Below are 57671 nucleotides of genomic sequence, written 5' to 3'. Positions count from 1 at the left end.
GGAAGTGAGGACGGAATTTAATTTCCCTATCCTTGGTTTAATTCACCCCGGCGCAAAAGCCGCCATCAAACAGGGTAAGAGAATTGGGGTGATTTCTACGGTGGCAACGGCTTCTAGTAATGCTTATCGTAATGCCATCAATGAACTTGAACCTGATACGAAGGTTTGGCAAATTGGTTGTCCTGAGTTTGTCCCTTTAATTGAACAAAATAAGATTTATGAACCTTATACCAAGGAAGTTGCCCAAAAATATCTTGAGCCTTTATTAAGGAATAGAATTGATACTTTGGTTTATGGCTGTACTCACTATCCCCATTTAGAAGGGGTTTTTAAGGAGATTTTACCATCCTACGTGAAGTTAGTCGATCCTGCCTATGCGGTGGTTAGGGCCATTGCTAAGGAGTTGGAAATTAATGGATTACGTAATCGGGAAAATGCTTTGGCTACTCGTTTTTGTGTTAGTGGTAATCCCGAGGAGTTTGCCCAAGCCTCTAAGGGATGGTTAGGTTTTACCCCTAATGTAGAACAAATTCACTTACAACCTCATTTTGAGGTGATTAATAATTCTGGGGAAATTAGAGATTCTCAAGATGATGTTTATGCAGAAAGTTTGATTGCTTAATTTTTGTGGTTGAGCAACAAAGGTTATTGATGATAATTGTGGGGGCGTAGTGGGTTACGTCCCTATTGTCTGTTTTATTGTTGTTATTTTTGCTAATGGAAAATGAGCCAAACCTATCAGACTACGGCGATTATACTTAAACAAAAGCCCTTTGGGGAAAATGATTTATTGGTGACTATTTTTTCTCCTGAGAGGGGGTTAGTAAGGGCGATCGCCCCAGGGGCAAGGAAATATAAATCAAGACTAAGGGGCAGAATTCAACCCCTAGTAATTAATGAATTTTTAGTAGTAAAAGGAACAAGTTTAGATCGACTAATTCAAGCAGAAACAAAAGAATCATATCCCAAATTAAGTCAAAACTTAGGCAAGTTAACTATCAGTCAATACTTAGCAGAAATCATCCTTAATTTAGCCCTCATCGAACAACCCCAACAAGAATTATATAATACTTTTAATCGATATTTAAAAACCTTAGAACAATTAGATATTAAAAGTAACTTAACCCCCCATCTGGCCCAAGGAGTTTTTAATGTTTTAACCCTTACAGGTATAGCCCCTGAGGTTAATTATTGTCTCCGTAATCAAACCCCCCTAATTCCTAACTTATCTCAATCTCATTGGCGTATAGGATTTAGTTTTTACCATGGAGGTTTCATAGAATTATCTGCTCTAAATAATGATAAAAAAGAACCGATTAACGCTAAATTCAGTGGCCTAGAATTATGTCTTTTACAATGTTTAGCCCATCGAAACTTAGAGAATATAGAAAAAGAAATAAAACAAATATACTCTCAAAAAGACATTGATAGAGCATGGATGAACATTGAAAGGAACTTGACAAAGTATATAGAATTTTATTTAGGATATACTTTAAAATCAGCGGAGATGGTTAATTTTGCCTTAAACTACCCCGCCCCATAATCACCAACCGTTAAGCTACTTTTTCATTTAGCCCCAATTATCAGATCTCAAAAAGGATTATCATATATGAAAGGGTATCCATGAAATAAATAATAAACCATAATTACATTGACCATATCTTCAATGACTCAAACCAAGCAACAAAAATGGTGCGTCACAAAAATAAGTCTTCATTAATTATGGCAACATTTATAGAACCCTTTTTTATTTATTGAATATTTTATAGTTAAATAATGACACTCAATAACACCTTAATTCCTGCCCCCTCAGCAGACATAGCTTCTATTCCCCACCGTATTGCCGCCATCAGTCGTGATACAAAGGAAACCGATGTTAAGGTAGAAGTTAATTTAGATGGGACGGGAAAATGCAATGTTAATACGGGAGTACCCTTCCTTGACCATATGTTACACCAATTATCTTCCCATGGCTTACTTGATTTAGATATTCAGGCCACAGGAGACATAGAAATTGATGACCATCATACCAATGAAGATGTCGGTATTACCCTTGGAATGGCCATAGCTAAGGCGGTGGGTAACAGGAAAGGAATTAATCGTTTTGGGCATTTTATCGCCCCTTTAGATGAAGCGTTGGTACAAGTTAGCCTTGACTTTTCAGGACGACCCCATTTGAGTTATGGTTTAGATATACCTACCCAAAGGGTTGGTAATTATGATACTCAATTGGTTAGGGAATTTTTTGTAGCCATTGTTAATCATTGTCAGATTACTCTACATATTCGCCAGTTGGATGGTATTAACTCTCATCACATTATTGAGGCAACTTTTAAGGCTTTTGCCAGGGCGATGCGCATGGCTTTAGAATATGATGTTCGTCGTTTGAATGAAATTCCTAGTTCTAAGGGTGTTTTATAAGGAAAGTATGATATTAGGTAGATAAATCTCACCGTAGGGCAACATATTGATAACCATAGGCTAAAAAAAAGATTGGTTACGCCCACGGAGATTAATTTAGTGGCTATAAATTGGGAGGTAAAGTTATTTATTTTCTAGCGTTGTTTGTTGTAAGGTCACTATAAACTGATTTTATATTCTAGTTTATGGCGATTTATTAATAAATAGTTAAGATGAACGGATTTTTGTTTTTATCCTGTCTAAGATAGAGATTTCAGCATAACAAACTCATTGTTTAACATCTTGATTTGTATGGATTGTTAATTATTTTTATTAAATATTTGTCAATTCTAAAAATAATATTTAGAGGAAAATTTATCATGTCTCAGAAAAGAAAATATTTATTAGTTGTTTCTAGTCAACCCTATACCGGAAAAACCGCAACTATTTTGGGTATAGCCCATCAACTACGACAAAGGGGAATCAGGTTAGGTTACGCTAAGCCCATTGGCACTTGTTTTAATGATTTGGATACGACTCAAGATGAACAAGATATAAGTTTTATTACCCAGACTTTGGATTTATCTTCTGCTCAAATTAAGTCTCCCTTGGTGTTATTAAACCAAAAAACCATTACCGATGCTTTAGGTAGTCAGGGGGATAGTGATATTGATGTTCTTGATTATTGTAACTCCATTGAGGGAGATTTACTTTTGGTAGAGGGGGCGGGGAATTTGTCTCAGGGTTATTTATTTAATCTTTCTAGCCCTGAAGTTGCCGAAAAGATAGATGCTTCTGTGTTGTTGGTGGTGAAGTATGATGCCCTACAAATTGTTGATCAAATTCTTTGTGCGCAACAAATGTTTGGCGATCGCCTCTTAGGTGTTACAATCAATAGTATTCCCCATGATCAACTAGATACCATGACCAATATTATTAAACCTTTCTTGGAAAGTCGTGGGGTTGATGTTTTAGGGATGTTACCCACCGATAGATTATTACAGAGTGTTAGTGTCAGGGAATTAGTGGCACAATTAAAAGCTAATGTGTTGTGTCGTCCTGATCGTCTAGATTTAATGGTAGAAAGTTTAACGGTAGGGGCGATGAATGTTAACTCTGCTTTAGAATATTTCCGTCAACGACAAAATATGGCGGTGGTGACAGGGGGCGATCGCACCGATTTACAATTAGCCGCCCTAGAAAGCTCTACAAACTGCCTAATTTTAACGGGACACATCCCCCCTCAACAACTAATTTTAGCAAGGGCTGAAGACTTAGAAATACCGATTTTAACCGTGGATTTTGATACCCTCACCACCGTAGAAATTGTCGATCAAGCCTTCGGCACAGTACGTCTCCAAGAAACCATCAAAGTTGAGTGCGTACAACAATTAATAGAAGAACATTTCAACCTAGATAAATTATTAACAAAAATTGGTTTAAATTAAAATTTCAAAATCATCACAGGGGGCTTAAACCCCTTGTCGCCCCATCACCTAAAACCTGTACGGACGTAGAATGGTACGTCCCTACCATACTGATAAATCCCGAGCTGAGGTTCATGATTAATCTGGCATCGCTTCAATGGTGTTGGTTAAAACCCCAATACTTTCAATTTCCACACTGACGGTGTCGCCGATTTGCATGGGGGCAATACCTTCGGGAGTGCCTGTTAAAATAACATCCCCTGGTAAGAGAGTCATAATCTGAGAGATATGGGCAACTATTTCGGGGGCAGAAAAGACCATATCTTCGAGAAGGGCAGACTGTTTGGGAGTGTCTTCGTCATTAATAATGGTTTCTAACCTTGCCCCTGAGGTCAATTCCCGAACAATCCATGGGCCCAGGGGGCAAAAAGTGTCAAATCCTTTCGCCCTTGTCCATTGTCCGTCTTTTTTCTGTAAATCTCGAGCCGTAACGTCATTAGCAATGGTGTAACCCCATATTTTGCTTTTTGCTTCTTCTATGGTGCAATTTTTGGTGCGATCGCCTATGATAACCGCCAATTCCCCCTCGAAATCTACCCTCTGAGACTGTTTAGGATAATAGATAACTTGTTCATGGGCAATAATAGAAGAAGGAGGCTTGAGAAAGATAAGAGGCTCTTTGGGTACTTCAGAACCCATTTCCGCCGCATGGGAGGCGTAATTTTTGCCCACAGCGATGATTTTGGAAGGGGCGCAAGGGGCTAATAAGAGATAGTCATCCACCTCTAAAACTAAGTCTGTTTCAGTGCCATCTAGCCATGGTGGAGCATCCAAAACCTGAACACTACGGTCAAGTTGTAGTTTGCCGTAATATGTTTGTCCTTTTTTGGTTTTAACCCTTACATAACGCTGTGCCATGATATAAATTCTAAAAATTAGATATTAAATTTTATGGATAATGAAGTTTTTTATGATCAAAAATAAATTGGTCGTAAACAACGATAAACCATCAAAATAACTGGTAAAAAATACTCCTAGGTAATGCTATAGTAAAATCACTAAGATTTCAATACATAGCTAAGACCGAAATAGTAATTAGGTTTTATCTTGAAATGTGAGCGAAAGACTCCCGTTTAATTTCTCAACAAAAAAAATACCCACAGAAATAAACGGGAGATGTAAGCGAACCCACAAATAAAACATTGCGATAGCAATTCCTTACCATTCCCATAGATATATGTTAACATAGTCAAGTAAGTTAAATTAAATAGTTTAATGCTAAAAGCCTACAAATATAGAATCTATCCTACTGATGAGCAAAAAGTCTTACTCGTTAAGACTTTTGGTTGCTGTCGTTGGTTCTATAACTTTGCACTTAATTTAACTAATGAGACTTACAAAACAACGGGTAAAGGTTTAAGCCGTAATCAAATCATAAATAAACTACCACAATTAAAGAAAGAGAAGGAATGGTTAACTGAAGTTCCATCTCAGGCTTTACAACAGGTAGCTTTAGACTTAAGTAGTGCTTTTCTAAACTTCTTTGAGAAACGGGCTAAATTTCCTAAATTCAAAAAGAAAGGAAATAAGCAATCCGTACGATTCCCACAAGGAATTAAACTTGACGGTGATTACTTGACTTTACCTAAATTAAAAAAAGTTTACTGTAAGGTATCTCGTTTGCCAGAGGGTAAGCTGAAATCGGTTACGGTATCCATGACTTCATCGGGCAAGTATTTTGCTTCTTGTCTCTATGATGATGAGCAAGACTTACCAGAGCAAAACTCAGAAGGTAAAGCAGTGGGTATTGATTTGGGAGTAAAAGATTTTGCCATTACCAGTGATGGTAGCAAATTTGGTAATCCTAATCATTACCGTAAGTATGAGCATAAATTAGCTAAAAAACAGAAACGTTTAGCGAAGAAGCAGAAAGGCTCAAATAACTGTAATAAAGCAAGAAAAGCGGTGGCTAAAGTACATGAAAAGATAACGAGATGTAGAGAAGATTTTTTACACAAGCTAAGTCGTAAATTAGTGGACGAAAACCAAGTCGTATGTGTTGAGAATATAGCAGTGAAGAACTTAGTCAAAAACCACAAGTTAGCTAAGTCAATTAGTGACTGCGGTTGGGGGCAATTCTGCACAATGCTTAAATATAAAGCAGAATGGGGGGGGAAATATTACATAGAAGTAGATAGGTTCTACCCTAGTTCTAAGACGTGCAATCACTGCTTACATCAAGTCGATAGCTTAACTTTAGATATTCGTAGTTGGCAATGTCCTAAATGTGGAACGATACATGACAGGGATATAAATGCGGCGAAAAATATCAGAGATGAAGGTTTACGAATTTTTGCGGTAGGGCATATCGCATCAGCTTCTGGAGAACGAGTAAGACCGAGCAAAGGCACTGCTTTTGTAAGGCATCTTTCTGCGAAGGAAGAATCCCCCGTTACAGCGACTTAAGGAGCTTAACGGTGGGAGTAGTCAATAACTCCTCAATATAGTATGGATTGTTACAGATTGAAAAGGTTATCAGGTCGTAGGGTATTAATTGGATGTAACACCAGAGGCAGAGGATTGATAAATTAATGAGAATTGAGCAAATTAAGGCGTTTTTAGCGGTTAATGATACGGGAAGTTTCGGACAAGCTGCCAAGAAGTGTGGTGTTACTCAATCCACGGTAAGCCGTCAGGTTCAAGCCTTAGAAGCTCATCTAGGCACTTCTTTATTTCATCGCCACGCCCAAGCTAAGTTAACCGTAGGGGGAGAACGACTATTACCCCACGCTAGGCGCATCTGTCAGGAGTGGGAAAAGGTTGAGGAAAAAATGAAAGAACTTTTGCAGGGTGAGCAACCAGAATTATGCGTAGCGGCCATTCATTCGGTGTGTGCCTATTTTTTACCCCCTATCTTGCAACAATTTTGCCGTAGTTTTCCCCAAGTACAATTGAGGGTGACAGCCCTAGGGAGCGATCGCGCCTTAAAAGTTTTACGAGATGGACTTGTGGATCTTGCCATTGTAATGAACAATAAATACTTGACGGCCACCGGAGAAATGTTTGTCAAGCCTTTGTATGAAGAAGTAATCCAAGTTTTAGTGGCAAAGGATCATCCCTTAGCATCTTATCAAACTTTGACCATTAAAGATTTAGTGGGTTTTCCCCAAGTAATTTTTAAAGACGGTTATGGAATGCAGCGCATTGTTCAAGATTTATTCGCCAGTCATGGTTTTGATTTGACGGTAGCCATGGAATTAAATACCCTTGATGCTTTTCGGGGGGTAATTCGTCAGGGTAATTTAATCGCTCTGTTGCCCCAATCTGCGCTCCAAGAAGCCACCTTAGATCCTACCCTTAGGGTGGTTTCCATTGCCCTAAACTCGGGTTTACCCCTCACTAGAGACGTTGTTTTAGTGACTACTAGGGATAGGTTAGAGATTCCCACGGTAAAAAACTTTTTCAATCTTGTTTACCATCAAACCCAATCCCCAACTTAATATTCCATCGCTATTTATGTTTTAATAATAATATGACGGTTTTTATCGATGCAAATTAAACCATCTTTTTGTAATTCTCCTAAAAGACGAGTGACTGTGACTCTTGTAGTACCGATCGCACTGGCTAAATTTTGATGGGTAAATCGTACTGTAATACGTGAATAATCGTTACTCATCTTCTCGCCGATGGATTCTGCTAATAGATGTAATAGGGCAATGAGTTTTTCTTCAACTCTTTTTAATCCTGCGATCGCCAATAACCGTTCTGTTTGTTGAACTCTGATGACGGTTTGAGCCAACATATTTTGGGCAATGGATGAAGATTTACCCACCTCCTCTAAACTGTACCATTGTAAATAAACATCAGACAAAGCCTTTGCCTTAAAAGAATCTAAGGAAGTTAACCACAAACCAAAAAAATTTCCTTGGGATGCCCATCCTAACCAAGTTTCATCCCCCTGATTATTCATGGCCACCAATTGCACAAAACCACTACTAATATTCCACACACCCTGAGTTAAAAGGGGAATTTCTTCACCCTTGCCATAAAAATGTAATCTTCTTTCGCTACACTGAATTTTAGTGCTTAAATGAAGTTTAGAAGGAGGAGTAATTAACATAAATTGTAATAGGCAATGTTTGCTAGGATACATCGAATTACCCACTATCCTAGGGTATCAAAGTTAATGGAAGGTAATGGATAGTTTAAGTTTTTAGTCCTATTTTGTTAACCAAAAGACAATGAATCAAGAAAATAAAGAAGAATCCATAGTTGCAGATACTGACATTGAAAGGCTACACCTTAGCCGAGTGTATGGACGATGGTTATTGGTATTAATATCATGGTTAACCCTCATGCCTTGGGGTTTATGGCAGTTTAGGGAAACAGTTTCCCTTTGCCAAGAATATTGTACATGGTCGGCGGTGCGATCGGGCATGGAATTTAACCCTTTTGCAACTTTGGCAATTACTTTTTGTATTGGTTTTCTTACCTCGGTACTATTTTGGCACAGTTCTTATATTATTAAGGGCGGTTTATCGGATAAAGAAAAATATTATTTTGCCCAAGAAGTAAAAAAGATTAGGCAAAAAGGGGAGAAACATTTTCTCTGGCACTGGTTAGAACATCGTAAGGCAGAAAAGGAGTAATTTTTGCTAAAAGGGTTATGGTCGTTGATTAATTGCTTACAAAAGATTAAAGGCACAAATCATACTAAATCCTGTTTCAATAATATACTAATTAGGGTGGGGAACAGGGCATCTCGACTTCCCTCCATAACCATGATCAACCTTCGCTCATCAACCATGGGGAACAGATAAAAGATAATAATGGTTTATTATCAATGGTTACACGGTGGATAATAGTAAACCTTACAAATCGGATTTGGTACAACGTTAATAAATTCAGCTTATGGATCAAATTCTTCCTCAACAACTGATGGAAAGTATTTATCAACAATTATTGCCTAATATACAAATTGAAAGTATCTCCCCCTTTAATCCAGTGCAAGTTAATTATCTGCCAAAACCTTGGGAAACCCTTGGTTCAGGAAATTATGCCGCCGTGGTTTATCATCCCCATTATTCCGATTTAGCCGTTAAAGTTTATGCCCCGGGGCGATCGGGCTACAAAGAAGAAGTAGAGGTATATCGTCGTTTAGGTTCTCATCCCGCTTTTTCTGAGTGCCTATACGCCAACGATAATTTTTTAGTTTTAAAACGGCTCTACGGGACAACCCTCTATGATTGCATAAATTTGGGTTTATATATTCCTCAGCAAGTCATAGAAGATATTGATCAAGCTCTTATTTATGCTCAAAGTCGTGGACTTCATCCTAATGATGTCCATGGTCGTAATATAATGATGTTCAATGGTAGAGGATTTGTCATAGACATTTCTGATTTTTTGGAGCAGGAAGTTTGCTCAAAATGGAACGATCTCAAAAGAGCTTATTACATAATTTATCGCCCTATTATCGCTCCCCTTCGATTGCGTTTCTCATACTCTGTGTTGGATATTGTTCGTAAATGTTACCGTTGCTTAAATTCTTTCAGAAAAACTTTTAACCAAATTAATTAATTGTAAGAATCTTCAAAGGCTGGGCAAAAACCATCTTCGGGAACTTCAAAACCATTGAGGGGGGAATTCTCGTTATGACAAGAATCTTCATCGTAATGAATACAGTTATGACATGATTCGGCTTTGAGTTGACGACGAATGGAACTATTTTGCTGTAACAATTCCCGTTGAGATAAACCTCTTAAAACTAATTCTTCTCCTTGCCAACGGGCTTCGATTAAACCTGTATCGGCAAAGTCTTGCCAACGGGGATCTTTGTTTAGTTGTTCTGGTAGGGTGATGGTAATATAAGCTCCTGTTTCGTTTAATTCTCCTTCGTAGTTTTGTTGGGGGGTGATTTTGGGTTGGATAAATTGTTCCCCAATGGGCAAGTCAACTTTGATGTTGACTTCGGGGCAGTGTAGTTGGTAGCGGTTTTGTAATTCTTCGAGGGCTGTTAAGTCGGCTAAATAGTTGGGCGCACCGTGGACAAAGATAATATGTTGGGGTCGAAGATTATGAATTAGTTGGGTGGTGTTTCTACCGTCGCTATGTTCGGCTAAAAGATAGTTTTCTACTATTATTTGTTCAGGATTTAGTTTATTTATTAATTTATTAAAGGTGTTGCTTTTGTTTATTTTTGAGTGTTCTGGAATTAGTATTAACCATTTATAGTCTTTGTTTTGACAATATTCTTTTATTTTTGATAAGTCGTCAGTTAAGATAATAGATGTTTTTTCTCCTAATTTTTGACGATTATTTTCAGGGGTTAGTCTTCTCATTCTTGGTTTTACTTTCTCATCCCAAAAAAGAGGTTGATGTTTAGCAAAATTTTGGACATTGGCGGGGAAGTAGTCAATTAATTCTAAGTATAGATCACAGGCGATCGCCACGTTACCATCTACCCATATATCAATATTAGCCCCTGTAAATTGATGGTGGGAGCGTAAAAGTTTTAATAATTCTTGTCCTAAACCAAAGGTAGGTACAGGTAAAATGACATTGATATTAGAGGCGATCGCCTCTCGAATTTTAGTCATCAAATGTTTTTCTTGTTGACGACGATGGGGATGACGGGCAGTGCCGTAAGTACCCTCAGTAATTAAAACATCTGGGGCTAAACCGCGCATATTATCAAGGGATAAACCTTCGGCTAATTGAAGATTAGAAAGGCAAAAATCCCCCGTATAAAAAATTTTATATTCTCGATTCCCATGGGTGTAACGAAACAACACCGCGGCTGCCCCTGGTAGATGACCAGCGGGATATAATTCTACCGTTAAATTATCCTCCAATGATAAGGGCGATCGCCAAGGAATTGCATCACAAAAAGGCTCAACCATAGAACCATCATCCTTCAACCAATTAAGGGGTAACAGTTTTTTAGTTACCTCGCTAGAATAAATAGGAAGATGGGGATATACTTCATGTAAAGACCATAAACCCCGAGCATGATCATGGTGTGCATGGGTACAAAAAACCCAATGGGGCGGTAAAGACTGTTCAACCACAAGAGGTTTTATATCTTCCAAACCGCAATCAAGTAAAATGCGGTATTCTCCCACATTCAACATAATCGCTACCCCTTCCGTACCATGTCCCACCGCCAAAGGAACACAAGATAAATGAAAAGATGAAGAAGAACATTCCTGCCGTTGAATCATAACCACCATAAATTAGTGAGCAGAACCATTTCCATCATAATTATCAGAATCATAAAAACCATTCCGAGTGCCGAAAAATGGAGCCGCAACAATAAACAAACCAGTCAAAATTAACAATAATAGTTTAACATCCATGATTTCCTAAATCTCCAATAACTACTTAATTACTAATCTAATCGATCCCCAAAAATTACGTCAAAAACTTTTAACAAAATTAATAAATAAAAGTGAAATCCTCAAACCATATTCTGATATAAATGTTATTAGAGAACAAAATATAGAGAGTTTTTATGGTAACTCTGGAACTAAGCCCCATTGCGTCTAAGCCAACAGGACAGCTCACCAGTCGTATCCTAGTCATAGAAGACGAAGACTTAATCAGAAACATGATTAGTCTTAACCTTGAAGAAGAAGGATACCAAGTAACTAAAACCAGCAACGGTAGAGAAGCATTAAATTTATTAGAGCGTCAAGGCAACCCAACAGAAAATCAAGAATTTGATATGATTATCTTAGATTTGATGTTGCCTGAAGTAAACGGGTTAGATATTTGTCGCCTACTCAGACATAAAGGAAATCATATTCCTATCCTGATTCTCAGTGCTAAAGCGGCAGAAACTGATCGGGTTTTGGGGTTAGAAGTTGGTGCGGATGATTACTTAACCAAACCCTTCAGCATGAAAGAATTAATCGCCCGTTGTAGAGCCTTAATTCGTCGTAATGCCATCAATAATAGCCCTTCAGAAAACCTCAAACAATATAAGGATATAACCCTATTTCCCGATGAATGTAGAGTAACTGTTAGAAATAAACCCGTTAATCTTTCCCCCAAAGAGTTTAAACTTTTAGAACTGTTTATGACTTATCCTAAAAGGGTATGGGATCGGGATCAACTCATTAATAACATTTGGGGTGCAGACTTTTTGGGAGACACAAAAACCGTTGATGTGCATATTCGTTGGTTAAGGGAAAAATTAGAGTTAGATCCTAGTAACCCAGAATATATCATTACGGTAAGAGGTTTTGGTTATCGTTTTGGATAGTTGTTCGTTTTTTAATCATTGTCTATTCTTCCCTTTATGACTCTATTGTTTTATCAAAACCGAAATGGCTTTGTAAATCTTTGACCATGACCACATCGGTGAGGTTATATTGTAGGGGGGTGATGGTAATATAATTTTTTTTGTTGGCTTGTACATCTGTAGGGAGTTCGGGGGGAAGGTAAATATGTTCGGGTTGGTCTAATTCTTCTACTAATTCCCCTGCTAACCAATAATAGGTTTTGCCACGGGGATCGAGTCTTTTTTGGAAGTGTTCGATATATCTTCTTAATCCTTGTCGGGTGATTTTGACTCCTGCAATTTCTTCTTCGGGAAGGGCTGGAATATTCACGTTAAGCAGGGTGGAATCCATGGGGGGGGTTTCTTGTAGTTGTCCGATGAGTTTTAGGGCAAAGTTGGCAGCGGGTTGAAATTCTCTGATAGTGAAGCTAGTTAAACTCAAAGCGATGCTGGTAATTCCTTCCATGGTGCCTTCCATGGCGGCTGAAACTGTGCCTGAATATAATATGTCGGTGCCGAGATTTGAGCCTTGATTGATGCCTGAGATTACGAAATCCGGGCGATCGCCCATAATGGCACTTAATCCGAGTTTAACACAATCAGAAGGAGTACCAGAACAAGACCAAGCGGTAATATTGGGATGATATAACCCTTCTATTTTTTCAGCCCTAATGGGGTGATGGAGGGTTAAACCATGACCTGTGGCAGATCTTTCAATGTCTGGTGCTACCACCGTTATATCATGTCCTGCCTTCGCCAAGGTATCGGCTAGGGTACGGATTCCTAGGGCAAAAATACCGTCGTCGTTACTAATTAAAATACGCATCTAAATAATTGATAATTGATAATTGATAATGGACAATGGACAATTAATTATTTTGCCTCTTGCCCACTTTCATAATTTAATTTTTTTTACACTACCTAATAATTTATTGTGACAATTTAATTTCTTGCCTAGGGGAAAGCGCAGAAAAAAATAATCAGATTATGATGTTTATTATCAACTAAAACAGAGGATTTGTAGTGGGATAGTTTACAAAAATCCTTTGATATTGATTGATTTTGGACTGTTTGAAGCAGTCTAATATAATTACATCATATAAAATTACTAGATAAAAAGTTATGAATAATATTAATTCTACCAAGTATTTAGACCTTAAGTCTTTGGCCGGAATCTGGAATTTAATTCCCTCCGAATTTAGCGATACTTTAGCATTACATGATCCCCATAGTACCCCTGAACTAAAATTAAGTTATCAGGAATTATATGAAAAAATCCAACTTTTTGCCACGGGGTTACAATCCTTGGGCATTGATGCGGGGAGTAAGGTTTCTTTATTTGCCGATAATAGTCCCCGTTGGCTAATGGCAGACCAGGGTATTATTATGGCAGGGGGAGTGGATGCGGTGCGCTCTAGTGGAGCGGAAAAAAATGAGTTACTTTATATCCTTGATGACAGTGATAGTGTGGCTTTGGTGGTTCAAGATTTGGACTGTTTACAAAAATTACGGCCTGAGGTGGATACTTATGCTTTAAAAGCCGTTATCTTGCTTTCAGATCAAGTATTTGAAGGAGATTTACCTTTTCCTGTGTATAATTTTTCTGCTTTGATGGAATTGGGAAGCCAAGGAAGTTTTACCCCCACCCAGGGAGATATAAATGATTTAGCAACCCTGATTTATACTTCTGGCACTACGGGTAAACCCAAGGGGGTAATGTTATCCCATGGTAATTTGTTACATCAGGTGCGTAATTTAGAGACGATTATTCAACCGTCTAAGGGCGATCGCATCTTAACCATTTTACCCAGTTGGCACTCCTACGAAAGAGCCGCCGAATATTTCTTATTATCCCGTGGTACTACCTTAATCTATACCAATATCCGTTACTTTAAACAGGACTTAAAAGATTATAAACCTAACTATATGGTAGGTGTTCCTCGTCTCTGGGAATCTATTTATGAAGGAGTACAAAAAAACTTCCGTGATAGCGGTAAACAAAAATTAGTTAATTTCTTCCTAGGAATGTCTCAAAATTACTTAGACGGTAAACGCGCCCAATCAGGATTAGACTTACAAAACCTCAACCCTAGCGGGATGGATAAATTTATCGGCACAATAAAAACCATCGTTTTCTATCCCTTCCACATCCTCGGAGATAAATTAGTTTATACCAAAGTCAGAGAAGGGGTAGGTAATAGCATTAAAGCATGGATTAGTGGCGGAGGCTCTCTTGCCAAACATATAGATAACTTTTTCCAAATTGTCAACATTCCCCTATTAGTGGGCTATGGTTTAACTGAAACTTCCCCTGTTACCAATGCCCGTCGCATGAATCGTAATATCGTTGGTGCTTCTGGGCAACCCCTCCCCGAAACTGAAATTATGATTGTTAATCCTGAAACTAAAACACCCTTACCCCAAGGAGAAAAAGGATTAGTCTTTATCCGAGGTACTCAGGTAATGCAGGGTTATTATAAAAAACCTGAAGCCACCGCCAAGGCTATTAACGAAGATGGTTGGTTTGATAGTGGCGATTTGGGTTGGTTAACCCCTGATAACGACTTGGTAATCACGGGTAGGGCAAAGGATACCATTGTTTTGAGTAATGGGGAAAATATTGAACCCCAACCCCTTGAGGATGTTTGTTTACGCAGTGCTTATGTCGATCAAATTATGTTGGTAGGGCAAGATCAAAAATACTTGGGGGCTTTGATAGTGCCAAATCTTGAGGCGTTGAGTGCATGGGCAAAAGAAAATAAAGTTTCCCTAAAGATTCCTGATATGGGGGCATCGAGAGATGAAGTAGAAAATAGCGATCTTTATTCTAAGGAGGTTATGAGCCTATTTAAACAAGAGTTAAACCGTGAGGTTAAAAATCGCCCTGGCTATCGTCCTGATGACCGTATCGCTGTTTTTGAGTTGATTTTAGAGCCTTTTTCCATGGCCAATGGTATGATGACCCAAACCCTAAAGGTTAAACGCCCTGTGGTAACAAACCATTATCAGGATATGATAGACGCAATGTTTTCATGAAATTCATCGTTAATATAATTTTATGCAGTTAAATTTAAATACTTCTGGTTTAGTTCTCAAGCGTCCTGTTAATGTTAAGGTGATTGTCACTCCTGCATGGCAAGAAGAGGCTCAAAAACAATTACAAAATCAAGTTAATCAGATTGATTCCCAACTTGCACAGCTTGAACAACAGGGGCAAAGGGCGATCGCCGAAATCCAAAAACAAGGCAGTATCCAAGCTACCCAACAGATTGAAAATATCAATCAACAGGTAAACCAGAAAAAAAACGAACTTCTACAAAACAAAAACCAAATGTTACAACAAATGCAACAGGTTCAATTATTAGAATTAGGGCAAGAAGTTGTACAGGCTCAAATGGAGAGCTTTTTTGAGGTAAAAGAAGGAGATAACCTTGTGGAAAAACTCAATGTAGAAGTTGTCCTCAGAGATGGGGTTATTGAGGAAATTAGAGGTAAAGTGTAATAATTTTTTCTCAGTCGGTAGGGCGATTTATCGCCCACCAAAACAACTATTGTATAAGCTGTAATAACCTAGAAAAAATACTATTGCTATAATTCAATTATTGATAAAGTAAAGCTAAATTTATAAGTGTAATTGATATGACTAGCAATAATTCCCCTAATCCTATTCAACAAGGTTTAAGAATTGCCATTGGTGCTACTGCCTCAGCGGTAGAAACTATCCAAGATAGGGAAAGATTTAACCAGAAAATTAGTGAATTAACCCGAGATTTACAGGCAAAATCTGAGGTATGGGCGCAAAAAGGTGCTTTAACGGAGGAAGAAGCAAAAAAAATGATTGAAGATTTTTTCAATCAAAAAAATGATGTTCCTAAATCGAGCAATAAGAATCAGTCTGGGGATTCAAATCCTTCTAGGGAAGATTTAAGGACTTTGACGCAAGAAGTTATTAGTCTTCGGGAGGAGTTAAATAAACTCAATAGTAAATCCTCTGAGAATTAATGGTAGAAGTATTTTCATTATGGCTTAGAAAGATTTAATGGTGGGCAATGCCCACCCTAAACAGGTTGTAAGCCTTATGAATGGTAGTAATTTTTTAAGTGATAACGGTGGGTTTGTCTCGATTGGTATATTTTTTGATATGGGCTATTTCTTCGGCTACTTGAATTAAATCACCGAGCGCCTCTTGGGTGTCTAAATTTTGCTTGGTGGTATCTGGTTCATAACTTTCTAAATATACTCTGACGGTGGCACCTTTTGTACCGGTGCCAGAAAGACGGAAAATAATTCTTGAACCATCGGTAAAGCCAATACGTACCCCTTGTTTTTCTGATATGCTACCATCTACAGGATCAGTGTAACTAAAGTCATCGGCATATTTAACGGTATATTTGCCGTAGGTTTTGCCCACGAGGGTATCAAATTGATTACGTAGTTGATTAACTAATTCGTTAGCGCCTTCGGTGGCTACTTCTTCGTAGTCGTGACGGGAATAAAAGTTACGTCCGTAGGTTTGCCAGTGGGATTTGACAATTTGTTCGACGGATTCTTGTCTGACGGCGAGAATGTTTAGCCAGAAAAGCACTGCCCAAAGTCCGTCTTTTTCTCTGATATGATTGGAACTTGTGCCGAAACTTTCTTCACCGCAAATGGTGGCTTTATTGGCATCTAGGAGATTACCAAAGAATTTCCAGCCTGTGGGGGTTTCGTAGCAGTCGATGCCTAATTTTTCGGCAACTCTATCCACAGCGGCACTGGTGGGCATGGAACGGGCAACCCCTGCTAATCTGTCTTTGTAGCCTTTTACTAAATGGGCGTTAGCGGTGATAACGGCTAAACTATCACTAGGGTTGACGAAGAAATGTTTACCAAGGATCATGTTGCGATCGCCATCACCATCGGAAGCGGCACCAAAATCGGGGGCATTATCCCCAAAAAGAATATCTACTAATTCTTTAGCATAAACTAAGTTCGGGTCTGGGTGTCCACCGCCAAAATCTTCGAGGGGAACGCCGTTTATGACGGTTCCTGCGGTTGCACCTAGTTTTTGCTCAAAAATTGCTTTAGCATAGGGTCCTGTGACGGCATGGAGGGAATCCATGCACATTTTGAACTGACCACCAGTCAGCATTTTTTTGATTAAGTCAAAGTCAAATAAAGACTCCATTAATTCGATGTAGGGTTTCACTGAATCTACTACTTCCACATCCATATCACCGAGTTTAAATGAGCCTTGGTTATTTAGATTAACGTCAGCTGATTCAAGGATAAAATATTCTTCTATGGTTAAGGTGCGCTGGTAAATGGCTTCGGTAACTTTTTCAGGGGCAGGGCCGCCATTAGTAACATTATATTTAATTCCAAAATCGCCGTTTTCTCCCCCGGGGTTGTGGGAAGCAGAAAGAATAATGCCACCATAGGCGTTGTTGCCACGGATAAGACAAGAGGTGGCAGGGGTAGATAAAATTCCATCGCAACCGACTAAGACTCGTCCTACACCATTGGCGGATGCCATTTTGAGGATGGTTTGAATGGCTTGACGATTATAATAACGTCCGTCTCCTCCTAGGATAAGGGTTTTTCCTTTTAATTCGGGTAAGCTGTCGAAAATCGATTGAACAAAGTTTTCTAAATAATGGTCTTTTTTAAATACGGTTACGGCTTTGCGTAATCCTGATGTACCCGGTTTTTGATCGCTAAATGGGGTTGTAGATACTTTTATTATGCTCATAAATGGTTAGTTCGATTGCTCAGTGGTTTTCCCTAAAAATGTTAGCAGAAAGCCCCCCCATATTATTTAATTTTTGATTACTTTAATATATATGCTCCCCATGTCTGTTTTTTCTTAAAATACTCTTATTAATCATTTAGGAGGCAGACTTTAGCAGATTTTTTAAGTTAATTAAGGTGCGTTGTTATAAATTTTTAATAAATGATTAAAAACGAAACAAGGACTAGAATTACTTAAGCTATTTATATCATTATTATCTTGAAAAAAAGACCAACGAAAGGGAGCTTTTTTTTCTGCGGACATCCATAATAATCTTTTCGCCCTTGTCATAGCGACGTATAACAGACGATATTCTTCATATTCTTGCAATTTTTGTGCCTCTATCCATGCTTCTTTGATGGATAAAGACTTACTTATTTTTCCATGTAATTTTTCTTGGTGAATTAAATATCTTAATTGACCTTTTGCAACTTCAGAAAAGTTAAATTCCCCTAAAAAAGATTGCTTTTTAGGTATATAAGGGTTGCCTGGAATTATATTATCATTTACAAATGGTAAAAACACATAATCCCAATCTAATCCTTTTGATTTGTGCATCGTCATGATAGTCACTTGTCCACATTTTGTATAAATATTTTCAGGGTTATCATTATCGTCTAATATTTCTACGGCTTCAAAATTTTCTGAGTTTATAATGGTTATTAGGGTACTAATAATAGTTTTGAGGGAACTACGTCCAACTATTTCTCGATCAATTTTTTCGCTTAATTTATGGGTTGTGGCTAATTCTGCTTTACTGTAGTTAAGATTCATTGCAAGGTAAGGAATTAATTGATAGTGAACTAATTCTTTTTTTGCGTTTAATAATTTTAAAATAGTTCTTCTAATTTGTTCTAAGTTATCATTATCGTCCTTATCTAATTCTGTGGGATATAAAATTTTTTCTGGATAATTAATATCAATTAGTTCCCTTGATATATTTACTATTCCTCTTTTATGTAAAATGTCAATAATATTATGAAAATATTCTGGAGAGTGAGGGCGATCAATAAATTGTAATATTTTTAATATTTCTTGGGGTAATTCTGAGCTATTACTATTACTATCAATAGTAATAACATTTATGCCGTAATTTTCCTGTAAATATTGTAGGTGAGATTGAATAAATTTACCTTGACTTTTTTCCCTTACAAGAATTGCTAAATTAGTGTTTTGTTTAGATTCTTGATCTACAAAAATATCTTCAATTTTTTTGCCGATCGCCCTTACAGTATCGTAAATATTATCAGATAAATTTAATTCTAAACCTCTTTCAAAAGGGAGAGGATTAATATTAGTTTGATGAATATTTTGAGTAACAGGTTTAATATATTGTTCTCTAAAAGGTAACTCTAAAGAATGATTATAATCGGGATTATTTTTTTGAAATTTAAGGGTTTGATGATTAGCATTATTATTAATAAAATCAAGGGTTTGATTAGCTACATCAATAATAACTTGGGTGCTTCTTCCTGCTTGGGCAATGGTGGCAAGGCTATTTTTTGTGGCACAAAGATCACAAAACCAATTAAAATAGATAGGGTCAGCAGATGTAAAAGTAGAATTAATCGCTTGATTAGGATCTCCAACTCTGACTAAATTAGGCTCTAGGTGTGAATGTTCGTCATCTCTTGCCAAAATTTCTAATAATTCTACCTGCAAAGGGCTAGAATCTTGGGCTTCATCCTCAAAAACCGCATGGGTTTGTTGTTGCCATATTTTCCTTGCCTCCTGATTTTGTAATACCTTCAGCGCCCCTAAAATCATATCATTATAATCAATGAAGTTTTTTTCCATCATCAACTGTTGATATATTTGATAAAGTCCAGAGGCGATCGCCATTATTTGATACTCATCACGGCTATAATCAATATAATTAGACAAATCTTGCCAACTCTTGCCCGAACATTTTGCCTCACCAATCACCGTACTAGCTAAACTAGGTAATAACTCTTGACGAATAATACCCTCTCGGCGCAGTCTTTCCGACTCTTCCCCATCAAAACTCTGTCTCCCCTCCACTAACATTTGATAAAGACTAGGATTCTCCCTAATCCATCGATTAACCGCATCCTTCATCAAACGATGATTAGCATTGAGAGAAACCAAATTACTATGACTTAAATTTAAACCAGACAATTCAGGGTATCGACTCGCAATATTTAACGCCAAGCCATGGATTGTCTGCACCGAAAAACCCACAGGGGGCAACCCTAAATAATGTAGATTTTTTTCCACCTTCTGCTTAATACTAGCCGTTGCCGAGCGAGTATAAGTCACAATAATTAACTGACGACGTAAATTAAGTTTTTCCCTTGCAATAGTCACCGCCGCCGCCACCGCTAAACTATGGGATTTTCCAGCGCCCGGCACCGCCGCCACCGCCATTTCTCCCTTTTGCCAATTTCCTAAAATATCTTGCCCCGGGCGTAGTTGTTGGATTAACTTTGCTAATTTTTGCTCCATAAAACCTTTGAATAATTGACAACAGACAGTGGACGATGGACAATTTAACTTTGATTAGTTTTGCCTACATTTAATTGTTTTAGTATATATCTAGTTTATCTTTTCCAGTGCTTCTGCTATTTTCTATCTTTATCACCATTATCCATGACTATTGAAAATCTATTTGCTATTTCTTTGTTTCCCTATCTTGGTTTCCTTTGGTTTTTAACCAAGTCTCAAAAAGCCCCTAAGTTAGCCTTGAAGGGGTTTTATGTGTTGTTATTATTTGTCGTGATAACTATTCCTGCAGGAATCTATGCCAAAGTACATTATGATACTTCTTTGGCTAATGTAGATTGGTTACACGGGGGCGCAGAATTTTTTCTCACCCTCTCTAATATTTTAGTTGTTTTAGGGTTTCGCCAAGCGGTGATGGAAAAGGAGCAGGAAATGGATAATTAATTTTTTTGTATTTTAATCTTTCATTCCAAACACACCCATAATGTCAAGTCTCCTTGCTCACCGACAAATTAGAGTAAGGTTTCAGATGACAAGTGGCAGGTATTAGAGAGATGGTGAGTATGGTTAGGTTTCAGGCTTCTGGTTGCAGGTTACAGGTTTAAAATACAACCATATTCAGTCTATCAAAGAAGTAAAAATGAGATTAATATAGACTTTTTGTAAATTCTTTAACCTGATACCCGACACCTTTATAAAAAGAGACCAAAAAAGTGTCAAAAAAATGTTTTTTCCTTGACTTTTATGCCAGAATGTCGGAATATAAAAAAAATAATTTTTATAATCTTAATCCAAGACACTGAAAATAGACAAAAAAATTGCCATTATATTGTAAGCATATCATAAAAAGATACCATAACCAAAAAAACTTAAAAATCGAGAACATCCATTATCAAACCTCCCGCAACCAATAAAAGTAGAATAGATAGAGAAAGATCAAGTATTTTAGGAGTCAACCTCTTGGACAACCAATAACCCAGTAAAACCCCCACCAGACTTGTAGCAACCAGTGCCAAAGCAGCACCTAAAAAAACAATCCAAGGGGAATTTGATTGGGCTGATAATAATAACGTTGCCAACTGAGTTTTATCCCCCATCTCAGCAAATAAAATAGTTAAAAAAGTAGAACTAAAAACTCCCCAGAAACTCCACTTTTTGATATTTTTCGCCTCCGCAAGGGTTTCTATCTCCTTAATTTCTCGTTCTAGTTCCACTGACATGAGCTTTCAAAAATTTTAATTAATAAATTATCCTATGATCAAAGTTATCATAATTTTTTCATAATTAAATCAAAAAAATTCTTTAATCAAAGAATCGAGAGACTCAACCAAAAATTAAATATCACAGTTAAAGTAGAGAAGAAAACCATTGAACATATAAAATATCACCAATGCTGAAACAAAAAACTTTTTCTGCCATGGGAATTTTACTAATTTCAGGAACTTTTTTCGGATGTAGCCCTACCCTTAACATTGGACAATCTCCTGAGTCAATGGCGACAACCTCAGCACAAAATAACATTCCATCATCACCATCAGAAAACCCCACTATTACTAGCAATGACAATTTAGTATCTCAACTATTAAATACTAGAAAATGTGTTGGATGTAATCTTCAAGGATTAAAATTAGAAAATATCGATCTTCGTAACGTCAATTTAGAAAATGCTAATTTAACGGGGGCAAAGTTAGAAAAAACGGATTTAACAGGTGCTAACTTGCGTAATGTAATCCTTATTCAAGGAGATTTAGACGAAGCAAACTTAACAGAAGCTGATTTAAGCAATGCGGATTTGACTAGGGCAGATTTAGAAAATACTAATTTGATGAATGCTAATTTAAGCAATGCTAATTTAACCAGGGCTGATTTAGCGGATGCTATATTAACCAATGCCAATTTACAAAATACTAACTTCACCGAAGCAGATTTAGAAGATGCTATTTTTACGGGGGCAAACACCAGGGGGGCAAATTTTTCTGGTGCTGATTTAGAAGGGGTTATCGGGTTACAATAGTTTTTTGTCAATTATTTTAAGAGTAAATTTTATGAGTAATATTTATAATGTGGAAGTTACCAATGAAGGGCAAACTTACACTTTTGGGGTGGCTGAGGATGAAACTATTCTTGCAGTGGCTGAAAGGGAAAACATAACTCTCCCAAGCTCATGTAATGCGGGAGTTTGCACCACTTGTGCGGCTAAAATTACCCAAGGAGAAGTTGAACAAGGAGACGGTATGGGTGTTTCCCCAGAGTTACAAGCGGAAGGTTATGCTTTATTATGTGTTGCTTATCCTCGTTCTGATTTAAAGATTATAGCAGGAAAAGAAGATGAAGTTTATGATCGTCAATTTGGGATGAGTCAAAAATAATGGTTGGCGTTGTATTGGATATGATTTGGGGTTTAGGTGGGTAATAGTGATAATGTTTTTGAAAACTCAATTATTAGCCTAATTCAATCATGTTTCACACTATGGTAAGTGCAACGCCTAGTTTTGTATTATCAATTAATCTGAGTGGGCAATGCCCACTTTACAAATTTTTATTGACTTTATGAATTTTGAGTTAATTTCTGAAAAACTATATTATTTACAACAGTTTGCTAATGGGTTGGTTAATTCCCAATTAAATCATCTGACAATTTTTAGTGTTGGAGTTATTTTATTAACGGGATTGTTAACCAGTCTTACTCCTTGTATGTTATCCATGTTGCCTTTAACCATTGCTTATATTGGTGGTTATGAGTCTAAGGGTAAGTTATCTAGTTTTGTACAATCTATTTATTTTGCTTTTGGTTTAGCTACTACTTTAGCTGTTTTGGGGGTAGGGGCGGCTGTTTTTGGCAAGATTTATGGACAAATTGGTATTGGTTTACCTATTATTGTAAGTGCGATCGCCATTATAATGGGTTTAAATCTATTAGAGATTATCCCCTTAAAACTGCCAAATTTTGTGGGTGACACAGACTGGATAAAGGAAAATTTTCCTGACAGCTTACGCTCATATCTTCTTGGAGTTACCTTTGGTTTAGTGGCTTCTCCATGTAGTACCCCTGTTTTAATTACCCTACTTGCTTACATTGCTAATACTCAAAATATTATACTAGGTACGGTTTTTCTTCTCAGCTATGCCATCGGTTATGTATCTCCTCTCATCTTAGCAGGAACATTCACAGGCACTCTCAAAAAAATCCTTAGTTTAAGAATGATTACTCAATGGATAAACCCCCTCAGCGGTGCAATTTTACTGGGTTTTGGTGTAATTTCTTTGGCATCCCGCTTATCTTTTAATTTTTAAAACGGATAACTTTTACCAATACCCTTTATTCCCAATTCATAATTAATTTTCGCCTGATTCAATACCCACGCCACATAAGTATTACTATTTGGACCAGGGAAATAACGATAAATATTACAATAGGGATAGTTATTTTTACTCTCCTCAATTATCCCCGTCAATCTTTGGGCGTTTTCCCCTTCCCATACATATTCTTGCCAACTTTCCCCATTGCCCACACCGTTATATATGGGCATTATATTTTGATGAAGATGCCCCCAGCTTATACCTCCGGTATCTTTATTTTGCCATACTTCCCAACGATCGCACCTATTCTCCCCATCATTGACGACAAACCAATAATGCACCGCCATAAAGCCGATATAGGGAATTTTTGCCAATCTTAATTCAACTTGTTTTCTTTTCACTTCTACTATTCAATCATATATGTAGGGTGCGCTGTCATTAATAAATGAGGCATTGCACGGGTTATGCTATGAAATATAATTGAATTACACTAAAAAATAAGACTTCTAAATATTATAACTATTCCCTATTCACCGTGTTTATCTAGCGAAGTCGAGATGCCCCGTTTCCTTCCTCAACCAGAAATCATACCTAAAATCAGCAATGCCATAAATGATAATTAAGCACTAACCATTAATTACGCTTGTCGCTAATCTTACAACTCTCCCCTATCATTAAACCTAAACACCATCAAAATTCAGCAAACCTTTTAAAGATATACTAATGGTATTAAACAATGAAAAAATTTTAACCAAGTAAATAACATCCATATTTTATCGTCATCATTAGCAGCGAATGAATTTAACCACCCAACAAATTTTTGACAAATATAATCAAGGAGAAAGAAACTTTTCCCATAGTAATCTTCTCGATGCAGAAATTATCAAAACTAACCTTTCAGGAAGTAACTTTTCCCACAGTGATTTACGACAATCAAGACTAGGGCAAACAGATTTTAGTCATAGCAACTTTAGTCATGCTGATTTTAGTGAAGCTATTTTATGGGGTGCAACCTTTAATCAAAGTAATCTACAACAAGCCTGTTTTCGAGATGCTGATTTAAGCAACGCCCATTTAATGGAAACCAATCTTAAAGAGGCAAACTTTGTTAAAGCCATCCTTAGCGGTGTTAATCTTCAACGGGCAAACCTTCGTAATACTATTGCCATATATGCTGATTTTCGTATTTCTTCGGATTTTCGTACTAATTTAAGTCATGCTAATCTTCGTAATGCTGATTTAAGCTATAGTTTTTTATCCCAAGCCCTTTTGTATGGTGTTAACTTAGATGGTGCAAAATTGTGTCGAGCGCACCTTGGCAAACGAAATTACAATCAAAGTAGTCTCGTCACCGATTTAACTAGGGCTAGTTTGCAGGGCGCTGATTTAAGTTATGCTGACTTGACGGGCGCTATTTTAGTGGGGGCAAATCTTAAGGGCGCTGATTTAACTGGTACGATTTTAGATGGTGCAATTCTTACCGATGCCATTATGCCCCATGGAGATGTTTTTACTAATTAATTCGTTATGGCACATTTCCTTAATGTAATTTGCCACAGAATTCTATTTTACAGATTATTACAAATTTTCTTTTTTCCTTGACGTTTATCATTTATGGAGTAATAATATAAGTATCTATATCATAATAGAAATATAGTCTATTTCTGAAAAAACAGATAGGTAACCATTATATAAGTATATTAACACAAGAATAATAAAAACGTCCACCAAAGACCGAAAAAATTAGTTTTTTTTCTGTTGTGCAAGGGTAATATTACGAAACTTGAGAGCCTGTTTTTCCATCTTTTCAGCCAGGTGATTACAGACAAGATGGGATAACTCAAAAATAAGAGAATCTTCGATGTAATAATACGCAGATGTACCTTCAGGGCGACGATTAATAATACCCCCTTGAAGCATAATTTTTAAATGTTTAGAAACGTTTGCTTGGCTAGTTTTAGTGATTTCCACTAACTCTTGAACGCATTTTTCCCCTTCTCCCAATAAATTTAGTATTTGCAAACGCATGGGGTTACTGAGAATATTAAAATATTCTGCAACTTGTTCTAATACTTCCGGGGGGACTGAATTTGCGATCGCCATTAAACCAGCATGAGAGTACAAGCTACATTTTACCACTGAAAGAAACCTCTGATAGCAAATCCTTAAATCAAAATATACATTAACCTTCGTTCAGATGATGAGGTGATGAGGAGTTAAAATAATAATAGTTTGATTCTTTATTGTTAATTATCCATTGTTTGCACAGTGGGGCAAAGAAGATACAATCTATTTATAACAAATTATCCGAACTTGGTATGACAACAAAAAAGGGTTAACATTGCGTCAACCCTTGAAAATATTAAGTAAAAAAAACTAACGTTTAGCTAACTTTTTACTATTTAATTTACGTAAACGAATAGATTCAGGAGTTACTTCCAACAACTCATCAGGCCCAATATATTCTAAGGCGCGCTCTAAAGTCATCTCCACAGGGGCTTGTAACTGGACTAATTCATCACCAGTAGCCGAGCGATGGTTAGTTAACTGCTTAGTTTTACAAACATTAATTTCCACATCCTGCGCACGGTTACACTCACCGATAATCATACCCTTGTAAACCTTGGTACCCGGATGGATAAAGAATACCCCCCTATCCTCAGCGTTTTTCATGGCATAGAAAGTAGAAACACCCTCCTCAAAAGAAATAAGTACACCGTTATAACGGGTTTCCAAATCTCCCACCAAAGGACGATATTCATGGAAACTATGGTTCATAATACCAGCGCCCTTAGTCATGCGAATAAAATCACCACGGAAGCCGATTAAACCACGGGCAGGAATGATAAACTCTAACTGAGTACGTCCATTATCTCCCGACTGCATATCCTGCATTTCCGCTTTACGTTGTCCTAAACGCTCGATACAAGAGCCTTGGGCTTCTTCGGGTACGTCTAAAACAAGGTATTCAAAAGGTTCGTAGGGTTGTCCATTTACTTCACGGTAAATTACTTGAGGCTGAGAAACTTGGAATTCAAAACCTTCACGGCGCATATTTTCGATGAGGATACCTAAATGTAATTCACCCCTACCAGAAACAATAAATTGATCTGCAGATTCTCCATCCTCTACCCTCAAAGCTACATTAGTTTGTAACTCTTTGTCGAGGCGATCGCGAATTTGACGAGAAGTAACAAACTTACCCTCTAACCCAGCGAAAGGAGAGTTATTAACAGAGAAAGTCATTCTCAAGGTAGGCTCATCAACTTTAATCAAGGGTAAAGGTTGAGGCTCATTAGGACAAGTAATGGTTTCACCGATATTCGCATCAGCAAACCCTGCCACCGCTACGATATAACCTGCAGTGGCTTCCTCTAATTCTACCCTTTGTAAACCTTCAAAACCTAATAACTTGGTAATTCTCGCCTTAACAACGCTACCATCTTCCTTCATCAAAGCCGCCTGTTGTCCGGCTTCAATTTTACCATTATGAATTCTACCAATGACAATACGACCTAAATATTCAGAATAATCGAGGGTAGTTACCTGCAATTGTAGAGGTTTTTCGGGATCTCCTGCTGGTGGTGGAACATGGTGTAAGATAGCCTCAAATAGAGGTTGCATATCTACATTTTCATCCTCAATGTTATTTTTAGCAAATCCAGATAAACCAGAAGCGTAGAGAGTGGTAAAATCACATTGATCATCGTCTGCACCTAGTTCCACAAACAGATCAAATACTTTATCCACCGCTTTATCAGGGTGGACATTAGGGCGATCTATTTTATTTACTACTACAATGGGACGTAAACCCTTTTCGAGAGCTTTTTTGAGTACGAAGCGAGTTTGAGGCATAGGGCCTTCGTTAGCGTCAACGATTAAAACACAACCGTCAACCATTCCTAAAACCCGTTCCACTTCACCACCAAAATCGGCGTGTCCGGGGGTATCTACAATATTAATTAATGTATCTTTGTAGCGTACAGCGGTATTTTTAGAAAGAATAGTAATTCCTCTTTCTCTTTCTATGTCATTGGAATCCATTACACAGGTGGGAACTTCTTCCCCTTCTCTGAAGATTCCAGACTGTTGTAATAAAGCATCTACTAGGGTGGTTTTGCCGTGGTCAACGTGGGCAATAATCGCAAGATTGCGAATGGGGAGAGACATATATACTCTTTAACTTATTGTAATGATTATTTATAGTTGCCTTAATTCTAACTGATCATTGTTATTTTTTGTTAATTTTATGGTCTAACTTGCTTTTTTTATTGTAGTAGTGGGTTGCGGTGGAAAATAGTTGTTGATTTTAATTAATGGGTGTGGTGTCTGTAATTTAGTATTGTTGTCAACAATTCTTGATTTTAGCTAGTTTTTTAATGCTGGAAATATCCCTTCATATTGGCATTGCTTAATCATGGTGTGAAATATGATTCCTTAACACTGGAGATTGAGACATTAAAATAGTATCACTATTGCCTGTTCCCCGTGGTTGATGAGCGAAATCGAGATGCCCTGTTCCCTTCCTTATCAATTAGATAACCAATCAATGTACGGAAAACTACACTACCTGAATACCGCTAATTTGCTTCATTATAGAAGATGAAAATAATCAGGTATGACTAATCATCACATTACCTTGATTGTTCTAATATTTTAAATTTGTAGATATATTAAATTAATAATCACTTATGGGAAAAGTAGTAGGTATAGATTTAGGTACGACTAATTCCTGTGTGGCAGTAATGGAAGGGGGTAAACCCGTTGTTATTGCTAATGCAGAAGGTTTTAGAACCACTCCTTCGGTAGTCGCCTATGCCAAAAATGGCGATCGCCTCGTAGGACAAATTGCTAAACGTCAAGGGGTAATGAACCCTGAGAACACATTTTATTCAGTAAAACGTTTCATCGGTAGAAGACAAGACGAAGTAACCAACGAAACCACCGAAGTATCATACAAAGTATTAAACGTAAACGGTAACGTAAAACTAGATTGTCCCGCCCAAGGCAAACAATTTGCCCCCGAAGAAATTTCTGCCCAAGTATTACGTAAATTAGTAGAAGACGCTAGTAAATACCTTGGCGAAACCGTTACCGAAGCAGTAATTACCGTTCCTGCATACTTCAATGACTCCCAACGTCAAGCCACCAAAGACGCTGGTAAAATCGCCGGGATCGAAGTAAAACGGATTATCAACGAACCCACCGCCGCTTCTTTAGCCTATGGTTTAGACAAAAAAAGTAACGAAACCATCCTTGTATTTGACTTAGGTGGTGGTACTTTTGACGTATCCGTATTAGAAGTAGGGGACGGCGTATTTGAAGTATTAGCCACTTCTGGGGATACCCATTTAGGGGGAGATGACTTCGATAAAAAAATCGTGGACTTCCTCGCCGAAGACTTCAAAGGAAAAGAAGGCATCGATTTACGTAAAGACAAACAAGCCTTACAACGCTTAACCGAAGCCGCTGAAAAAGCTAAAATCGAACTTTCTAACGTATCTCAAGCAGATATTAACTTACCCTTCATCACCGCCACCCAAGATGGCCCTAAACACTTAGAATTATCTTTAACCAGAGCTAAATTTGAAGAAATTTGTTCTGACTTAATTGATCGTTGTGCTATTCCCGTCCAAAACGCCCTTAAAGACGCTAAATTAAGCCCTAGCGACATTGACGAGGTGGTATTGGTTGGGGGTTCAACCCGTATTCCTGCGGTTAAGGAAGTAGTTAAAAAAGTATTAGGTAAAGATCCTAACCAAACCGTTAACCCTGATGAAGTAGTGGCAGTGGGTGCTGCTATCCAAGGGGGTGTATTATCTGGGGAAGTAAAAGACATCCTTCTATTAGATGTTACCCCCCTATCTTTGGGGGTTGAAACCCTCGGCGGTGTGATGACCAAAATTATTCCTAGGAATACCACCATCCCCACCAAAAAATCTGAAACCTTCTCCACGGCGGTAGATGGTCAAAGTAATGTGGAAATTCATGTATTACAAGGGGAAAGAGAATTTTCTAAAGATAACAAGAGTTTGGGAACTTTCCGTTTAGATGGTATTCCCCCTGCGCCCCGTGGGGTACCTCAAATTGAGGTAACCTTTGACATCGACGCTAATGGTATTCTCCATGTAACGGCTAAGGATAAAGGCACTGGTAAAGAGCAATCTATCAGTATTACAGGGGCTTCTACCTTACCTGATGAAGATGTTGATCGTATGGTGAAAGAGGCTGAAGCCAATGCGGCGGCTGATAAGGAAAAACGAGAGGCGATCGAACGTAAAAACCAAGCTGACTCCTTAGTATATCAAGCGGAAAAACAATTGGGAGAATTAGGTGATAAGGTTTCTGCGGATGATAAAGCCAAGGCTGATGGTTTAATCGCCGATCTCAAAGATGCGGTAGCTAAGGAAGATGATGAGAAAATTAAAACTGTAATGCCCGAATTACAACAAGTTCTCTATACCATCGGTACTAATGTTTATCAACAGTCTGCGGATGGGGCAGCCCCTGGGGGCGCTCCTGGGGCGGATGCTTCTTCTGCGCCTAGTGATGATGGTGATGATGTCATCGATGCGGAATTCTCTGAGGATAAGTAAGTTTTTTACTAAACAGATTTAATTTTTATGGGAGGGACGTTAGCAATAACGTCTCTTTTTTTTTGATTATCAAAAAATTTGGTACATAATTGTACTGAACTACCCATATTCTTTTACCATGGCTATTAAAAGATCATCATCGGGAAATAATAAAAAGGAGCGTTTACCTTTACAGCGACAGAGTAAATTTAAAACCCCTTCTTCTGAAGATAGTGAAATTTTGTTGCCCCAAGAAATTGCGGAGGATGGGGAGCAAAATGAGGATAAGATTAGACCTGAAAAATTGGCAGATTATATTGGACAGAAGGATTTAAAGGGAGTGTTAACCATTGCGATCGCAGCGGCGAAACAACGTCAAGATCCTTTAGATCATATTCTATTATACGGTCCTCCAGGATTAGGAAAAACCACTATGTCCTTAATTTTGGCGGCAGAAATGGGGGTAAATTGTAAGATTACGGCAGCTCCTGCCCTCGAGCGCCCCCGGGATATTATCGGCTTATTGGTGTCTTTACAAGAAGGGGATATTTTATTTATTGATGAAATTCACCGTCTTAATAGGGTTACAGAGGAATTACTTTACCCTGCCATGGAAGATAAAAGATTGGATATAACCATCGGTAAAGGGCAATCGGCAAAAATTCGTAGTATCCCCTTAAAACCTTTTACCCTCATCGGTGCTACCACTAAAATTGGTGCATTAACTTCTCCCCTGCGCGATCGTTTTGGCTTAATCCAACGGTTACAATTTTATCAAATCGATGAATTAACCGAAATTGTTAAAAGATCTGCTCAAATATTCGATGTGACCATTGATCAAAAAGGGGCGCAAGAAATTGCCCGTCGTTCGAGGGGTACACCCCGTATTACTAATCGTCTTTTACGCCGGGTGCGTGATTTTGCTCAGGTGAAAGGATGTAAAACAGTGGATCAAACCCTTGCCTGTGAAGCCCTTGATCTGCATAATGTCGATCGCCTCGGCTTAGATTGGACTGATAGATTGGTATTATCCACCATCATAGAACAGTTTAACGGTGGCCCGGTGGGCTTAGATGCGATCGCCTCTGCCACAGGGGAAGACGCCAAAACCATTGAAGAAGTTTATGAACCCTATTTATTACAAATCGGTTTTATCAACCGTACCCATCGAGGTAGAATCGCCACGGAAAAAGCTCAAGAGCATCTTTTGAATGTAGGATTTTAGGATTAAAATTTTGATAATGGAGGAGTTAGGTTTTTTTGATAAAATAAAAACTGAAAAATAGATAAATTAAATAGTATTATGACAATTCGAGTGGGACAAAAAGCACCAGATTTTATGGCAACAGCGGTGATTGACCAAGAGTTTGCTACCTTGAAATTGTCCGATTATCTCGACCAATATGTTATCTTATTTTTCTATCCCCTCGATTTTACCTTTGTCTGCCCTACCGAAATAATTGCTTTTAGCGATCGCCACGAAGAATTTAGCTCTCTCAACACAGAAATACTCGGAGTATCGGTAGATAGCGAATTTGCCCACCTAGCATGGATTCAAACCGAAAGAAAACAAGGGGGCATCGGGGACATAAACTACCCCTTGGTATCTGACCTTAAAAAAGAGATTAGCACCGCCTACGAAGTCCTAGAACCTGAAGCGGGAATTGCTTTGAGGGGTTTGTTCATTATTGACCCTGAAGGCATCATTCAATATATGACCGTCAACAACTTTTCCTTTGGTCGTAGCGTAGATGAAACCCTCAGAGTATTAAAAGCCATTCAATATGTACAATCCCATCAAGATGAAGTTTGCCCCATCGACTGGCAAGAAGGGGACAAAACCATGGTTAACGATCCCGTCAAGTCTAAATCTTATTTTGCGACCAAAAATTAATGGTCTTATCTACTCTATGCCATACTGTTGTTCATACAAATCCCTGGTCATGGGTTGTTCAATTTCTAAGCCTTCACCCCCCAAAAGTTCTAAGGGTTCTCCATTCACACTCAACCAGACAGGGCTTTCTGGGTTTAAACTACTAGCGGTATAAATAACTTGTCCTAAGCGTCCTATCATAGAGGCACTGCCGCCCCCAGTGGTAAATTCGGAGGATAAATCCACATAAACTCCGTTTTCTTTTACATCTAAATTAACTAATTGGGTATTTTCGGGAATAGCGCTAAAGTCTTCTCCATCAGAACCTTGTAACAGGGTATCAAAAGCATTGGTTAATACTTCTTCTTGGGTTTGGGCTTTGGGTAAATCCGTTGTGCGAGGGATAATTTCTAAGTTTTCATTTAACCAATAAAGATTAACCCGTTGTCCTTCTTCTATTTGTACTGGGGGGGTGGGGTTGTCAGGCTCTACAATATCTGGATTATTGGATATGGGATTTGTTTGTTTATGGAGAGAATTATAAGCAATTAATGCTCCTGCTGTTCCTAAAACTAAGATTACACTACCTGTAATGATGGTATTTTTGAGGGAGGAAAAGGGTTTAGGGTTTTGGTCTGCCATAATATTAAAATTAAATAATTATCATTGAACTAATTTTAACGATTAGGAACGTGAATTAATGCGGTTATTCCTATATCTTCATCTTTTATATCTACTTGTAGCAGTCGGGCAACTACTCCAAAACGTTGTAAGGCGTTAAGATTTAGGCGCATATTAAAATTTTCCGTAAAACCTTGTAGTAGTCTTTCTGATATGGGGCGGCCGTTGAATGTTCCCACGGGTTCAACAATTCTTAAACGTTCTGTGCCGATTAATTCTATGCCAAATTCAATACTAAAATCAACTCTTACTCCCGGGGTTTGTGATCGGGCGATGGTATTTAATCTTATTCTTTGATTAGGACGTAAATTAAGACTAACTTCTTCTAGTTCAAAACCTTCGGGGGATGATGGGGGAATGGATGAAGCGATGATTTCTAAGGCTCGGGGCGATCGCACCATGGCATTAAGATCGTCTTCGGTTAAAACGGTACGAATACCGAGATTAATATCACTTTGAACAATTTCTTGCCAATTTTCTGCGTTTATTTCTCGAATACGACTAAAATCAAATTTGAGAGGATCGGTTTCTAGCTCGAATACATCTAAACGAAAATGTTCCCTTAGCCCCCACCCTCTTACTGCTAATTTAATACTATCGATTTCCCCTTTGATAATATTATGGGTTGGTACATTTTCTACCCTAACTTCTATTTGTTCTACCGATGCGGAATTTTGTTTAATGGCATTACTAAAAGCCCTATCAATAATAAATCCTCCCGATGACATCAGGGTAGTAAAAATTGTTAGGGTGCTAATAAAAAATTCCATTGTTTTTTGACTAAAAAAGTATTACCATAAAACTTTCTTTATGGTATCCCTACCATGGTGGAAAAATCAATATTTTCATTTTATCTTTTCTTAAGGGCGATCGCCCGATTTCACTACAGCTAATTTGATCAATCTTTAAAGTATTATCCATTCGGCGTTGCTGATTTTAGCTATGATTTCTCGTTGAGGAAGGAAATAGGGAACGGTTATGATATTTAGAACTTTTAGTTTTTAGTGTAATTCAACTATATTTCACACCATAACCCGTGCAATGCCATTCATTAATAATTTAATATTTTCCATGGAAATCTTTCCCCCATAACACTATATAAGATTTCTCTGGTTAAAATTATTGTTACTTTTATTAATAATTCAAATTGTTAAAAAAATGTTAATAAAATAAAATATTTATGCTGTTTAAAATACTTAAATGGTAAAATGATAGTATGGGTAATTAACCTGAAAATAAAAACATTACCTATATTTTAACAAAAAGTAATTGTTATTATTTCTAAAACTTCCTTAAGAGAAAGTCAAGGATTAAATAAATAAAAAAACTGTCAATAAATCAATTAAAGACATTACTGATTTTAACCGTATAAAAATTTTATTTCTCTTTTCAAGAATTAGCCATAATAACTAACTTTATCCATTCGATTAGGAGAAATTATGGTCATGAATAAAATATTGTCAACAACCATCAAAAGCCTAGTTATTGCCACCACAGCCCTCGCCAGTTTAACCATACCCTACGGAATAAAACCCAACGCCCCCGCCCTCGCCCAAAATAACCGAGCCGTAGTAAATGCCCCTCCTTCTAACGTAAGAGCAACCCCCAATGGTAGAATCATCTGTAGAGTCAGAAACGTTAGAGTTATTAATATCTATGGAGAAAATAACGGTTGGTATGTAACCGATGCCTGTGGTACAACAGGGTACATTCACCATAGTCAAATCCGCTTTGAAAATGTACAGAGAGGATCAGGGGTTAGGGCTGGACTATGTTATGTTACTAATATTAGGACAGGACAACTAGCTGTAAGACATTCCCCTGGGGGAGAATCCTTTGCAGGTTTGAATAACGGTAATACGGTTCAATATATTAGGGGTAATAGCCCTTGGTATTTAGTGACTGTGATTAATGGCCCTAATAGTGCGGTTAATAATCGTACGGGATGGGTAAATGCTAATTATTTAGATTGTTATTAAATTGATGACGGAAGTATTATTAGGTAAATCTTTGCCTGAATTGACCGACTGGGTACAACAACAAGGGCAACCATCTTATCGTGGAAAGCAGTTATATCAATGGTTATACCAAAAAGGGGCAAGGTCACTTTTAGATATTACTGTTTTTCCTAAACAGTGGCGCGAGGAAAATCAAAATCAGGACATCGGGCGATCGCACATAGACTATCACAATACAGCCTCCGATGGTACAAAAAAGTATCTTTTAAAACTCAAAGACGGCTTAATTATTGAAACCGTAGGCATTCCCACCGCCAAACGTTTAACGGTGTGTGTATCCTCTCAGGTAGGTTGTGCTATGGGATGTGATTTTTGTGCCACAGGTAAAGAAGGATTTACCCGCAATCTCCAAGCCCATGAAATTATTGACCAAATTTTAACAGTCCAAGAAGACTTTAATCAAAGGATTTCTAATGTGGTATTTATGGGCATGGGTGAGCCATTATTAAACCTTCCTGAAGTTGTCAAAGCCATTCAATCTATTAATCAAGATGTGGGTATAGGCGCTCGTAACTTAACGGTTTCCACCGTGGGTTTACCTCGCAAAATCATCGAATTAGCTGAACATAAACTACAAATTACCTTCGCCGTCAGTCTTCACGCCTCCAACCAAAAATTGAGGGAAAGTTTAATCCCGGGGGCGGTGCATTATCCCCTCAGTCAACTGTTAGCCGATTGTAAGGAATATGTAAACACCACGGGCAGAAGGGTAACTTTTGAATATATTTTACTCTCAGGGGTAAATGATTTACCCGAAAATGCCCATGAATTAGCAAGGCAAATAAGGGGCTTTCAAACCCATGTGAATCTAATTCCCTATAACCCCATCTCCGAAGCTGATTATCAGCGCCCTAGCCCCGAGAGAATTAAACAATTTACCCAGATACTAGAGCAACAAAAAATCGCCGTCAGTGTGCGTTATTCCCGTGGCTTAGAAGCTGATGCCGCCTGTGGGCAGTTGCGTAGTAATAAATCGAGAAAAATTGACAATTAACCATGGACAATTGACAATTATATATAAAGACCTTTTGCACAAAAAAACAAATCGAGAATGACAGAAAATTGGTCGATCGCCCATAGCTCTGAGCTATATCATATTGAAGGATGGGGGCATCCTTATTTTGACATTAATGAAGCTGGTAACGTCACCGTATCCCCCCGAGGAGATGAGAAAAAATTAGATTTATTTGAATTAGTAGAAAACCTCAAAAAAAGGGATGTTAATTTACCTTTATTAATTCGTTTTTCTGATATTTTGGCTGATAGATTAGCCCGATTACATCAATGTATGCAAGAGGCGATCGCCCGTTACGATTATCCTAATATATATAGGGGAGTATATCCCGTAAAATGTAACCAACATAAGCAATTAGTAGAAGCCTTGGTAGATTATGGAAAACCCTATCATTTTGGCTTAGAAGTCGGCTCAAAACCAGAATTAATGATTGCCCTAGCCACCCTTGATATTGATAAAACAGGGGAAACTTTATTAATTTGTAATGGTTATAAAGACAAAGAATATTTAGAAACTGCCCTTTTAGCTCAACAATTAGGACATAATTTAATTATCGTTGTCGAACAAATAAAAGAGCTTTTTATCACCCTTGAATTATCAGAAAAATTAAACCTGAAACCTCAAATTGGGGTGAGGGCAAAGTTAAAAACAAAAGGTAGTGGACATTGGGGTAATTCCACAGGGGAAAAAGCAAAATTTGGCTTAACAATTCCTGAGATTTTAACAGTATATAAAACTCTCCAAGAAAAAGACTTATTACACTGTTTAAAATTACTTCATTTCCACATCGGCTCACAAATTTCCTCCATTGCCGTCATCAAAGACGCTATCAGGGAAGCAGGGCAAATTTATGTACAACTTACCCAAATGGGTGCAGGGATGAAGTATTTGGACGTAGGCGGGGGTTTAGCCGTGGATTATGATGGCTCGAAAACCAACTTTTATGCCTCTAAAAATTACAATATGCAAAACTATGCTAACGATATTGTGGCAGGGATAAAAGACTGTTGCGATGAGGCTAATATTCATCCCCCTATTTTGGTGAGTGAAAGTGGAAGGGCGATCGCTTCCCATCATTCCGTGTTAATCTTTAATGTGGTCAACAGCAACACTCCCCCTTATAAATTACCCGAACCCGTCAAAGAAAAAGAACATCTTCTCATCCGTAATCTTTGGGAAACCTACGAATCCATTGACGAAGAAAACTATCAAGAAATGTACCATGATGCGGTGCAATTCAAAGACGAAGCGATTAGTTTATTTAACTTTGGTTATCTTACCCTTACTCAAAGGGCTAGGGCAGAACAAATTTACTGGGCTTGTGGTCATAAAATCTATAACATCATGAAACATCAAGCCTATGTCAGTGATGATTTAGAAGGATTAGCTGACTTGATGATTTCTACTTACTATATCAATCTTTCCGTCTTTCAATCAGCGCCTGATGCTTGGGCAATTGATCAACTTTTTCCCATCATGCCTATCCATCGCTTGAATGAAAAACCCACAGAAAAAGCGATTTTAGCGGATTTAACCTGTGATAGTGATGGCAAAATAGATAAGTTTATTGACTTATTAGACATTAAAAAAAGTCTGGAATTACACAAGTTAGAAAACATTAATAATAATGAAAAAAATCCACAATATAAACCTTATTATTTAGGAATGTTTTTAGTGGGTTCATATCAAGAAATCATGGGTAATTTACATAATCTTTTTGGTGATATAAATGTGGTTCATTTAGCTAATGAAAATGATAATTATCAACTACAATACATTGTGAAGGGAGATAATGTAGCTAATGTTTTAGAATATGTAGAATATAAATCTGATGAGCTACAAGAAAGGTTACGCCGTCTTACGGAAAATGCTTTAAGGGAGAATAAGTTAACCCTTGAGCAATCACAATTGTTACTGAAAAACTATGATCATAACCTTAGGAGTTATACTTATTTAACCTGAGTTCGGGATAAAATTTAGAGTCTTGTAAAGGCGTGAATAATTGACAATTGACAATGAATAATTGAACTATTTTACTCTTACTCCTCATCTCCCATACTCCCCATCTTCCATACTCCCCATCCCCTGCAACCTGTATGGATACACCATGGTATGTCTTAATTGTCAATTATCAATTGTTAATTGTTTCCACGGCGGGGCAACTCGGGAGATAGAATCTATCTATAACGAATGTTGCGAACTTGATATTAATAATCATCCTTGGAAGCATTTTTAAACCTTTCCTTTGCCTCCTGAAAAGCATTACGCATCACCTTTTTAATCTTGTCAGGATCTGGTTTTTTGCCCCCCACCAAATCACCAAAATAAGCACAAGCGCCCTCTCCCAAACCCCAGGTATAGGCGGCTGCCCAGGAAGCCGCTACCACACTACCAAAGCCCGGAATAAACTTAATTAATTCCCTCCCTACCGCTTGGGCCAAAAATCCCCCAGCGATCGCACTTACAATCCCCCCAGCCTGAGAAACAGTCACATTTTGACCGTATAATTGTCCTAAAAGTCCTACCATAGAAACCTCTAGGGCAGTTAGCACAGGCATAGTGGCAAAGGGAAGGGGTACGGCCGCCACGGTGGCGGCGATGATGGAAAAGGAAAGAATATAACGTCTAGCCACCTCTTTATAAACATGGCTTAATTGTGAACCTGCTTTTTCGTCTAAGAGTTGATAAATAGTTTTCGATTCAGCTTCGGGCAACAACTGCGCCAAATTATCCACCATGGTATCTAAACCATAAAATACAGGATCATAACCGTCTTCCTCGAGGGTAAAATCAATCATTATGGTGCGATCGTACAAACCTACAAAATTATTTTTTATCTCCTCAAAAGCCCTTTTTACATCTACTAAATCGGGAGGATAAGGAGGATGATTTTCCACATCCACAGGATATAATTCATGAAGGGAAGTCACCGCCAACAAACAAGGTATTTGGGGATATTTTTTCCTCAGATTTAAAGCCACTTGCTTGAGGCTATCGGTGGCAAAATCATTGATTTTAACGGTTAAGATAATTATTCTTGCTTTACCTGTTTCTTGATCTAATTCTTGGCTTAATTCTTCAATAATCGCTTCGGTATTATTTTCCACATCTCCTAAACCCACAGTATCGGTAAAAATCAACAGGGGTAAATCCTCGGAAGGATAAGCATATCTTTCGGTGTATTGGGTATGGGGGCGAAAACCCTGCCCCACAATGTCTGCCCCTACTCCCGTTAATCCCCTGACAATGGAACTTTTACCTGCTTGGGGTTTGCCAATCAGGAGGGCTTCGGTGGTGGGAAGTTGCGATCGCACCGATTCCAAAATTTCAGCAACCTGAGCTTCATCAACTCGAAATAAATTAATGGTTTTATTAGCAATACGTTTTATCGGTTGAAACTTCATGGACAAACTTCCTCACGAACCAAGATTAAATAAATTTTCATGGAATCTTCATTAACAATTTTAAGATTTTTTACCATTAACCCCCACATTATCAATGAATTATCGGGTTAATAAGTGTGATATAATAGTTATGTAAATATAAGTAAAATTACATAAAAAACCCAACAATCCAGCAAAAAACTATAAAATATTATTAAAGGTAAAGTTAAAATAAACTTGTTTACCTAAATTAATAAAAGTTAACTTTTACCATTTAACCCATTGCCTTAGGCATAAAATTTACGGATTTATTATGTTAGCAAGATTTTTACAACCTCTTCATCGGTTCGGACAACAAAAAGGATTAAATCCCCGTCATTGTTACTGACATCAACTCACATCACAGATTGCTCAATCAATTATCGGGAGATAAAAAGTATGATTTCCATGGCAAAACCCCTTCATTTTGGGCGATGGCGAACCGTCAGTTTTCCTTCAACCCTCTATCTCTGTCCTGTGTTGGATTTATTATTGACAAATATTCCTGAAGAACTCCATCCAGAAATTCGCTTAGGCTTACAAGAAGCCCTTGTCAATGCGGCTAAACATGGTAATGGTTTAGATCCTAGTAAGCCCGTTGTGGTGAAGTTTTCCTATCATAAAGGGGAGTATTCTTGGTTGATTTGTGATCAAGGGGCTGGTTTTTGTGAGTGTGAATGTGGCTCAAAGGCAGAACATTTGCCCCCAGAGGAGGCGGAAAATGGTCGGGGTTTATGTATGTTGCATCATATTTTTGACCGAGTTTTATGGAATAAACAGGGTACTCAAGTAAAACTTTGTAAACAAGTACATCATCATTACTTTCCCCGCAAAGCCTCCTCCGCTTTTTAGGGGATTTTTTTTGAGTCTTAGGAATTATGGCGATCGCCATGGCTAGGGCATGGTAAAGGATTAATGGTTTTATTTAACCATCCTTGGGCTTGATTAATTCGTTCGAGGGCTTCTTCTGGTTGATTGTTTAACAGGAATACTAAACTAGAAGCTAATTGTTGCCCTGCTTGGGCTTTACGGTTATTTTTTTGCTTATGCCAATCATAGGAACTAATGGTCATTTTTTCTGCCAAAAGTTGGGCTAATTCGAGGGTGGTTAATTCGGTAATGGTTTTACTGTTTGATGAGATAGTCATGTTGTACAATTTAATGGGTCGTTTATTTTTTATTGTAGAATGTCTGACCATCAAACCTCCTCCACTGACCATGATGATTTTGATCTCGGTGCCGCTATTTTTGAGTTAGAAAGTGCGATCGCCCGACTAAAAGAACGTTACCATCAGGTAGAAACCGACAAAAATCGTCAGCAAGAACTAGAAACAGAAAAACAAGAACTAGAAAAACAACTGAAAAGAAACCCTCAAAACTCCATCAAAAGTGAAATTCAACTAATTAACCAAGAATTAGAAGAAATAGAAGTAAGACTCGAGAGCGAATTATTCAAGTGGAGTAGTTTAAAAGAACCCTTCTGGCAGATAATTAGATTTGGAGGATTAGGCATCATCATTGGTTGGATACTTAAAACCCTTAGCATTTAAGTAAAATTTACCCCAATCATATTCCCCGTAAAGATATGTAATAGGCTAAATTAAAAAATGCTATAATCGAGCCGAGGAAAACACTAAACATAAAAAGGGCGAACGATGGGACTCGAACCCACGAATGGCGGAACCACAATCCGCTGCCTTAACCACTTGGCCACGCTCGCCATCACGGTTATACATTATAACATAAAAACATTAAAATAGTCTAGGTAACTTGCCATTTTTTTTATGAACCATCTTTCCCCATCAAAAAGTCTTCCCCTATCCACCATTGCCATTGTTAGTGGCACAATTTTGGCTATTTTTGGGGGAATCTTGATGTTTACCAACCCCAATCAAAGACAATATGAAGAATTTGCCGAAGAAAAATTATCCCTTTACGCCAAAGAAAACCTTTGTCAAGCAGGGGCGCCAGCATTAGATCAAGTCCTTAAGAGTCAAGTATGTCATATGATGGTAGAAGCGGGGAAAAGACAGATTCCAAGGGTAGTAAGAGAGACAACCCAAAGAAAAAACTATATGCTTTTGAGTATTTATGAAACCAACCTCTACCTTTACCAATTTAGAACCATTGGTGTGTTTAATAATTTTTATGTCTTAAACGTAGATCAACTATATGATCAGAATTAACGATTGTATTGTAAAAAATGACTAATTATGGCGGAAAATACTAAGCTAGATCAAGAAGCACAACAGGCAGAATACACCCGTAATCCTCCTTGGGGTACAGTTACTCTTTTAGAAGAAGGGCCTTATTATCGCATTAATCGTATTACCGTTAAACCGGGTCATCATATTAGTACCCAAATGCACTATCATCGTAGCGAACATTGGGTAGTGGTAGCTGGTACAGCGAAGGTTATTTTTAACGGGGAAGAAAGGTTACTATTACCAAAACAATCCACCTATGTACCTATGAGTATCCGTCATCGGGTGGAAAATCCGGGGGTTGTCCCTCTAGTGATGATTGAGATTCAAAATGGGGAATATTTGGGGGATGATGATATTATTCGTTTTGAAGATGCTGAGAATAATTGACAATTATTCTTTTTTCTTTCATTCTCTAATAATTTAGAGAAATTTAATCTGCAATCTAAAACCTATCCATAATTATCTCGAACTGAAGTTATTTAAGGGCTAATCTTTCATCCTCTACAGTGACATGGATTGTTTCCCCCTCCTTAAACTCTCCTTTGAGGATAGCCTTGGCGATCGCAGTTTCGAGGTATCTTTGTACTGCCCGTTTAAGGGGACGAGCGCCATATACAGGATCATAACCAATGTCGGCAAGAAAATCGAGCGCTTCATCAGCAATATCGAGAGATAGTTTTTGTTCGCCCAATCTTTCCCGTAAACGATTTACCTGTAAATTGACAATATGGCGTAACTGAGATTTTTGGAGACTGTGGAAAATGATAATTTCATCAATACGGTTGAGAAACTCAGGACGGAAATTATCGCGCATGGCATCCATCACCCTTGTGCGCATGGTTTCGTATTGGGCATCATCCCCAGCTAAATCAAGGATATACTGAGAACCGATATTACTGGTCATGATGATGATAGTATTTTTAAAATCCACCGTGCGCCCTTGGGAATCCGTTAACCTTCCATCATCAAGGATTTGTAACATCACATTGAATACGTCGGGATGGGCTTTTTCAATCTCATCAAACAGTACCACAGAATAAGGACGACGGCGAATCGCCTCGGTGAGTTGTCCTCCTTCCTCGTAGCCCACATATCCTGGGGGCGCTCCCATGAGACGGGATACGGTATGTTTTTCCATATATTCTGACATATCAATACGCACGATCGCATCTTCGGTGTCAAATAAAATCTGGGCAAGGGCTTTGGCTAACTCCGTTTTGCCCACCCCTGTGGGCCCTAGAAAGATGAAACTAGCGGTAGGACGATTGGGATCTGCTAACCCTGCCCTGGAACGCTGTATGGCTTCAGAAACCGCCGTTACAGCCTCTTCTTGACCTACTACCCTTTCATGGAGTTGATCTTCAAGGTGTAATAATTTTTCTTTCTCTGATTCTACCAGTTTACTGATGGGAATACCCGACCATTTCGAGATAATTTCGGCGATGTCGGCTTCCTCCACTTCTTCCCGTAACAGGGATTTTCCGCTAGTTTGTTTCTCGCTCAAGAGGGCTTCTTTTTTTGCTAACTCTTTTTGCACTTGAGCTAGTTTGCCATAACGTAATTCTGCGGCTTTATTATAATCATAATTTCTTTCGGCCTGTTGAATTTCCACGTTAATTTGTTCTAGGGATTCGCGCAGGGTACGAATTTGATCGATGATTTCTTTTTCACTCTGCCACTGAGCATTAAAAGAGCTTTGTTTTTCCTTCAAGTTTGCCAATTCTTGCTCTAATTTTTGTCTCCTTTCAATAGAAGCCCAATCATCCTCTTTTTTGAGGGATAAACGCTCCATTTCTAGCTGTAAAATTTTGCGATCAATTTCGTCTAATTCCTCTGGTTTTGAGGTAATTTCCATCTTTAATTTAGCGGCTGATTCATCCACCAAATCAATGGCTTTATCAGGTAAGAAGCGATCGCTTATATACCTATCCGAAAGCATCGCCGCCGCCACCAAAGCACTATCGGCAATTTTCACCCCGTGATGGACTTCGTAACGCTCTTTTAAACCTCGTAAAATAGATACGGTATCGATTACATTGGGTTCGCCCACAAATACCGATTGAAAACGTCTCTCCAGTGCTGCATCTTTTTCGATATACTTACGGTATTCATCAAGGGTAGTAGCACCAATACAACGTAATTCGCCTCTGGCTAACATGGGTTTGAGGAGATTTCCTGCATCCATCGCCCCTTGGGTTGCCCCTGCACCGACTACGGTATGGATTTCATCGATGAAAAGAATAATATTACCCTCGGATTCGGTGACTTCCTTTAAAACGGCTTTCAGTCTTTCTTCAAACTCCCCTCGATATTTTGCCCCTGCAATGAGCGCCCCCATGTCCAAGCCGATGAGGGTACGATCTAACAATGATTCTGGTACATCACGGTTAATGATACGCTGGGCAAGTCCTTCCACAATGGCGGTTTTACCTACCCCCGGTTCACCGATTAATACGGGATTATTTTTGGTGCGGCGAGAAAGTATCTGAATAGTACGGCGTACTTCATCATCACGACCAATGACAGGATCGAGTTTTCCTGCTCGGGCTAATTGGGTTAAATCTCGTCCATATTTTTGCAAAGATTCGTATTTCCCTTCGGGGTTTTGATCGGTCACTTTTTGAGTTCCTCTAATTTCTTTAATAATAGTTTTGAGTTTGTTTTCATTTAGGTTGAATTCTTTTAATAAATTCTTACCAAAACGGTCATCTTTTGCATAGGCTAGGATGATATGTTCTATGGAGATAAAATCGTCTTTAAATTCCTTGCGATAATTTTCTGCTTGGTCTAAAAGACGATCTAATGCTCTGCCTAAATAGACTGATTCACCGATGTTTTTAACTTTAGGTTGACTGTTAATAAATTGTTCGGTTTTATCTTGTAAACGACTGATACTCGCATCGGTTTTGTTAAAAATACTAACAGCAAGTCCTTTTTGTTCTAATAATGCCTTAAATAGGTGTTCTGTTTCTATCTGTTGATGGTTGTTTTCTTTGGCTATGTCTGGGGTACGTGCGATCGCACTCCAAGCCTTTTCGGTGAATTGTTGTGGGTTATTGGGTTGCATTTTCTGTATAAAAATAAAAATAAGGTTGAGTGATAATTGAGGTTTCAGGTATGAAACAATTAACAAATCCCATTATTTTCTCCTACCCTTTGCCTGATTTCACCCTAATTTAATTTTACTGGCATAGATGAGCTATTATAGGACGGAATTCCCTACATGAATAATGGAAAATAGAGAATTGACAATAAATAATGAAGATCTGCTCAACAAATCAAACATTACAAATATCATTAGTTTGGGCATACTAGAAATATCAAAAAAATAGACAAAAATACAATTATCCATTGTCAATGAATATCATCTATGGATTTGCGCATAAATTACGATATAGTAATGAGTTAAATTAACCATTGATAATTTAGCTCTTTTTTTGTATGCGTATAGCCTTATTTACTGAAACATTTTTACCGAAAGTAGATGGTATTGTTACCCGTTTAAAACATACCGTTGAACATCTACAAAAACAAGGAGATGAGGTGTTGATTTTCTCTCCTGAAGGTGGATTGAAGGAGTATAAAGGAGCAAAAATTAATGGTATAAAAGGGATTCCTTTGCCTTTATATCCTGAATTAAAATTGGCTATTCCTAATCCTTCTATTCGTTTCGCATTACAAAGATTTAAGCCTGATTTAGTTCATGTAGTTAATCCTGCGGTGTTGGGGGTTGGGGGTATCTATTACGCCAAAAAATTAGATATTCCCCTAGTAGCTTCCTATCATACCCATTTACCGCAATATCTCCATCATTATAATGTGGGTGCTTTGGAAGGATTATTATGGGAGTTATTGAAGTTAGCCCATAATCAAGCCCAATTAAATTTGTGTACTTCCACGGCAATGGTTAATGAGTTGGTAAATCATGGTATTGAAAGGGTTGATTTGTGGCAAAGGGGCGTAGATACCGATTCATTTCACCCTAGTTTAGTATCTAAGGATATGCGCGATCGCCTTTCTGAAGGTAATCCTGATGATCCGCTGTTATTATATGTAGGTAGGGTATCGGCAGAAAAAGAAATTGACAAAATTAAACCTGTGTTAGAAAGTATCCCCAATGCAAGGTTGGCTATTGTGGGTAATGGCCCGGCTAGGGCGGAATTAGAGCAGTTTTTTGCGGGTACAAATACCAATTTTGTGGGCTATCTTCATGGTAAGGAGTTAGGAGAAGCCTATGCTTCCGCCGATGCTTTTATATTCCCTTCTTCCACCGAAACCCTCGGCTTAGTGTTACTCGAAGCCATGGCGGCTGGTTGCCCTGTGGTGGCCGCTAGAAAGGGCGGGATTCCTGATATTGTCACCGATGGGGTAAATGGTTATATGTTTGAACCTGATGATCCTCAAGGGGCGATCGCCGCTACCCAAAGATTATTAGCCCAAAAAGACGAAAGAGAAGCATTGAGGCAAAATGCTCGTTTAGAAGCCGAAAAATGGGGCTGGGCGGCTGCTACCCGTCAATTACAAAACTATTATCAAGGGGTGCTATCTTCCTCTGATAAAGATCTTTTAGCGGCTTAATTTGGAGCTTAGGTGTTAGGTGAAAAAAATCAATTTATAGGGCAAAAAAATCCTGAGCTTTAACAGTTAACTCGGGAAATAAGGTCGATTTAATGAGATCATTTTTTTGATATTCTGTTACCTCATAAAAACCGTCTATTAATATTAAAATAGAAACCCTTTCTAATTCTGGATCAATAATCCAATATTCAGGGATTTCCCTAACGGCATATTCCGAACGTTTGTAACGGTAATCATCTTGTTTATTATTGGCACTAACAATTTCCACTGCTAAGATAGGTGCGCTGTTTAAAACTGCCGTTTTCATTTGACGAATTTCTTGACATTGTTGAGATGATAAAATAGTTAAGTCTGGAATTCTTGATTTATTTTCCGCTGTTCTAACTCCCACTGTGCCTGGCATTACTTTAAAATCTAATTTTAGTCGCTCTATTTCTTTTTCAAATAATTTAAAAATAAAATGCAAAATCAAAGCATGAAAACCAATAGCAGTAGGCATTAAAATCAATTCTCCATTAACTAATTCATACTTGCTATCTGTACCATCGCTAAAAGTTAAATACTCATCAAAGGAGTAGGTTTTTCCTAAAGATTGAACCATCGTTAATCATACCCCTAATATTTTTTTTATTGTAACTAATTAATCTATGTTCTTTTGATAGCATGTTCTTTTGAAATAAAATACCTATTCATGAAAGTTTTAAGTTTGATTGAGGTTTCAGGTTGTGGATCAAAAAATGAGACTATCTTAGCGGGTTAATCAACGAGAAAATTAATTAACATAGTGTTTTGGTAAATGATTTTCTATGGTGATTCAAAACAAATCACAAATCCCATACTATGCTAATAATAAAAATATAGGTATAGTAGCAATTGAGAGAGATTAAATAATTATCTATGTCAACCCTTGTCATCGTCGAGTCGCCAACCAAAGCAAAAACCATCCGTAACTATCTACCCAAGGATTTCATTGTTGAAGCATCCATGGGGCATATCCGAGATTTACCATCTTCGGCCGAGGAAATTCCTGCCCAGTATAAACAGTTTGATTGGGCAAGGTTGGGGGTAAATGTGGAAAATGATTTTGAGCCTATTTATGTAATTCCTAAGGGGAAAAATAAAAAGGTACAGGAGTTAAAAAAACTGTTGAATGGTGCCGATGAGTTGATTCTGGCGACGGATGAAGATAGGGAAGGGGAGAGTATTAGTTGGCATTTGTTACAGTTGCTCAAACCCAAAGTACCTATTAAACGCATGGTTTTCCATGAAATTACCAAGGAAGCGATTCAAAAGGCGTTATCTAATTGCCGAGATATTGATGAAAATTTGGTTCATGCCCAAGAAACTCGTCGTATTTTAGATCGGCTGGTGGGTTATACCCTTTCTCCTTTGTTGTGGAAAAAAATTGCCCGTGGTTTGTCGGCCGGAAGGGTGCAATCGGTGGCGGTGCGTCTTTTGGTGCAAAGGGAAAGGTTGAGAAGGGCTTTTAATAGTGCTTCCTATTGGGATTTGAAGGCTTTGTTAAACCATGAAAAAATTGACTTTGAGGCGAAATTAAGCACCTTGGCGGGGCAAAAACTGGCTACAGGAAGCGATTTTGATCCCGATACGGGTAAGTTGATTAAGGGAAAAAAAGTAACGGTTTTAGATGAGCAAGGGGCGATCGCCCTTAAGGACAGATTAGACGGCAAACCTTGGACGGTTACCGATACCGAGGAAAAACCCACCACCAGAAAACCCTACGCCCCTTTTACCACCTCCACCCTGCAACAGGAGGCTAACCGCAAACTAGGACTAGGGGCAAGGGATACCATGCGCATTGCCCAAAGCCTATATGAAAATGGCTACATTACCTATATGCGTACCGATTCGGTACATCTATCGGATCAGGCGATCGCCGCTGCCCGTAGCTGTGTAGAACAAATGTACGGCAAAGAATATTTAAGCTCTAAACCCCGACAGTATAAAACCAAAGCCAAAGGCGCTCAGGAAGCCCACGAAGCCATCCGCCCTGCGGGTAATACCTTTCGCATTCCCAAGGAAACTGGGTTAAAAGATCGAGAATTAGCGCTCTACGACCTGATCTGGAAACGTACCGTTGCTTCTCAAATGGCAGAAGCGAGATTGACCCAAATCGCCGTTAATATTCAGGTAGAAGATGCGGTTTTTCGTTCCTCGGGTAAAAGGATCGATTTCCCTGGTTTTTTCCGTGCCTATGTGGAAGGTTCAGACGATCCCGAAGCGGCGCTCGAAAACCAAGAGGTTATTTTGCCTAACTTAAAACAGGGCGATCGCCCCGACTGCAAAGAATTAGACGTAGTCAACCACCAAACCCAACCCCCCGCCCGTTATACCGAGGCATCCCTAGTCAAAACCCTCGAAACCGAAGGGGTAGGCCGTCCTAGTACCTACGCCAGTATTATCAGCACCATCATTGATCGAGGTTATGCCCAACTGCGCTCTAAAGCCCTCATACCCACCTTTACCGCCTTTGCCGTGGTTAGTTTGTTAGAACAAAACTTCGAGGAATTAGTGGATACCAAATTCACTTCAAAAATGGAGCAAAGCCTTGATGAAATTGCCGCCGGCCAAGAGCAGTGGATTCCCTACCTCAAAAACTTCTATCTAGGAGATCAAGGATTACAAAACCAAGTTAAAACAAGGGAAACAGAAATCGATCCTAGTCAGGCAAAGGCGATCGCCCTTGAAAACCTCGATGTACAGGTCAAAATAGGACGTTTCGGCGCTTACCTAGAAGCCCAAAGGGGAGAAGACGTAGTCAAATCCTCCATCCCCGAAGAACTCACCCCCTCCGATCTCAACCCCGAACAGGTGGAGATGTTGTTAAAACAAAAAATCGAAGGCCCCAAAGTCCTCGGACATCATCCCGAATCTGAAAAACCCATCTATCTGCTAATCGGTAGCTATGGCCCCTATGTGCAACTAGGAGACACCCCCGAAGGCAGAGCCAAAAAACCAAAAACCGCTTCTTTTCCCAAAGGCACAACCTTAGAAGACATCGATCTTGATTTAGCCTTGGCTTACCTTTCCTTACCCCGTACCCTCGGTGAACATCCCGACACGGGAAAACCCGTCAAAGCTAGTTTAGGTCGTTTTGGCCCCTATGTAGTCCATGATCAGGGTAAAGATGGTAAGGATTATCGTTCCCTAAAAAAAGAAGACGATCTGTTAACCATCTCCCTTGAAAGAGCTTTAGAACTTCTTGCCCAACCCAAAAGGGGCCGGGGACGCAGTGCAGGAAGTGCCAAGAAACCTTTACGGGAATTGGGTAATCATCCCGATGATGATCAACCCATCAATATCTATGATGGCCCTTATGGGGTATATTTCAAGCATGGTAAAACTAATGTTAAATTACCCGAAGGGGAAACCGCGGAGAGTATGAGTTTAGATAAGGCTTTGTTGTTGTTGAAAGATAAAGCCCCCGCTAAAAAGAAAACTACCACGAGGAAAAAGGCCACTACTACTAAAAAGAAGACCACCGCAAAAAAAACCACCACTCGTAAGAAAAAAACTGAGGATGGTTGATATATTTACTTGCTGTGTGATTTATTACACGGCTAACCCCATATTTTGGTTAGGAAATAATATCGAATAATATTAAGATTATTCCTAAAATAAAACAACCAATCATTCCATATTGAAGTAAATTTTGATTGTTTTCATAATCTGAATTAAGTTCTTCTTCTGTTTTTAAAGAAACTAAAAAAGGTTCATTATTGGTCGGTTTTGTTATTCTTAATTCCCCTGTTTCATCACTGGCATTCCCCAAAATTAATACTTCTCGATTAATGGGTAAAATGAACTCTTGGTAACGATAACCGAGAGTATGGGTGTTATAACTATCATTTCTAATTAAGAAAGAAAAATTACCAAATTGAAGCATTCCCCCCGCTGGTTGTTCTGTTCTAAATTCATCTACTATTTTGATGGTGTCAAATTTTGCACCTTGAGGATTGATGGTAATTGTGCCTGTTTTATCTTCTAAAATGAATGGGGTTGAGCGCTGGTTTTGAGTGATGGTTTCAGATTTTCTGACGGTTTTTTCGATGGTTTTTCCTTCGCTATCTTGCGATCGCACTTTTTCTTCATACTCCCGTTGTACTAGCATACGATAATAAACACATGGCTCTTGTCTGATTTCCGATATTAAAGGCTCATCGACGCTAATTTTTCCCCACAGTTTCACATAATCACGCCAATTACCCCCCCCAATCTCTTGGGTAATAGCGTCACAGGTAGTGTGTAATTCGTTGATGTCTGTTAATCTTGCAGAGAGTAGGCTTCCATGGCTTTTTGCTTGTGCCTGTTTGACAAAAAATAAGATAAGGGCGATCGCCACTAAAATAAATCCAAAAATACCCATAGTAAAAATATAAAAATAACCTTAAAAATAAACCATATTAATTGTATTTCACAAAGTAACAGTTAAACTGAACAAAAAAGTCTTTGTAATAAAAAATAACAAACACCAATACAATGCTAAAAGAAACTTGGAAAAAACTACAAAATGGCTCGGATATAAGAGGAGTTGCCCTAGAAGGAATAGAAGGAGAAAAAGTTAATTTAACCCCAGAAATAATTAAAATTCTAGGAAAAAGTTTTAGTCAATGGCTAAGTCAAAATCTACACAAAAAACCATCACAATTAACCATTGCTATCGGTAGAGATAGTCGTTTATCAGGGGAAACTTTATCTCAAAGTATTTGCCATGCCATCAGTGAATTAGGGGTAACAGTATATAACTTTGAAATGGCTTCCACCCCAGCCATGTTTATGAGTACCATTGATACCGAATTAAACTGCGATGGCGCTATTATGATTACTGCTAGTCATCTTCCTTTTAATCGTAATGGGTTAAAGTTTTTCAGCAAACAAGGAGGTTTAGAAAAACAAAATATTACAGACATTTTAACCATAGCCCAAGAAAATAACTTTATTTCTACTACCCCAAAAGGCCAGATAATTGATTATGATTTTATGGCCAAATATGCAAACTTATTTGTTGTACAAATAAGAAAATCTGTTAATCATCCAGAACATTTTGAATACCCCCTCAAAGACTTAAAAATCATAGTTGATGCAGGAAACGGGGCAGGAGGATTTTTTGCCGAAAAAGTATTAAAACCCCTTGGGGCAGACATTACAGGAAGTCAATTTTTAGAACCTGATGGCACATTCCCTAATCATATTCCTAACCCTGAAAACCAAGAAGCCATGAATTCTATTTGTGAAGCAGTGGTTAAAAATAAAGCAGATTTTGGTATCATTTTCGATACTGATGTGGATAGAAGTGCCGCCGTTGATAACACAGGAAAAGAGTTAAATCGTAACCGTTTAATTGCTTTAATTTCAACCATTATTTTACAAGAGCATCCCCAATCTACCATAGTCACCGACTCTATTACATCAGAGGGTTTAACTAAATTTATTGAACAGAATTTAGGAGGCAAACACCATCGTTTTAAACGGGGTTATAAAAATGTGATAAATGAAGCTCAAAGGTTGAATAATGAAAACATAGAGTCATGGTTAGCCATTGAAACGTCTGGCCATGCGGCTTTGAAGGAAAATTATTTTCTTGATGATGGAGCTTATTTAGTTACTAAGTTATTAATAAAATTAGCAGAATTAAAGTTAGAAAATAAATCTTTAAGTGACTTAATTAACAATTTAGAAGAACCCTTAGAAAGTCAAGAAATTAGACTAACAATAAAAGTAGATAATTTTAAAGAATATGGCAATGATGTTATTGAAAAATTAAAAATATTTGCTGATCAACAAGATGACTGGCAAATTGTTCCCAATAATTATGAAGGGGTGAGAATTCGTTGTCTATCTGAACAGGAAAAAGGTTGGTTTTTGTTACGTTTATCCCTTCATGATCCCGTCATTCCTATTAATATTGAGTCGAATGTTAAAGGAGGATTAGAAAAGATTACTACTCGATTATTTACTTTCTTGGAATCATTTTCAGCTTTAGAAAAATAGTTTTCTTAACCTAAGTCAAGTTGTCAATAACAATTTTTTAGTAATTATGAGATAGGAAGTAGATATTTTTTGAGCAGTTCCTTTATCTTAACCAAAATTAGTTCATTAACAAGTGATTGATTTAGGGTAAAATTTTGTTTGTTAAAAATTATTTATGGTTTATACATTAATGGATTTAAAGGCACTCATTAGAGACATACCCGATTTCCCTAAACCAGGTATTATGTTTCGTGATATTACTACTCTTTTAAGAGATTCTCAAGGATTAACCCATGTGGTTGATCAATTAACTAATCAATGTCACAATCTTGATGATAAACCAGAATATATTGTAGGAATTGAATCAAGGGGGTTTATTTTTGCCCCGACTTTAGCTTACCAGTTAGGAGTAGGTTTTATTCCTGTGCGCAAAAAAGGTAAGTTACCTGCTCAGGTGCATTCCATCGAGTATAACTTAGAGTATGGCACAGATACCCTCGAAGTGCATCAAGATGCTGTCCATGAGGGGGCTAAAGTGATGATTGTTGATGATGTCATTGCCACTGGTGGCACGGCTAAGGCGACGGCGGATTTATTAACTCGCATTGGTTGTGATGTGGTTAGTTTCGGTTTTATTGTGGAGTTGAAGGGTTTGAATGGCCGTAGTTTGTTGCCTGATGTACCTATGGTTACTTTGGTTGAATATGATTAATTTAAAGTCTAGGATAATAGTTGTCAGTATGGTAGGGGACGTACCATGGTACGTCCGTACAGGTTTTAGGTGACAGGTTGCAGGTGGCAGATTAAAAATACGAAAAGTTTTTATTAGGTTATTGAGGAAGTGAAAATAAAACCGTTAATTAACATAGAGTTTTTCTAAATTTTTGAATCTTATACCTGATACCTCAAACCAAAAACTAATTATCTTTTTTTTGCTTAACATCATATTCAAAAAAATTATCACTATTGCCTGTTCCCCGTTCCCTATTCCCTTAAATGATATAATTGTTAAGAAATAATAAGCAAAATTGAGGAAACAAAAATGCCCCATACCATTGTGACAGATGTTTGCGAAGGAATCGCAGACTGCGTTTCAGCTTGTCCAGTTGCTTGTATCCATGAGGGAGAGAGTAAGAATGTCAAAGGTACAGATTGGTATTGGATTGATTTTGATACCTGTATTGATTGTGGAATTTGTATTCAAGTTTGCCCTGTAGAGGGTGCTATCCTTCCTGAAGAGCGTCCTGAGTTACAAAAAATGTCTTAATTTGGGGAAATTTGATCCCCCTAACCCCCTTAATAAGGGGGAAGCATATCTGAAGGTTTTGCTCACTTCTAGCTTATTATTCAATTTTATGATGATTATTGGTTTTGATCCGGGTAGGGATAAATGTGGTTTAGCGGTGGTGGACAACTATAAGGAAATCTTATTTAGATCTGTGGTGGATTCCTCAAGGGCGATCGCCTTTATCCAAGATTTAATCGCAAAATATAGCCCTTCACTGCTGGTAATGGGTAATCAAACCACCTCTAAGCAATGGAAGACACAGTTAGAAGATAATATAAACCTATCAATTGTCCTCGTGGACGAAAAAAATAGTTCCCTAGAAGCAAAAGAAAGATATTGGGTATTTAATCCCCCTCGAGGGTTAGGAAAGTTAATTCCTCTGGGTTTAAGAATACCTCCTGAACCTATCGACGATATTGTAGCAGTGATTTTGATTGAGAGATATTGGCAGACGCAAAATCCTTAGTATCAGGTTGACAACGCCCCTATCATTAAAGACAAAATTTTAGTATGATGGTAGGTTTGTCTGGACAATGAACAATGGACAATGGATAATGAACGATGGTTAAATTTTATTCAAGTAGTAAAAATATGATTTTCCCTTGCCTTTTGACTAAATAAAAGGGAATATAACTTAGTATTTTTACAAAACATTTAGGGCTATCTAATCCTTATAAAACTAACATCCCCAAGATAATTTCCATATTGAAATTTATATAAAAAATTATGAGAACTAACTATTGTGGCGAAGTGCGCCGAGAACATATTGACAAGACTATCACCGTTTGCGGTTGGGTTGATCGTCGTCGGGATCATGGTGGTGTAATCTTTATTGACCTGCGCGATCGCACCGGGGTTGTGCAAATAGTCAGTGATCCTCAACGTACTCCCCAATCATACCAAAATGCTGATACTTTGCGTAACGAATATGTAGTTAGAATCACTGGCACCGTCAGCCAACGTCCTCCCGAATCCCTTAACCCCAAATTACCCACAGGGGAAATCGAAATCTATGCCACCGAAATCGAGATATTAAACGCCGTTGGTAAGCAATTGCCCTTCCAAGTGTCCACCGAAGAAGAAAATCTTAGGGAAGATTTAAGGCTTAAATATCGTTACCTGGATTTGAGAAGACATCGGATGACCAACAACTTAACCCTACGTCATCAGGTAGTAAAAGCCATGCGCCGATTCCTCGAAGATCAAGAAAACTTTATGGAAATCGAAACCCCCGTCTTAACCAAATCCACCCCCGAAGGGGCGAGGGATTATCTAGTACCTTCTCGGGTAAACGAAGGACAATGGTATGCCCTGCCCCAGTCTCCCCAGTTGTTTAAACAATTGTTGATGGTGTCAGGATTTGACCGTTATTATCAAATTGCCCGTTGTTTCCGTGATGAGGATTTGAGAGCCGATAGACAGCCCGAATTTACTCAGTTGGATATGGAAATGAGTTTTATGAGTGAAGACGAGATAATTGAGCTTAACGAGGCTTTAATCTGTCATATCTTCAAAACTGTCAAAAATATTGATTTACCACGCCCCTTCCCCCGTCTAACCTACGCGCAGTCAATGGATAAGTATGGGTGCGATCGCCCCGATACCCGTTTTGGATTAGAATTAGTAGATGTTTCCGACATCATGGAAAATTCAGGATTCAAAGTATTTTCAGGGGCAATTAAAAACGGCGGTATCGTCAAAGTATTACCCATCCCCCAAGGCAACGACAAAATATCCAACGTCAGAATTAAACCGGGTGGAGACTTATTCACCGAAGCCACCATCGCAGGGGCAAAAGGTATCGCCTACATTCGAGTTAGGGATAACGGCGAAATCGACACCATTGGTGCTATCAAAGATAACTTGAGTGAAGAGCAAAAACAAGAATTACTCACCCGCACAGGGGCAAAACCGGGGCATCTTCTCCTCTTTGGCGCGGGAGATACTCCCACGGTCAATAAATCCCTAGATCGTTTACGCTTAATAATAGGAGAGCAATTGGGCTTAATTGATGAGGATAAAATTAACCTCGTTTGGATTACCGAATTTCCCATGGTGGAATGGAATGCGGACGAAAACCGTTACGAAGCCTTACACCATCCCTTTACTGCCCCTAACCCCGAAGATTTGGACGACTTAGCCACCGCTAGGGCTTTAGCCTATGACTTAGTCTTAAACGGCATTGAAATCGGCGGGGGTAGTCTGAGGATTTATCAACGAGAAGTACAGGAGAAGGTATTTAAAACCATTGGTTTATCGATGGAAGAAGCCCAAGAAAAATTCGGTTTTCTCCTCGAAGCCTTTGAATATGGTACACCTCCCCATGGTGGTATTGCCTACGGTTTAGATCGTTTGGTAATGTTATTGGCAAAAGAGGATTCTATCCGGGATGTTATCGCTTTCCCCAAAACTCAACAAGCTAGTTGTTTGTTAACTGAAGCACCTTCGATGGTTGATAATAAGCAACTAAAAGAATTACACGTTGCTTCTACTTTTAAGCCTAAATCTTAATAGTTTTATTCCCCCAATTTTGGGGGTTTATCTTGTCACTACTTTTTCTGGTAAAAGTATCATCATTAGATAACATCGAAGTAGTGTTTAAATAATATCCGCCAGATTGACAGGATTTTCTAGGTGTAGATTATGCCCTCCTGAGAGGGTGAAAATTTGAGCTTTTGCCATGGCTGTTTTTTGAGCCTCCAAATCTTGAGGACGATTAAAGGAACTATTATCACCATATACTAGGGTAATAGGTGCGCTGATGCGGGATAGCAGTTGGAGGTATTGACTACGGGGAATACTGTTAAAACCAACCCCTACTCTCGTTGCTAAGGGAGGCGCATAGGTGAATGTTACCCCACCATCCACAGGTTTAGTCATCCTCTGGGCAAGTTTGAGGGCAAAATCTTTGTCCATATTGGGGGCGGTGGTTTGCAGTCTTTGGGCGACTACTTCCACTGTTTCAAATACGGGCAGTGAAGGCACATTGAGCAGGTTATTTAATTGACTACTAATATTTTCTATGTCTTGATTACCTTTATTTTCTGCGGGTAAAATCGGCTCAACAAGGTACAATTGTTTAATTTTTTCAGGACGCATACTGGCATAAATTCCAGTTATCATCGAACCAAAAGAGTGACCTAATAAAGTTATTTTTTTATCTTTAGATAGTTCATTAATTAAACAGTCTAAATCTGCTACGAAATCAAGCAAATTATAAGCACATCCTAAACTGTTATGGTCAGATTTTCCATGACCTCGCAAATCAGGGGCAATGACGTAGTAGCCTTTTTTAGCTAAGTTTTGGGCTACTTTTTCCCATGCTAATCCTTGATCTAAAATACCATGGGTAATAAAGAGGGGAGGATTATTTTCATGACCCCAACTACTATAACAAAGGTTTAAATCTCTAATTTTAAGATATTTTTCTTGGGTTTCTATAGTTTTTAATTCATGGGGTAATTCATAGGCAAAATGTTCTGATAATTGTCGGGTGGCAGGGTTTAATAGAATGGGTAATTGAACTTTTTTCCAGTGATTGGCTAAGTTAGGATCGATGGTTTTACGACTATTAAAATTAGGATCGCCTACGGACATGGATTGTTTATATAATCCTGCGGTCATTCTTTCCCCTTCATAGGGATTTAATAATGATTTATTAAATTTAATTCCCAAAAATTTCGTGATTTTTTGCATTTCCTTTTCAGGATTAGTAACTAAATTTTCATAGTAAATAGTCAACATTTTATTACTATCTATTAATTGACCAAATTTATTAACATTATTGTTACTTTTATACCAAATGCTTTCGCCAATTTTATATGGATTTGCGTCTTTTATATCTAATAATTTGTCCATTCTCATCCGTGCAAAAGATTCAATAACAGAATATGGGTGACGAACTAGGTGGATATATTTAGCTTGAGAAAAAATATTTTCTGCGTTATAAAGGGTGTTTTTGCTATTAGCATAGGTGGGCGATTTGTCGATTAAAATACGATTTTCGCCGAGAGACTGTAGGATTTCATATACTTGGGCGATGGTCAAATTTTCCTCTACCCATTGATTAATTAATGCTTCACTTTCTTCGGCACTAATTTGTTTTAAATCCATGACGGTGCGAATTAACCCCTCTCCGAGGTGGGATGACTCTAATTCCCGTTGTCTTTCCTCCATGGTGGCAAAGGGTAGTAGATGTAATTCGGGGGGGGAAACCAAGTCGGGATGCCCTGCTAACATCACTCGTAGGAGGGTTGAACCTGAGCGCGGACTTGATAAAATAAAGGCGATAGGTTGGTGATTAGTGGGTTTAAAGGTGGGAATTTCTTCCTCGTCTTCGGGGGATGGGGAGATTCTCATCTCTTTCTGGGGGGAGATGA

At 38.2% G+C, this 57671-nt stretch carries 52 protein-coding genes and 1 tRNA gene (1 of these 53 running past the window's edge); 34 read left to right on the top strand and 19 right to left on the bottom strand.

Annotated elements, in window-relative coordinates; translation table 11 throughout:
- The 4 genes from murI to IQ215_RS10060 form a co-directional block, all read left to right on the top strand.
- Window positions 1-622, top strand: partial view of a glutamate racemase gene (murI, locus tag IQ215_RS10075; RefSeq protein WP_193801177.1) — the 3' portion only. The gene continues 254 nt to the left of window position 1, outside the view; the window shows 622 of its 876 coding nt (coding positions 255-876); its start codon lies beyond the left edge, outside the window; its stop codon occupies window positions 620-622.
- Between the two features lie 102 nt (window positions 623-724).
- On the top strand, window positions 725-1543 hold the full coding sequence (gene recO, locus IQ215_RS10070) for a DNA repair protein RecO (RefSeq protein WP_193801176.1): 819 nt from the start codon (window positions 725-727) through the stop codon (window positions 1541-1543).
- Window positions 1544-1776: 233 nt separating this feature from the next.
- Entirely contained in the window at window positions 1777-2421 is a 645-nt protein-coding gene (hisB, locus tag IQ215_RS10065) for an imidazoleglycerol-phosphate dehydratase HisB (RefSeq protein WP_193801175.1), read from the top strand.
- Window positions 2422-2780: 359 nt separating this feature from the next.
- Window positions 2781-3848: a phosphotransacetylase family protein gene (locus IQ215_RS10060; protein ID WP_193801174.1), complete on the top strand. Its 1068-nt coding sequence runs from the start codon at window positions 2781-2783 to the stop codon at window positions 3846-3848.
- A 117-nt stretch (window positions 3849-3965) separates the two neighbouring features.
- On the opposite strand, the gene IQ215_RS10055 is transcribed toward IQ215_RS10060, so the two are convergent.
- Window positions 3966-4745 carry a fumarylacetoacetate hydrolase family protein gene (locus IQ215_RS10055; protein ID WP_193801173.1) on the bottom strand — a complete coding sequence of 260 codons (780 nt, stop codon included), beginning with the start codon at window positions 4743-4745 and terminating at the stop codon, window positions 3966-3968.
- 357 nt (window positions 4746-5102) lie between these two features.
- Between IQ215_RS10055 and tnpB the strand changes: the two genes are divergently transcribed.
- The gene (tnpB, locus tag IQ215_RS10050) at window positions 5103-6293 is read left to right on the top strand and encodes an IS200/IS605 family element RNA-guided endonuclease TnpB (protein WP_193801172.1); all 1191 of its coding nucleotides are present in this window, start codon (window positions 5103-5105) and stop codon (window positions 6291-6293) included.
- Between the two features lie 125 nt (window positions 6294-6418).
- Complete coding sequence (locus IQ215_RS10045) at window positions 6419-7327, top strand: LysR family transcriptional regulator (protein ID WP_193801171.1); 909 nt, start codon at window positions 6419-6421, stop codon at window positions 7325-7327.
- A 14-nt stretch (window positions 7328-7341) separates the two neighbouring features.
- On the opposite strand, the gene IQ215_RS10040 is transcribed toward IQ215_RS10045, so the two are convergent.
- A complete protein-coding gene (locus tag IQ215_RS10040; protein WP_347239029.1) occupies window positions 7342-7980 on the bottom strand; it encodes a Crp/Fnr family transcriptional regulator in 639 nt (212 codons plus the stop codon).
- An 88-nt stretch (window positions 7981-8068) separates the two neighbouring features.
- Between IQ215_RS10040 and IQ215_RS10035 the strand changes: the two genes are divergently transcribed.
- Both IQ215_RS10035 and IQ215_RS10030 read left to right on the top strand, forming a co-directional pair.
- Entirely contained in the window at window positions 8069-8476 is a 408-nt protein-coding gene (locus tag IQ215_RS10035) for a hypothetical protein (RefSeq protein ID WP_193801170.1), read from the top strand.
- A 262-nt stretch (window positions 8477-8738) separates the two neighbouring features.
- Window positions 8739-9407 carry a serine/threonine protein kinase gene (locus IQ215_RS10030; protein ID WP_193801169.1) on the top strand — a complete coding sequence of 223 codons (669 nt, stop codon included), beginning with the start codon at window positions 8739-8741 and terminating at the stop codon, window positions 9405-9407.
- On the opposite strand, the gene IQ215_RS10025 is transcribed toward IQ215_RS10030, so the two are convergent.
- Window positions 9404-11050, bottom strand: a complete 1647-nt coding sequence (locus IQ215_RS10025; RefSeq protein WP_193801185.1) for an MBL fold metallo-hydrolase — start codon at window positions 11048-11050, stop codon at window positions 9404-9406. The two genes, IQ215_RS10030 and IQ215_RS10025, sit on opposite strands and share 4 nt — an antisense overlap.
- Window positions 11051-11340: 290 nt before the next feature.
- Between IQ215_RS10025 and IQ215_RS10020 the strand changes: the two genes are divergently transcribed.
- Window positions 11341-12093 (top strand): winged helix-turn-helix domain-containing protein, encoded by a 753-nt coding sequence (locus tag IQ215_RS10020; RefSeq protein WP_193801168.1) that lies wholly within the window; start codon window positions 11341-11343, stop codon window positions 12091-12093.
- A 34-nt stretch (window positions 12094-12127) separates the two neighbouring features.
- Here IQ215_RS10020 and surE read toward each other — a convergent pair whose 3' ends face one another.
- Window positions 12128-12937 (bottom strand): 5'/3'-nucleotidase SurE, encoded by an 810-nt coding sequence (surE, locus tag IQ215_RS10015; protein WP_193801167.1) that lies wholly within the window; start codon window positions 12935-12937, stop codon window positions 12128-12130.
- A gap of 296 nt (window positions 12938-13233) precedes the next feature.
- On the opposite strand from surE, the gene IQ215_RS10010 reads away from it, so the two are divergent.
- From IQ215_RS10010 to IQ215_RS10000, 3 genes are all read left to right on the top strand, one after another.
- Window positions 13234-15147, top strand: coding sequence for a long-chain fatty acid--CoA ligase (locus IQ215_RS10010; RefSeq protein ID WP_193801166.1), 1914 nt, complete (start codon window positions 13234-13236; stop codon window positions 15145-15147).
- Between the two features lie 22 nt (window positions 15148-15169).
- A complete protein-coding gene (locus IQ215_RS10005) occupies window positions 15170-15613 on the top strand; it encodes a YlqD family protein (protein WP_193801165.1) in 444 nt (147 codons plus the stop codon).
- A 137-nt stretch (window positions 15614-15750) separates the two neighbouring features.
- The gene (locus IQ215_RS10000; protein ID WP_193801164.1) at window positions 15751-16113 is read left to right on the top strand and encodes a hypothetical protein; all 363 of its coding nucleotides are present in this window, start codon (window positions 15751-15753) and stop codon (window positions 16111-16113) included.
- Between the two features lie 94 nt (window positions 16114-16207).
- Here the strand turns inward: IQ215_RS10000 and IQ215_RS09995 are convergent, their stop codons facing one another.
- Both IQ215_RS09995 and IQ215_RS09990 read right to left on the bottom strand, forming a co-directional pair.
- Entirely contained in the window at window positions 16208-17842 is a 1635-nt protein-coding gene (locus IQ215_RS09995; RefSeq protein WP_193801163.1) for an alpha-D-glucose phosphate-specific phosphoglucomutase, read from the bottom strand.
- A 171-nt stretch (window positions 17843-18013) separates the two neighbouring features.
- A complete protein-coding gene (locus IQ215_RS09990) occupies window positions 18014-20347 on the bottom strand; it encodes an ATP-dependent helicase (RefSeq protein WP_193801162.1) in 2334 nt (777 codons plus the stop codon).
- Between the two features lie 144 nt (window positions 20348-20491).
- Here IQ215_RS09990 and IQ215_RS09985 point away from each other — a divergent pair, with 144 nt between their 5' ends.
- The gene (locus tag IQ215_RS09985; RefSeq protein WP_193801161.1) at window positions 20492-20788 is read left to right on the top strand and encodes a DUF3593 domain-containing protein; all 297 of its coding nucleotides are present in this window, start codon (window positions 20492-20494) and stop codon (window positions 20786-20788) included.
- Between the two features lie 425 nt (window positions 20789-21213).
- Here the strand turns inward: IQ215_RS09985 and IQ215_RS09980 are convergent, their stop codons facing one another.
- A complete protein-coding gene (locus IQ215_RS09980) occupies window positions 21214-21564 on the bottom strand; it encodes a TMEM165/GDT1 family protein (protein WP_193801160.1) in 351 nt (116 codons plus the stop codon).
- 170 nt (window positions 21565-21734) lie between these two features.
- Here IQ215_RS09980 and IQ215_RS09975 point away from each other — a divergent pair, with 170 nt between their 5' ends.
- The 3 genes from IQ215_RS09975 (at window position 21735) to IQ215_RS09965 (ending at window position 23638) form a co-directional block, all read left to right on the top strand.
- Window positions 21735-22358: a pentapeptide repeat-containing protein gene (locus IQ215_RS09975; RefSeq protein ID WP_241735300.1), complete on the top strand. Its 624-nt coding sequence runs from the start codon at window positions 21735-21737 to the stop codon at window positions 22356-22358.
- Between the two features lie 31 nt (window positions 22359-22389).
- A complete protein-coding gene (locus IQ215_RS09970) occupies window positions 22390-22713 on the top strand; it encodes a 2Fe-2S iron-sulfur cluster-binding protein (RefSeq protein ID WP_193801159.1) in 324 nt (107 codons plus the stop codon).
- 181 nt (window positions 22714-22894) lie between these two features.
- A complete protein-coding gene (locus IQ215_RS09965; protein WP_193801183.1) occupies window positions 22895-23638 on the top strand; it encodes a cytochrome c biogenesis protein CcdA in 744 nt (247 codons plus the stop codon).
- Here IQ215_RS09965 and IQ215_RS09960 read toward each other — a convergent pair.
- Complete coding sequence (locus IQ215_RS09960) at window positions 23635-24045, bottom strand: DUF3750 domain-containing protein (RefSeq protein ID WP_347239028.1); 411 nt, start codon at window positions 24043-24045, stop codon at window positions 23635-23637. The two genes, IQ215_RS09965 and IQ215_RS09960, sit on opposite strands and share 4 nt — an antisense overlap.
- 394 nt (window positions 24046-24439) lie before the next feature.
- Here IQ215_RS09960 and hetL point away from each other — a divergent pair, with 394 nt between their 5' ends.
- Window positions 24440-25165 (top strand): heterocyst differentiation pentapeptide repeat protein HetL, encoded by a 726-nt coding sequence (gene hetL, locus IQ215_RS09955; protein ID WP_193801158.1) that lies wholly within the window; start codon window positions 24440-24442, stop codon window positions 25163-25165.
- A 222-nt stretch (window positions 25166-25387) separates the two neighbouring features.
- Here hetL and IQ215_RS09950 read toward each other — a convergent pair whose 3' ends face one another.
- Window positions 25388-25768, bottom strand: coding sequence for an ArsR/SmtB family transcription factor (locus IQ215_RS09950; protein WP_431355531.1), 381 nt, complete (start codon window positions 25766-25768; stop codon window positions 25388-25390).
- A gap of 252 nt (window positions 25769-26020) precedes the next feature.
- Window positions 26021-27814 (bottom strand): translational GTPase TypA, encoded by a 1794-nt coding sequence (typA, locus tag IQ215_RS09945; RefSeq protein WP_193801157.1) that lies wholly within the window; start codon window positions 27812-27814, stop codon window positions 26021-26023.
- A gap of 521 nt (window positions 27815-28335) precedes the next feature.
- Between typA and dnaK the strand changes: the two genes are divergently transcribed.
- The 3 genes from dnaK (at window position 28336) to IQ215_RS09930 (ending at window position 32113) form a co-directional block, all read left to right on the top strand.
- Entirely contained in the window at window positions 28336-30240 is a 1905-nt protein-coding gene (dnaK, locus tag IQ215_RS09940) for a molecular chaperone DnaK (protein ID WP_193801156.1), read from the top strand.
- A gap of 118 nt (window positions 30241-30358) precedes the next feature.
- The gene (ruvB, locus tag IQ215_RS09935) at window positions 30359-31444 is read left to right on the top strand and encodes a Holliday junction branch migration DNA helicase RuvB (RefSeq protein WP_193801155.1); all 1086 of its coding nucleotides are present in this window, start codon (window positions 30359-30361) and stop codon (window positions 31442-31444) included.
- 78 nt (window positions 31445-31522) lie between these two features.
- Complete coding sequence (locus IQ215_RS09930) at window positions 31523-32113, top strand: peroxiredoxin (protein ID WP_193801154.1); 591 nt, start codon at window positions 31523-31525, stop codon at window positions 32111-32113.
- A gap of 9 nt (window positions 32114-32122) precedes the next feature.
- Here the strand turns inward: IQ215_RS09930 and IQ215_RS09925 are convergent, their stop codons facing one another.
- Window positions 32123-32734, bottom strand: a complete 612-nt coding sequence (locus tag IQ215_RS09925; protein WP_193801153.1) for a GerMN domain-containing protein — start codon at window positions 32732-32734, stop codon at window positions 32123-32125.
- A 35-nt stretch (window positions 32735-32769) separates the two neighbouring features.
- Complete coding sequence (locus IQ215_RS09920; RefSeq protein ID WP_193801152.1) at window positions 32770-33543, bottom strand: LmeA family phospholipid-binding protein; 774 nt, start codon at window positions 33541-33543, stop codon at window positions 32770-32772.
- Window positions 33544-34218: 675 nt separating this feature from the next.
- Here IQ215_RS09920 and IQ215_RS09915 point away from each other — a divergent pair.
- The 3 genes from IQ215_RS09915 to speA are packed head-to-tail and all read left to right on the top strand — an operon-like array spanning window position 34219 to window position 37768.
- Window positions 34219-34752, top strand: coding sequence for an SH3 domain-containing protein (locus IQ215_RS09915; RefSeq protein WP_193801151.1), 534 nt, complete (start codon window positions 34219-34221; stop codon window positions 34750-34752).
- Between the two features lie 4 nt (window positions 34753-34756).
- Window positions 34757-35785, top strand: coding sequence for a 23S rRNA (adenine(2503)-C(2))-methyltransferase RlmN (rlmN, locus tag IQ215_RS09910; protein WP_193801150.1), 1029 nt, complete (start codon window positions 34757-34759; stop codon window positions 35783-35785).
- Between the two features lie 57 nt (window positions 35786-35842).
- Window positions 35843-37768 carry a biosynthetic arginine decarboxylase gene (gene speA, locus IQ215_RS09905; protein WP_193801149.1) on the top strand — a complete coding sequence of 642 codons (1926 nt, stop codon included), beginning with the start codon at window positions 35843-35845 and terminating at the stop codon, window positions 37766-37768.
- Between the two features lie 245 nt (window positions 37769-38013).
- On the opposite strand, the gene IQ215_RS09900 is transcribed toward speA, so the two are convergent.
- The gene (locus IQ215_RS09900; protein ID WP_193801148.1) at window positions 38014-39210 is read right to left on the bottom strand and encodes a GTPase family protein; all 1197 of its coding nucleotides are present in this window, start codon (window positions 39208-39210) and stop codon (window positions 38014-38016) included.
- Window positions 39211-39627: 417 nt separating this feature from the next.
- Here IQ215_RS09900 and IQ215_RS09895 point away from each other — a divergent pair, with 417 nt between their 5' ends.
- The gene (locus tag IQ215_RS09895) at window positions 39628-40080 is read left to right on the top strand and encodes an ATP-binding protein (protein WP_193801147.1); all 453 of its coding nucleotides are present in this window, start codon (window positions 39628-39630) and stop codon (window positions 40078-40080) included.
- 17 nt (window positions 40081-40097) lie between these two features.
- On the opposite strand, the gene IQ215_RS09890 is transcribed toward IQ215_RS09895, so the two are convergent.
- Window positions 40098-40376, bottom strand: a complete 279-nt coding sequence (locus tag IQ215_RS09890; protein WP_193801146.1) for a DUF6439 family protein — start codon at window positions 40374-40376, stop codon at window positions 40098-40100.
- A gap of 39 nt (window positions 40377-40415) precedes the next feature.
- On the opposite strand from IQ215_RS09890, the gene IQ215_RS09885 reads away from it, so the two are divergent.
- Window positions 40416-40778: a hypothetical protein gene (locus IQ215_RS09885; RefSeq protein WP_193801145.1), complete on the top strand. Its 363-nt coding sequence runs from the start codon at window positions 40416-40418 to the stop codon at window positions 40776-40778.
- 97 nt (window positions 40779-40875) lie between these two features.
- Here the strand turns inward: IQ215_RS09885 and IQ215_RS09880 are convergent.
- Window positions 40876-40948: transfer RNA gene (locus tag IQ215_RS09880), tRNA-His, on the bottom strand.
- A 64-nt stretch (window positions 40949-41012) separates the two neighbouring features.
- On the opposite strand from IQ215_RS09880, the gene IQ215_RS09875 reads away from it, so the two are divergent.
- Together IQ215_RS09875 and IQ215_RS09870 are read left to right on the top strand one after the other, a co-directional pair.
- The gene (locus IQ215_RS09875) at window positions 41013-41414 is read left to right on the top strand and encodes a DUF4359 domain-containing protein (protein ID WP_193801144.1); all 402 of its coding nucleotides are present in this window, start codon (window positions 41013-41015) and stop codon (window positions 41412-41414) included.
- A gap of 27 nt (window positions 41415-41441) precedes the next feature.
- Entirely contained in the window at window positions 41442-41822 is a 381-nt protein-coding gene (locus tag IQ215_RS09870; protein WP_193801143.1) for a phosphomannose isomerase type II C-terminal cupin domain, read from the top strand.
- Between the two features lie 88 nt (window positions 41823-41910).
- On the opposite strand, the gene clpB is transcribed toward IQ215_RS09870, so the two are convergent.
- On the bottom strand, window positions 41911-44502 hold the full coding sequence (gene clpB, locus IQ215_RS09865) for an ATP-dependent chaperone ClpB (protein ID WP_193801142.1): 2592 nt from the start codon (window positions 44500-44502) through the stop codon (window positions 41911-41913).
- A gap of 374 nt (window positions 44503-44876) precedes the next feature.
- On the opposite strand from clpB, the gene IQ215_RS09860 reads away from it, so the two are divergent.
- A complete protein-coding gene (locus tag IQ215_RS09860) occupies window positions 44877-46013 on the top strand; it encodes a glycosyltransferase (RefSeq protein ID WP_193801141.1) in 1137 nt (378 codons plus the stop codon).
- Window positions 46014-46047: 34 nt separating this feature from the next.
- Here the strand turns inward: IQ215_RS09860 and IQ215_RS09855 are convergent, their stop codons facing one another.
- Window positions 46048-46614 carry a Uma2 family endonuclease gene (locus IQ215_RS09855; RefSeq protein ID WP_193801140.1) on the bottom strand — a complete coding sequence of 189 codons (567 nt, stop codon included), beginning with the start codon at window positions 46612-46614 and terminating at the stop codon, window positions 46048-46050.
- 296 nt (window positions 46615-46910) lie between these two features.
- On the opposite strand from IQ215_RS09855, the gene topA reads away from it, so the two are divergent.
- The gene (gene topA, locus IQ215_RS09850) at window positions 46911-49562 is read left to right on the top strand and encodes a type I DNA topoisomerase (RefSeq protein ID WP_193801139.1); all 2652 of its coding nucleotides are present in this window, start codon (window positions 46911-46913) and stop codon (window positions 49560-49562) included.
- A 49-nt stretch (window positions 49563-49611) separates the two neighbouring features.
- Here topA and IQ215_RS09845 read toward each other — a convergent pair whose 3' ends face one another.
- Window positions 49612-50400 (bottom strand): E3 ubiquitin ligase family protein, encoded by a 789-nt coding sequence (locus IQ215_RS09845; RefSeq protein WP_193801138.1) that lies wholly within the window; start codon window positions 50398-50400, stop codon window positions 49612-49614.
- 113 nt (window positions 50401-50513) lie between these two features.
- Here IQ215_RS09845 and IQ215_RS09840 point away from each other — a divergent pair, with 113 nt between their 5' ends.
- The 5 genes from IQ215_RS09840 (at window position 50514) to aspS (ending at window position 55803) form a co-directional block, all read left to right on the top strand.
- Window positions 50514-52025 carry a phosphomannomutase/phosphoglucomutase gene (locus tag IQ215_RS09840; RefSeq protein ID WP_193801137.1) on the top strand — a complete coding sequence of 504 codons (1512 nt, stop codon included), beginning with the start codon at window positions 50514-50516 and terminating at the stop codon, window positions 52023-52025.
- A 169-nt stretch (window positions 52026-52194) separates the two neighbouring features.
- Window positions 52195-52716 (top strand): adenine phosphoribosyltransferase, encoded by a 522-nt coding sequence (locus tag IQ215_RS09835; protein WP_193801180.1) that lies wholly within the window; start codon window positions 52195-52197, stop codon window positions 52714-52716.
- 330 nt (window positions 52717-53046) lie between these two features.
- Entirely contained in the window at window positions 53047-53271 is a 225-nt protein-coding gene (locus IQ215_RS09830; protein WP_193801136.1) for an indolepyruvate ferredoxin oxidoreductase subunit alpha, read from the top strand.
- 88 nt (window positions 53272-53359) lie between these two features.
- Window positions 53360-53758, top strand: coding sequence for a pre-16S rRNA-processing nuclease YqgF (locus IQ215_RS09825; protein WP_206688571.1), 399 nt, complete (start codon window positions 53360-53362; stop codon window positions 53756-53758).
- Between the two features lie 260 nt (window positions 53759-54018).
- Window positions 54019-55803, top strand: a complete 1785-nt coding sequence (gene aspS, locus IQ215_RS09820; protein WP_193801135.1) for an aspartate--tRNA ligase — start codon at window positions 54019-54021, stop codon at window positions 55801-55803.
- Between the two features lie 87 nt (window positions 55804-55890).
- On the opposite strand, the gene IQ215_RS09815 is transcribed toward aspS, so the two are convergent.
- Window positions 55891-57671: alpha/beta fold hydrolase (locus IQ215_RS09815; RefSeq protein ID WP_193801134.1), on the bottom strand; the 1781-nt coding region annotated here is incomplete at its 5' end.

The organism is Cyanobacterium stanieri LEGE 03274, assembly GCF_015207825.1.
Classification (GTDB): Bacteria; Cyanobacteriota; Cyanobacteriia; order Cyanobacteriales; family Cyanobacteriaceae; genus Cyanobacterium; species Cyanobacterium stanieri_B.
The sequence above is the reverse complement of the archived record's forward strand: the minus strand, read 5'-3'. Positions and strand labels throughout refer to the sequence as shown.

Excerpts from the sequence above, each read along its gene's own strand:
- aspS (WP_193801135.1), top strand. The coding sequence starts at position 54,019 with ATGAGAACTAACTATTGTGGCGAAGTGCGCCGAGAACATATTGACAAG.
- IQ215_RS09995 (WP_193801163.1), bottom strand. The coding sequence starts at position 17,842 with ATGAGCATAATAAAAGTATCTACAACCCCATTTAGCGATCAAAAACCG.
- IQ215_RS10020 (WP_193801168.1), top strand. The coding sequence starts at position 11,341 with ATGGTAACTCTGGAACTAAGCCCCATTGCGTCTAAGCCAACAGGACAG.
- typA (WP_193801157.1), bottom strand. The coding sequence starts at position 27,814 with ATGTCTCTCCCCATTCGCAATCTTGCGATTATTGCCCACGTTGACCAC.
- IQ215_RS09930 (WP_193801154.1), top strand. The coding sequence starts at position 31,523 with ATGACAATTCGAGTGGGACAAAAAGCACCAGATTTTATGGCAACAGCG.
- IQ215_RS09870 (WP_193801143.1), top strand. The coding sequence starts at position 41,442 with ATGGCGGAAAATACTAAGCTAGATCAAGAAGCACAACAGGCAGAATAC.
- IQ215_RS09890 (WP_193801146.1), bottom strand. The coding sequence starts at position 40,376 with ATGACTATCTCATCAAACAGTAAAACCATTACCGAATTAACCACCCTC.
- ruvB (WP_193801155.1), top strand. The coding sequence starts at position 30,359 with ATGGCTATTAAAAGATCATCATCGGGAAATAATAAAAAGGAGCGTTTA.
- IQ215_RS09965 (WP_193801183.1), top strand. The coding sequence starts at position 22,895 with ATGAATTTTGAGTTAATTTCTGAAAAACTATATTATTTACAACAGTTT.
- IQ215_RS10040 (WP_347239029.1), bottom strand. The coding sequence starts at position 7,980 with ATGTATCCTAGCAAACATTGCCTATTACAATTTATGTTAATTACTCCT.
- recO (WP_193801176.1), top strand. The coding sequence starts at position 725 with ATGAGCCAAACCTATCAGACTACGGCGATTATACTTAAACAAAAGCCC.
- tnpB (WP_193801172.1), top strand. The coding sequence starts at position 5,103 with ATGCTAAAAGCCTACAAATATAGAATCTATCCTACTGATGAGCAAAAA.
- IQ215_RS09895 (WP_193801147.1), top strand. The coding sequence starts at position 39,628 with ATGATTTCCATGGCAAAACCCCTTCATTTTGGGCGATGGCGAACCGTC.
- IQ215_RS09885 (WP_193801145.1), top strand. The coding sequence starts at position 40,416 with ATGTCTGACCATCAAACCTCCTCCACTGACCATGATGATTTTGATCTC.
- IQ215_RS09970 (WP_193801159.1), top strand. The coding sequence starts at position 22,390 with ATGAGTAATATTTATAATGTGGAAGTTACCAATGAAGGGCAAACTTAC.
- IQ215_RS09925 (WP_193801153.1), bottom strand. The coding sequence starts at position 32,734 with ATGGCAGACCAAAACCCTAAACCCTTTTCCTCCCTCAAAAATACCATC.
- IQ215_RS09830 (WP_193801136.1), top strand. The coding sequence starts at position 53,047 with ATGCCCCATACCATTGTGACAGATGTTTGCGAAGGAATCGCAGACTGC.
- IQ215_RS10025 (WP_193801185.1), bottom strand. The coding sequence starts at position 11,050 with ATGATTCAACGGCAGGAATGTTCTTCTTCATCTTTTCATTTATCTTGT.
- IQ215_RS10000 (WP_193801164.1), top strand. The coding sequence starts at position 15,751 with ATGACTAGCAATAATTCCCCTAATCCTATTCAACAAGGTTTAAGAATT.
- IQ215_RS09985 (WP_193801161.1), top strand. The coding sequence starts at position 20,492 with ATGACTATTGAAAATCTATTTGCTATTTCTTTGTTTCCCTATCTTGGT.
- IQ215_RS09975 (WP_241735300.1), top strand. The coding sequence starts at position 21,735 with ATGCTGAAACAAAAAACTTTTTCTGCCATGGGAATTTTACTAATTTCA.
- IQ215_RS09845 (WP_193801138.1), bottom strand. The coding sequence starts at position 50,400 with ATGGGTATTTTTGGATTTATTTTAGTGGCGATCGCCCTTATCTTATTT.
- IQ215_RS09835 (WP_193801180.1), top strand. The coding sequence starts at position 52,195 with ATGGATTTAAAGGCACTCATTAGAGACATACCCGATTTCCCTAAACCA.
- IQ215_RS09915 (WP_193801151.1), top strand. The coding sequence starts at position 34,219 with ATGAATAAAATATTGTCAACAACCATCAAAAGCCTAGTTATTGCCACC.
- IQ215_RS10035 (WP_193801170.1), top strand. The coding sequence starts at position 8,069 with ATGAATCAAGAAAATAAAGAAGAATCCATAGTTGCAGATACTGACATT.
- clpB (WP_193801142.1), bottom strand. The coding sequence starts at position 44,502 with ATGCAACCCAATAACCCACAACAATTCACCGAAAAGGCTTGGAGTGCG.
- hetL (WP_193801158.1), top strand. The coding sequence starts at position 24,440 with ATGAATTTAACCACCCAACAAATTTTTGACAAATATAATCAAGGAGAA.
- IQ215_RS09875 (WP_193801144.1), top strand. The coding sequence starts at position 41,013 with ATGAACCATCTTTCCCCATCAAAAAGTCTTCCCCTATCCACCATTGCC.
- IQ215_RS09855 (WP_193801140.1), bottom strand. The coding sequence starts at position 46,614 with ATGGTTCAATCTTTAGGAAAAACCTACTCCTTTGATGAGTATTTAACT.
- IQ215_RS10045 (WP_193801171.1), top strand. The coding sequence starts at position 6,419 with ATGAGAATTGAGCAAATTAAGGCGTTTTTAGCGGTTAATGATACGGGA.
- IQ215_RS09980 (WP_193801160.1), bottom strand. The coding sequence starts at position 21,564 with ATGTCAGTGGAACTAGAACGAGAAATTAAGGAGATAGAAACCCTTGCG.
- dnaK (WP_193801156.1), top strand. The coding sequence starts at position 28,336 with ATGGGAAAAGTAGTAGGTATAGATTTAGGTACGACTAATTCCTGTGTG.
- speA (WP_193801149.1), top strand. The coding sequence starts at position 35,843 with ATGACAGAAAATTGGTCGATCGCCCATAGCTCTGAGCTATATCATATT.
- IQ215_RS10010 (WP_193801166.1), top strand. The coding sequence starts at position 13,234 with ATGAATAATATTAATTCTACCAAGTATTTAGACCTTAAGTCTTTGGCC.
- IQ215_RS09990 (WP_193801162.1), bottom strand. The coding sequence starts at position 20,347 with ATGGAGCAAAAATTAGCAAAGTTAATCCAACAACTACGCCCGGGGCAA.
- IQ215_RS10060 (WP_193801174.1), top strand. The coding sequence starts at position 2,781 with ATGTCTCAGAAAAGAAAATATTTATTAGTTGTTTCTAGTCAACCCTAT.
- IQ215_RS09900 (WP_193801148.1), bottom strand. The coding sequence starts at position 39,210 with ATGAAGTTTCAACCGATAAAACGTATTGCTAATAAAACCATTAATTTA.
- IQ215_RS09825 (WP_206688571.1), top strand. The coding sequence starts at position 53,360 with ATGATGATTATTGGTTTTGATCCGGGTAGGGATAAATGTGGTTTAGCG.
- IQ215_RS10005 (WP_193801165.1), top strand. The coding sequence starts at position 15,170 with ATGCAGTTAAATTTAAATACTTCTGGTTTAGTTCTCAAGCGTCCTGTT.
- IQ215_RS10055 (WP_193801173.1), bottom strand. The coding sequence starts at position 4,745 with ATGGCACAGCGTTATGTAAGGGTTAAAACCAAAAAAGGACAAACATAT.
- IQ215_RS09920 (WP_193801152.1), bottom strand. The coding sequence starts at position 33,543 with ATGGAATTTTTTATTAGCACCCTAACAATTTTTACTACCCTGATGTCA.
- surE (WP_193801167.1), bottom strand. The coding sequence starts at position 12,937 with ATGCGTATTTTAATTAGTAACGACGACGGTATTTTTGCCCTAGGAATC.
- IQ215_RS09860 (WP_193801141.1), top strand. The coding sequence starts at position 44,877 with ATGCGTATAGCCTTATTTACTGAAACATTTTTACCGAAAGTAGATGGT.
- hisB (WP_193801175.1), top strand. The coding sequence starts at position 1,777 with ATGACACTCAATAACACCTTAATTCCTGCCCCCTCAGCAGACATAGCT.
- IQ215_RS10030 (WP_193801169.1), top strand. The coding sequence starts at position 8,739 with ATGGATCAAATTCTTCCTCAACAACTGATGGAAAGTATTTATCAACAA.
- IQ215_RS09840 (WP_193801137.1), top strand. The coding sequence starts at position 50,514 with ATGCTAAAAGAAACTTGGAAAAAACTACAAAATGGCTCGGATATAAGA.
- topA (WP_193801139.1), top strand. The coding sequence starts at position 46,911 with ATGTCAACCCTTGTCATCGTCGAGTCGCCAACCAAAGCAAAAACCATC.
- rlmN (WP_193801150.1), top strand. The coding sequence starts at position 34,757 with ATGACGGAAGTATTATTAGGTAAATCTTTGCCTGAATTGACCGACTGG.